General features: G+C 67.6%; 49 protein-coding genes and 1 tRNA gene. 21 read left to right on the top strand and 29 right to left on the bottom strand.

What is annotated here, in order from left to right:
• Positions 1-101 precede the first annotated feature (101 nt).
• Positions 102-2984, top strand: a complete 2883-nt coding sequence (locus HMJ39_RS00250) for a DUF748 domain-containing protein (protein ID WP_194295835.1) — start codon at positions 102-104, stop codon at positions 2982-2984.
• Positions 2984-3730 (top strand): polyamine aminopropyltransferase, encoded by a 747-nt coding sequence (locus HMJ39_RS00245; protein ID WP_194295834.1) that lies wholly within the window; start codon positions 2984-2986, stop codon positions 3728-3730. Before HMJ39_RS00250 ends, HMJ39_RS00245 begins: the two co-directional genes overlap by 1 nt.
• Before the next feature lie 8 nt (positions 3731-3738).
• Here HMJ39_RS00245 and htpX read toward each other — a convergent pair whose 3' ends face one another.
• Positions 3739-4635 carry a protease HtpX gene (htpX, locus tag HMJ39_RS00240; RefSeq protein ID WP_161385194.1) on the bottom strand — a complete coding sequence of 299 codons (897 nt, stop codon included), beginning with the start codon at positions 4633-4635 and terminating at the stop codon, positions 3739-3741.
• A gap of 115 nt (positions 4636-4750) precedes the next feature.
• Here htpX and HMJ39_RS00235 point away from each other — a divergent pair, with 115 nt between their 5' ends.
• Entirely contained in the window at positions 4751-5713 is a 963-nt protein-coding gene (locus HMJ39_RS00235; protein WP_194295833.1) for a class I SAM-dependent methyltransferase, read from the top strand.
• 169 nt (positions 5714-5882) lie between these two features.
• Here the strand turns inward: HMJ39_RS00235 and HMJ39_RS00230 are convergent, their stop codons facing one another.
• Together HMJ39_RS00230 and HMJ39_RS00225 are read right to left on the bottom strand one after the other, a co-directional pair.
• Positions 5883-6326 carry a hypothetical protein gene (locus tag HMJ39_RS00230; protein ID WP_194295898.1) on the bottom strand — a complete coding sequence of 148 codons (444 nt, stop codon included), beginning with the start codon at positions 6324-6326 and terminating at the stop codon, positions 5883-5885.
• An 11-nt stretch (positions 6327-6337) separates the two neighbouring features.
• Positions 6338-7567 carry a pyridoxal phosphate-dependent aminotransferase gene (locus tag HMJ39_RS00225; protein WP_161385192.1) on the bottom strand — a complete coding sequence of 410 codons (1230 nt, stop codon included), beginning with the start codon at positions 7565-7567 and terminating at the stop codon, positions 6338-6340.
• A gap of 88 nt (positions 7568-7655) precedes the next feature.
• Here HMJ39_RS00225 and HMJ39_RS00220 point away from each other — a divergent pair, with 88 nt between their 5' ends.
• The 8 genes from HMJ39_RS00220 (at position 7656) to HMJ39_RS00185 (ending at position 16177) form a co-directional block, all read left to right on the top strand.
• A complete protein-coding gene (locus tag HMJ39_RS00220) occupies positions 7656-8324 on the top strand; it encodes a DNA-3-methyladenine glycosylase I (RefSeq protein ID WP_194295832.1) in 669 nt (222 codons plus the stop codon).
• A 107-nt stretch (positions 8325-8431) separates the two neighbouring features.
• Positions 8432-10363: a cytochrome c/FTR1 family iron permease gene (locus HMJ39_RS00215; protein ID WP_194295831.1), complete on the top strand. Its 1932-nt coding sequence runs from the start codon at positions 8432-8434 to the stop codon at positions 10361-10363.
• A 68-nt stretch (positions 10364-10431) separates the two neighbouring features.
• Positions 10432-11256, top strand: a complete 825-nt coding sequence (locus HMJ39_RS00210; protein ID WP_194295830.1) for a hydroxypyruvate isomerase family protein — start codon at positions 10432-10434, stop codon at positions 11254-11256.
• Positions 11256-12086 carry a co-chaperone DjlA gene (gene djlA, locus HMJ39_RS00205; protein ID WP_194295829.1) on the top strand — a complete coding sequence of 277 codons (831 nt, stop codon included), beginning with the start codon at positions 11256-11258 and terminating at the stop codon, positions 12084-12086. The genes HMJ39_RS00210 and djlA overlap by 1 nt, the downstream gene beginning before the upstream one ends.
• 96 nt (positions 12087-12182) lie before the next feature.
• Positions 12183-12422, top strand: coding sequence for a YdcH family protein (locus tag HMJ39_RS00200; protein WP_194295828.1), 240 nt, complete (start codon positions 12183-12185; stop codon positions 12420-12422).
• Between the two features lie 61 nt (positions 12423-12483).
• On the top strand, positions 12484-13473 hold the full coding sequence (locus tag HMJ39_RS00195; RefSeq protein ID WP_194295827.1) for an LLM class flavin-dependent oxidoreductase: 990 nt from the start codon (positions 12484-12486) through the stop codon (positions 13471-13473).
• Positions 13474-13508: 35 nt separating this feature from the next.
• On the top strand, positions 13509-15458 hold the full coding sequence (locus tag HMJ39_RS00190) for a sensor histidine kinase (RefSeq protein ID WP_194295826.1): 1950 nt from the start codon (positions 13509-13511) through the stop codon (positions 15456-15458).
• Positions 15458-16177, top strand: coding sequence for a response regulator transcription factor (locus HMJ39_RS00185; protein ID WP_194295825.1), 720 nt, complete (start codon positions 15458-15460; stop codon positions 16175-16177). Before HMJ39_RS00190 ends, HMJ39_RS00185 begins: the two co-directional genes overlap by 1 nt.
• 216 nt (positions 16178-16393) lie before the next feature.
• Here HMJ39_RS00185 and HMJ39_RS00180 read toward each other — a convergent pair whose 3' ends face one another.
• The 8 genes from HMJ39_RS00180 to HMJ39_RS00145 form a co-directional block, all read right to left on the bottom strand.
• Positions 16394-17686, bottom strand: a complete 1293-nt coding sequence (locus tag HMJ39_RS00180; RefSeq protein ID WP_194295824.1) for a DUF1835 domain-containing protein — start codon at positions 17684-17686, stop codon at positions 16394-16396.
• A 134-nt stretch (positions 17687-17820) separates the two neighbouring features.
• Positions 17821-18063 (bottom strand): hypothetical protein, encoded by a 243-nt coding sequence (locus HMJ39_RS00175; RefSeq protein WP_161385183.1) that lies wholly within the window; start codon positions 18061-18063, stop codon positions 17821-17823.
• A gap of 140 nt (positions 18064-18203) precedes the next feature.
• Complete coding sequence (locus HMJ39_RS00170) at positions 18204-19070, bottom strand: helix-turn-helix transcriptional regulator (RefSeq protein WP_194295823.1); 867 nt, start codon at positions 19068-19070, stop codon at positions 18204-18206.
• A gap of 11 nt (positions 19071-19081) precedes the next feature.
• Positions 19082-20044 (bottom strand): XdhC family protein, encoded by a 963-nt coding sequence (locus HMJ39_RS00165; protein ID WP_194295822.1) that lies wholly within the window; start codon positions 20042-20044, stop codon positions 19082-19084.
• Positions 20031-20639 carry a UbiX family flavin prenyltransferase gene (locus HMJ39_RS00160; RefSeq protein ID WP_194295821.1) on the bottom strand — a complete coding sequence of 203 codons (609 nt, stop codon included), beginning with the start codon at positions 20637-20639 and terminating at the stop codon, positions 20031-20033. Before HMJ39_RS00160 ends, HMJ39_RS00165 begins: the two co-directional genes overlap by 14 nt.
• Positions 20626-21567, bottom strand: a complete 942-nt coding sequence (locus HMJ39_RS00155; protein ID WP_194295820.1) for a LysR family transcriptional regulator — start codon at positions 21565-21567, stop codon at positions 20626-20628. The genes HMJ39_RS00160 and HMJ39_RS00155 overlap by 14 nt, the downstream gene beginning before the upstream one ends.
• 33 nt (positions 21568-21600) lie before the next feature.
• A complete protein-coding gene (locus HMJ39_RS00150; RefSeq protein WP_194295819.1) occupies positions 21601-23043 on the bottom strand; it encodes an aldehyde dehydrogenase family protein in 1443 nt (480 codons plus the stop codon).
• A 66-nt stretch (positions 23044-23109) separates the two neighbouring features.
• On the bottom strand, positions 23110-24534 hold the full coding sequence (locus HMJ39_RS00145; protein WP_228462063.1) for a UbiD family decarboxylase: 1425 nt from the start codon (positions 24532-24534) through the stop codon (positions 23110-23112).
• 368 nt (positions 24535-24902) lie between these two features.
• On the opposite strand from HMJ39_RS00145, the gene HMJ39_RS00140 reads away from it, so the two are divergent.
• The 5 genes from HMJ39_RS00140 (at position 24903) to HMJ39_RS00120 (ending at position 29336) form a co-directional block, all read left to right on the top strand.
• Positions 24903-25799 (top strand): TRAP transporter substrate-binding protein, encoded by an 897-nt coding sequence (locus HMJ39_RS00140; RefSeq protein ID WP_228462062.1) that lies wholly within the window; start codon positions 24903-24905, stop codon positions 25797-25799.
• A gap of 65 nt (positions 25800-25864) precedes the next feature.
• The gene (locus tag HMJ39_RS00135) at positions 25865-26434 is read left to right on the top strand and encodes a TRAP transporter small permease (RefSeq protein WP_194295817.1); all 570 of its coding nucleotides are present in this window, start codon (positions 25865-25867) and stop codon (positions 26432-26434) included.
• A gap of 4 nt (positions 26435-26438) precedes the next feature.
• The gene (locus HMJ39_RS00130) at positions 26439-27698 is read left to right on the top strand and encodes a TRAP transporter large permease (RefSeq protein WP_194295816.1); all 1260 of its coding nucleotides are present in this window, start codon (positions 26439-26441) and stop codon (positions 27696-27698) included.
• 11 nt (positions 27699-27709) lie between these two features.
• Complete coding sequence (locus tag HMJ39_RS00125) at positions 27710-28468, top strand: SDR family NAD(P)-dependent oxidoreductase (RefSeq protein ID WP_194295815.1); 759 nt, start codon at positions 27710-27712, stop codon at positions 28466-28468.
• 76 nt (positions 28469-28544) lie between these two features.
• Positions 28545-29336, top strand: a complete 792-nt coding sequence (locus HMJ39_RS00120; protein WP_194295814.1) for a sterol desaturase family protein — start codon at positions 28545-28547, stop codon at positions 29334-29336.
• Positions 29337-29426: 90 nt separating this feature from the next.
• Here the strand turns inward: HMJ39_RS00120 and HMJ39_RS00115 are convergent, their stop codons facing one another.
• From HMJ39_RS00115 to HMJ39_RS00065, 11 genes are all read right to left on the bottom strand, one after another.
• A complete protein-coding gene (locus HMJ39_RS00115; RefSeq protein ID WP_194295813.1) occupies positions 29427-31067 on the bottom strand; it encodes a thiamine pyrophosphate-binding protein in 1641 nt (546 codons plus the stop codon).
• Entirely contained in the window at positions 31064-32059 is a 996-nt protein-coding gene (locus tag HMJ39_RS00110) for a TAXI family TRAP transporter solute-binding subunit (protein ID WP_194295812.1), read from the bottom strand. The genes HMJ39_RS00115 and HMJ39_RS00110 overlap by 4 nt, the downstream gene beginning before the upstream one ends.
• Before the next feature lie 36 nt (positions 32060-32095).
• Complete coding sequence (locus tag HMJ39_RS00105; protein WP_194295811.1) at positions 32096-34063, bottom strand: TRAP transporter permease; 1968 nt, start codon at positions 34061-34063, stop codon at positions 32096-32098.
• A complete protein-coding gene (locus HMJ39_RS00100; protein WP_194295810.1) occupies positions 34060-35280 on the bottom strand; it encodes a benzoate/H(+) symporter BenE family transporter in 1221 nt (406 codons plus the stop codon). The genes HMJ39_RS00105 and HMJ39_RS00100 overlap by 4 nt, the downstream gene beginning before the upstream one ends.
• A 67-nt stretch (positions 35281-35347) precedes the next feature.
• Positions 35348-36151, bottom strand: coding sequence for an enoyl-CoA hydratase/isomerase family protein (locus HMJ39_RS00095; RefSeq protein WP_194295809.1), 804 nt, complete (start codon positions 36149-36151; stop codon positions 35348-35350).
• Positions 36152-36192: 41 nt separating this feature from the next.
• Positions 36193-37728 carry an AMP-binding protein gene (locus HMJ39_RS00090; protein WP_194295808.1) on the bottom strand — a complete coding sequence of 512 codons (1536 nt, stop codon included), beginning with the start codon at positions 37726-37728 and terminating at the stop codon, positions 36193-36195.
• A complete protein-coding gene (locus HMJ39_RS00085; RefSeq protein ID WP_194295807.1) occupies positions 37721-38251 on the bottom strand; it encodes a (2Fe-2S)-binding protein in 531 nt (176 codons plus the stop codon). Before HMJ39_RS00085 ends, HMJ39_RS00090 begins: the two co-directional genes overlap by 8 nt.
• Positions 38235-39062: an FAD binding domain-containing protein gene (locus HMJ39_RS00080; RefSeq protein ID WP_194295806.1), complete on the bottom strand. Its 828-nt coding sequence runs from the start codon at positions 39060-39062 to the stop codon at positions 38235-38237. Before HMJ39_RS00080 ends, HMJ39_RS00085 begins: the two co-directional genes overlap by 17 nt.
• Positions 39059-42046, bottom strand: a complete 2988-nt coding sequence (locus tag HMJ39_RS00075) for a xanthine dehydrogenase family protein molybdopterin-binding subunit (protein ID WP_194295805.1) — start codon at positions 42044-42046, stop codon at positions 39059-39061. The genes HMJ39_RS00080 and HMJ39_RS00075 overlap by 4 nt, the downstream gene beginning before the upstream one ends.
• A gap of 562 nt (positions 42047-42608) precedes the next feature.
• Positions 42609-42914: an addiction module antidote protein gene (locus HMJ39_RS00070; RefSeq protein WP_194295804.1), complete on the bottom strand. Its 306-nt coding sequence runs from the start codon at positions 42912-42914 to the stop codon at positions 42609-42611.
• Entirely contained in the window at positions 42911-43240 is a 330-nt protein-coding gene (locus tag HMJ39_RS00065) for a type II toxin-antitoxin system RelE/ParE family toxin (protein ID WP_194295803.1), read from the bottom strand. The genes HMJ39_RS00070 and HMJ39_RS00065 overlap by 4 nt, the downstream gene beginning before the upstream one ends.
• Positions 43241-43505: 265 nt before the next feature.
• Here HMJ39_RS00065 and HMJ39_RS00060 point away from each other — a divergent pair, with 265 nt between their 5' ends.
• On the top strand, positions 43506-44885 hold the full coding sequence (locus HMJ39_RS00060; protein ID WP_194295802.1) for a dihydroorotase: 1380 nt from the start codon (positions 43506-43508) through the stop codon (positions 44883-44885).
• Positions 44886-44925: 40 nt separating this feature from the next.
• Complete coding sequence (locus HMJ39_RS00055; protein WP_228462061.1) at positions 44926-45306, top strand: TraR/DksA C4-type zinc finger protein; 381 nt, start codon at positions 44926-44928, stop codon at positions 45304-45306.
• 26 nt (positions 45307-45332) lie between these two features.
• Here the strand turns inward: HMJ39_RS00055 and HMJ39_RS00050 are convergent, their stop codons facing one another.
• The 7 genes from HMJ39_RS00050 to HMJ39_RS00020 form a co-directional block, all read right to left on the bottom strand.
• A complete protein-coding gene (locus tag HMJ39_RS00050; protein WP_161385178.1) occupies positions 45333-45752 on the bottom strand; it encodes a VOC family protein in 420 nt (139 codons plus the stop codon).
• 195 nt (positions 45753-45947) lie between these two features.
• A tRNA-Thr gene (locus HMJ39_RS00045) sits at positions 45948-46023 on the bottom strand.
• A 114-nt stretch (positions 46024-46137) separates the two neighbouring features.
• Positions 46138-47649 (bottom strand): 4-hydroxyphenylacetate 3-hydroxylase family protein, encoded by a 1512-nt coding sequence (locus HMJ39_RS00040; RefSeq protein ID WP_194295800.1) that lies wholly within the window; start codon positions 47647-47649, stop codon positions 46138-46140.
• A gap of 114 nt (positions 47650-47763) precedes the next feature.
• Positions 47764-48186, bottom strand: coding sequence for a peptide-methionine (R)-S-oxide reductase MsrB (gene msrB / locus HMJ39_RS00035; protein WP_194295799.1), 423 nt, complete (start codon positions 48184-48186; stop codon positions 47764-47766).
• An 11-nt stretch (positions 48187-48197) separates the two neighbouring features.
• On the bottom strand, positions 48198-48818 hold the full coding sequence (gene msrA, locus HMJ39_RS00030; protein WP_194295798.1) for a peptide-methionine (S)-S-oxide reductase MsrA: 621 nt from the start codon (positions 48816-48818) through the stop codon (positions 48198-48200).
• 57 nt (positions 48819-48875) lie between these two features.
• The gene (locus tag HMJ39_RS00025) at positions 48876-49460 is read right to left on the bottom strand and encodes a hypothetical protein (protein WP_194295797.1); all 585 of its coding nucleotides are present in this window, start codon (positions 49458-49460) and stop codon (positions 48876-48878) included.
• A gap of 65 nt (positions 49461-49525) precedes the next feature.
• On the bottom strand, positions 49526-51547 hold the full coding sequence (locus HMJ39_RS00020; RefSeq protein WP_194295796.1) for a neutral/alkaline non-lysosomal ceramidase N-terminal domain-containing protein: 2022 nt from the start codon (positions 51545-51547) through the stop codon (positions 49526-49528).
• A 250-nt stretch (positions 51548-51797) separates the two neighbouring features.
• Between HMJ39_RS00020 and HMJ39_RS00015 the strand changes: the two genes are divergently transcribed.
• The 3 genes from HMJ39_RS00015 to HMJ39_RS00005 all read left to right on the top strand — a co-directional run bounded on the left by HMJ39_RS00015 (position 51798) and on the right by HMJ39_RS00005 (position 56551).
• Positions 51798-52889, top strand: coding sequence for an OmpA family protein (locus tag HMJ39_RS00015; protein ID WP_228462060.1), 1092 nt, complete (start codon positions 51798-51800; stop codon positions 52887-52889).
• 14 nt (positions 52890-52903) lie between these two features.
• A complete protein-coding gene (locus tag HMJ39_RS00010; protein ID WP_228462059.1) occupies positions 52904-54325 on the top strand; it encodes a thrombospondin type 3 repeat-containing protein in 1422 nt (473 codons plus the stop codon).
• Between the two features lie 147 nt (positions 54326-54472).
• On the top strand, positions 54473-56551 hold the full coding sequence (locus tag HMJ39_RS00005; protein ID WP_194295795.1) for a transporter substrate-binding domain-containing protein: 2079 nt from the start codon (positions 54473-54475) through the stop codon (positions 56549-56551).
• Positions 56552-56674: the final 123 nt, after the last annotated feature.

The raw sequence follows: 56674 nt of genomic DNA, 5'->3' as shown, positions 1-56674 counted from the left end.
GGCCGGCGGGGCGGAATCCGCCGGGCGCCGGGGACCATGCCGGGCCATGGCGGTGAGTTGGGTGTTAGGATACGGCGTTCTATGAATAAGGACGGTGATTCATGCAGACACCGGCTCGGTGGTGGCGCTCACGGGGATGGGGCGGCCGCGCTCTGGCGATTCTGGCGGCGTTGTACGTGCTCTACGCCCTGGTGGTGTTCTTCCTGCTGCCCGGCTGGGTCCGGGACCAGGCCCGCGAGCGGTTGACCGACCTGCTGGGCCGGGAGGTGACCCTGGAACGGGTGGCCCTCAACCCCTTCACCTTGTCGGTGACCGCCGAAGGGTTCTCGGTGGCGGACCCGGACACCGGCACCCTGGCGCGCTTCGACCGCCTCTATCTCAACGCCGAGCTGTGGTCCTCCCTGTTCCATTGGCGCCCCTGGGTGGGCGACCTGGACCTGGAGGGGCTGGACGCGCGGCTGCGCCGCGATGCGGACGGCGCCCTCAACCTGGACGACATCATCGCCCGCCTGGGCCGCGAGGACCCGGCCGCCGACGAGCCGGAGACGGCGGACCAGGAGGCCGGCCCGCCGGCCTTCACGGTGGAACACCTGCGCCTGAGCGGCGGCGGCCTGGACCTGATCGACGCCGCCGGCGACGCCCCGGTGACCCTGACCCTGCCCGTGGCCTTCACCATCGACGACCTGACCACCCGTGGCGTGGGCGAGGACGACAACCGCTACCAGCTGCGCGTGGAAGGCCCGGACGGCGGCACCCTGGACTGGGACGGCCGCTTCCATTTCGCGCCGTTCAGCGTCGACGGCCACCTGAGCATGGAAAAGGTGGACCTGGTGTCCTTCGGCCGCCTGCTGGCGCCCCATGTGCGGTTCCAGGTGCCGGCCGGGGTGCTGGGCCTGGGCGCCGACTACCGCTTCAGCGCCGAGCCCGGCCAGAGCCTCACCGTGGACAACGGCGAGCTGACCCTGGATGGCCTGCGCATCCGCCCCCAGGACAGCGACCAGGACAGCGTGACGGTGCCGGAGCTGGCGATGACCGGCGTCGCCCTGGACACCGCCGGGCGCACGCTCACGGTGCCCGAGGTGACGGTGCGCGATCCCGCCGCCCGGGCGGTGCTCACCGACCAGGGCCTGGACCTGGCCACCCTGTTCCTGCCCGACGATCCGCAACGGGCGGAACGGGCCAAGGAGGAGGTGCGCGAGCGCGCCGAGGACACCGCCGAGGAGCTGCGCCAGGGGGAGGCGGACTGGCGCATCCGCCTGGACCGCTTCGCCGTGGAAGGCGCCGCTGCCGTGTTCCGCGACGCCACCCTGGCCACGCCCCGGGAGCTGACGCTCACCGACGGCGCCCTGACGATCAGTGATTTCCGCCTGGACCAGGACGGCGTGCGCTGGCAATGGCAGGGCGACACCAAGGTGCTGGAGCAGGGCACCCTGAGCCATTCCGGCGAGGGCCGCCTGGCGCCGCTGGACCTCAAGGCGAAGCTGAAATTCGACGGCCTGCCCCTGGCCACCCTGTCGCCCTGGGTGGAGGCGGCGGTGCCGATCACCGTGGACCAGGGCCGCGCCGGCGGCGACCTGGCGCTGGCGGTGAGCGGCGACGGCCCCACGGTGACCCTCACCGGCCGCGCCAGCGTGGCGGACGGGGCCCTGTCCGAGAGCGGCCGGCGCTTCCTGTCGGTGGCCAACCTGAGCGCCGACGGCCTGACCGTGAACACCGGCGACGAACGGGTGGCCATCGACGGCCTCGCCGCCCGTGGCCTGGATTTTCTGCACGTGCTCGACGACCAGGGCCGGAGCCTGGGCGCGCGCCTGGGCGGCGACGGCGCCGAGGACGACGGCGGCGCCCCCTGGCGGGTGCGGCTGGGCCGGGTGTCGGTGAAGGATTCGCGGCTGGCGCACCGGGATCTGACCCTGTCGCCGGAATACCAGGTCACCGTGGAGGACTGGCGCGGCCACATGGACGACTTCGATACCGCCGGCGGCAAAGCCCGGGTGGACACCCGGGGCGAGGTCAACGGCACCGCCACCCTGACCCTGCAAGGGACCGTGGACGCCCAGCCCCTGACCCTGGATCTGGACGGCAGCCTCAAGGGCTACGGCATGGAGACCCTGACCCCGTTCACCGCCCGTTACCTGGGCTTCGGCGTGGAGCGGGGCCGCCTGGACGTGCAGTCCGAGGTGAGCCTCAAGGACCAGCGACTGGACAGCACCACCCTGGTGGCCGCGGACGACTTCTACCTGGGCGACCGGGTGCAAAGCGACCAGGCCATGGACATACCGGTGAAGCTGGGCCTGTCCGTGCTGCGCGACGGCTCCGGCATGATCCGCCTGCCGGTGAGTTTGTCCGGGGATCTGTCGGACCCGGACTTCAGCGTCGGCGGTCTGGTGTTCCGGGTGCTGCGCAACGTGCTGGTGAAAGCGGCCACGGCGCCGTTTTCCATGCTCGCCGGCCTGGTGGGCGGCGGCGACGGCGACCTGGAGTACGTACCCTATGCCGCCGGCGCGGACCGGCCCGGGCCGGACACCCGCCAGGCCCTGGGCACCCTGGCGGAGATTCTCGGCCAGCGCGAAAACCTGACCCTGGTGCTCACCGGCCAGGCCAACGGCGACGACCGCCGTGCCCTGGGCGAGGCGCGGCTGGTGGACGAGATGGGCGGCGACTGGCGCGGCCTGGACACCGCCCTGACCGGGGAAGAGGGGCGCGAACGGATTCTGGACCTTTATCGGGACCGTCTCGACGCGGACCCCGCCGGCCTCGGCGACGACGACACCGAGCGTGCCCGCCAGGCCTGGCGGCGCCTGCTGGAGAACGCCGCCGACGGCGTGGACGGCGACGCCCTGGTGGACCTGGCGGCAACCCGCGCCGAGCGCGCGCGCCGCATCCTCACCGATGAGCTGGGCCTGGAGGCGGAGCGCGTGCGCCTGGCGGAACCGCGCCCGGACGGTGACCGGGCCGGCGTGGCCCTGGGCGCCGAGGGCCTCTGATGGCGGTGATCTGGGAACGGCGGGAAGACGGGGTGCTCTATCAGGTGCGTCGCCAGGGCGCCCGCATGCGGCTGTTCGCCAACGGCGTGCAGCATTCGGAGTTCCACCCCAAGCGCCTGGTCACCGGCAGCGTCTGGGACCTGCTGTGGCTGCCGGCCCTGCTCGGCGACCCGGCGCGCCTGCGCCGGGTGCTGATCCTGGGCCTGGGCGGCGGCTCCCTGGTGCCGCCGCTGCGCGCGCTATTGGCCCCGGAGCGGCTGGTGGCGGTGGAGCTGGATGCCCACCATCTGGCGGTGGCCCGGGAGGTGTTCTCGGTGGTCCAGCCCGGCGAGCAAACCGTGCTGGGCGACGCCGTGGCCTGGCTCCAGGCCTACGACGGCGAACCCTTCGATCTGATCATCGAGGACCTGTTCGCCCCCAGTAACGAGGCGGTGAGCCGGGCGGTGCCCGCGGACAAGGCGTGGCTGGCCACCCTGGAACGCCACGTCAGCGACCACGGCACCCTGGTGATGAACTTCGGGGATTACACCGAATACCGGGCCAGCCACGCCGGCGACGCGGAGACCATGGCGGCCTGGAGCAGCCGCTTCCGGCTGTCCTGCGCGGACTGCCACAACGCGGTGATCGCCTTCACCCGGGACCCGGCGCGCAGCATTCATCTGCGCCGCCGGGTGCAGGCCCACCCGGAGTTGGGCAAGGCCCTGCGCAAGGGCAAGCTGGAGTACCACATCCGCCAGCTCGATTAGCGCGGCGCTCAGCCGTAGCGTTTCTCGTTGAGCGCCTGAATCCGGTCATCCAACGGCGGATGGGAACGGAACAAAGCGGCGATGCCATGGCGCACGCCGCCGTTGATGCCGAAGGCCACCAGGGAATCCGGCATCTGGTTGGGCACCTCGTACTCGGCCTTCAGGCGCTGCAGGGCGCCGATCATGTCGCGGCGGTCCGCCAGTTGCGCGCCGGCCACGTCGGCCCGGTATTCCCGGCGCCGGGAGAACCACATGACGATGGTGCTGGCGGCGATGCCGAAGATGATCTCGGCGATGAACACCACGATGTAGTAGCCGAAGCCCAGCCCGCCGCCACCGTCCCGGCGCAGGAAGCTGTCCACCACCGAGCCCACCACCCGGGCGGCGAAGATCACGAAGGTGTTCACCACCCCCTGGATCAGGCTCAGGGTCACCATGTCGCCGTTGGCCACGTGGCCGATTTCGTGGGCCAGCACGGCGCGCACTTCTTCCGGGCGGAAGCGCTGCAGCATGCCCTGGGACACCGCCACCAGGGCGTCGTTCTTGTTCCAGCCGGTGGCGAAGGCGTTGGATTGCTGGGCCGGGAACACGCCCACCTCGGGCATCTTGATGCCGGCCTTGTCGGACAGCTCGCGGACCGTGTCCAGCAGCCATTTCTCGCCGCTGTTGGAAGGCTGCTTGATGGTCTGTACCCGGGCCGACCACTTGGCCATGGGCTTGGAAATCAGCAGCGACACGAACGAGCCGGCGAAACCGAACACGGCGCTGAAGATCAGCAGATTGCCCAGATTCAGGCCGCTGCCGCTCTGAGCCAGGTAGGAATTCACGCCCAGCAGGCTCAGGGTGATGCTGGCGACCACGATCACCGCCAGGTTGGTCAGCAGAAACAGCGCGATGCGCATCATTCCGAAGGTTCTCCCACAAATGAAAAAGCCAGTTCTCAATGGGGGCGAGGCGGTTGTGTTCAAGCCCGGGCGCGGCGATACTCGCCGCCTTTGAGCCGTCCCTGATCCCCGCATCATGACCCCACAGAACGTAGACCTATTGGCGCCGTTCCTGGTTCCCCCGAAGGACGCCCGGCACCGCCTTTTTCACGGCCGTGGCAAGACCCTGCTCGGCTGGGAAGGGCTGACCCTTGACCGGTTCCCCCCGGTTTTGGTGGCCACCCTGTTCGACGATTATCCGGAGCCGCTGCGCGCCGCCCTGGAAGCGCGCCTGAGCGAGGCGCTGCCCGCCCTGGGCTGCGACACCCTGGTGTGCCAGCACCGCCACCGCCGCCCGGCGGAAACCCGGGTGGTGCACGGCGCGTTGCCGGCCACCCCCTGGGCGGAGGAGGGCGGTCTGCGCTACCGGCTGGATTTCGAACGCGGCCAGAACCTCGGTTTCTTCGCCGACATGGCCCCGGGCCGGGCCTGGCTGCGCGAACGCGCCCGGGGCAAGCGGGTGCTGAATCTGTTCAGCTTCACCTGCGCCTTCTCCGTGGCGGCCCTGGCCGGCGGCGCCGAGCGGGTGGTCAACATCGACCTGTCCCGGCCGGCCCTGGCCCTGGGCCAGGCTAACCAGCAAGCCAACGGCTTCGGCGACGCCGAGGCGCACTACCTGCCGCACAATGTGTTCCGCAGCTGGAAGAAACTGCACAGCCTGGGCCGCTATGACCTGATCGTGGCGGACCCGCCCAGCGCCCAGAGAGGCAGCTTTCAGGTGGAGCGGGACTACGCCAAGGTGCTGCGGCGGCTGCCCAAGCTGCTGGCGCCGGAGGCGGAGCTGCTGATCTGCCTGAACGCGCCCTGGCTGGACCAGGAATGGCTTCAGGCGCTGGTGGCCGACAACCTGCCCGGCGCCACCCTGGCGGCCGCGCTGCCCGGCGCCCCCGGCTTCGACGAGGCCGCCGAACCGGCGCTCAAGGCGCTCGCCTACCGGTATGTTCGGCCGGTGGACTCTCCATCGGAGACGCGGAGTGGCGAGGCTCCCACCTTTCAATAACCCGCCGTTGCGGTTCACCTCGAAGCGGAGTGGCGTGGCCCCCTTTCCGGGACCCTGTTTGACAGGATGTCAAACCGGGAGCCCCCAGGGATGGGTTCACGGCGTTCCCGGAAAGGGGGCCACGCCACTCCGCGCCTCCGATGGAGAACCTACCGATGTCGCCTCGACGTCAGCGACCAGCGGGCGCGGAGGAGAGCAGGGCGCGCACCAGGGTCTTGAGGGTGGGGGAGTGGCCCTCGCGCAGGGCCTCGTGCAGCTGCTCCGCCAGGCTCAGCCGCTCGGCGCGCACCGAATCCGGCAGCGCCGCCGGCGGCGGCGCCGGCAAGGGATCGCTGGGCGCGGTAAGCAGCAGGAAGGCGTGCCGGCTGAGCACCGCCTCCTCGATGCCCTCCTGGAAGATGGTGTCCCCGAAACGCAGGTAGCCTTCCTCGGCCAGCCACAGCATGGCCCCCAGGCAACTCAGGTGGCGCTTGCTGTGCAGGCCCACCTCGTCGAGCTGGTCCGGGCCGCACAGGTCCTCCACGTACACCGCCGCGGGGCGCGGAAAGCTGGCGTACAGCTGCAGCAGAATGCGCGCGCAATCCTGGCTGAAGTCGTCGATATGGAGGTGCATGGCCACGGGCGTTACTTCTTGCGGATGCGGTCCAGGTACTCGGCGATGCGGCCGATGGAATCCTGCAGGTCGTCCAGGCGCGGCAGGAACACCACCCGGAAGTGATCCGGGTTGGGCCAGTTGAAGGCGGTGCCCTGCACCACCAGCACTTTTTCCTGGCGCAGCAGGTCGAGCACGAAGGCCTCGTCGTCCTGGAACGGGAACACCTTGGGGTCCAGTTTCGGGAACAGGTAGAGCGCCGACCTGGGCTTCACGCAGCTCACGCCGGGAATGCTGTCCAGCATTTCCCACGCCTTGTCGCGCTGGCGGCCCAGTCGTCCGGTGGGCAGCACCAGATCGCTGATGCTCTGGTAGCCGCCCAGGGCGGCCTGGATCGCGTGCTGGCTGGGCACGTTGGCGCACAGCCGCATGCTGGCCAGCATGTCCAGGCCCTCGATATAGCTTTCCGCCCGGTACTTGGCGCCGGAGATCACCATCCAGCCGGCGCGGAAGCCGGCGGCCCGGTAGTTCTTGGACAGGCCGTTGAAGGTGATGCACAGCAGATCCTCGGCCATGGAGGCGATGGAGGTGTGCACCTCGTCGTCATAGAGGATCTTGTCGTAGATTTCGTCGGCGAAGATGATCAGGTCGTGCTCGCGGGCGATCTTGACCATTTCCTGGAGCAGGGCGGGATCGTAGTTGGCGCCGGTGGGATTGTTCGGGTTGATGATCACCAGCGCCTTGGTGCGGTCGGTGATCTTGGCGCGGATGTCGTCCAGGGCCGGTTGCCAGTCCTGTTTCTCGTCGCACAGGTAGTGCACCGGGTTGCCGCCGGACAGCCGCACGGCGGCGGTCCACAGCGGATAGTCCGGTGCCGGCAGCAACACCTCGTCGCCGTTGTTGAGCAGCGCCTGCATGGCCATCACGATCAGCTCGGACACGCCGTTGCCGATGATGATGTCGTCCACGGTCACGTCCGGAATGCCCTTGGTCTGGGTATACTGCATCACCGCCTTGCGGGCCGGGAACAGACCCTTGGAGTGGCAGTAGCCGGTGGAGTCGGGCAGGTTGTGAATCACGTCCTGCAGCAATTCCTCCGGTGCTTCGAAACCGAACGGCGCCGGGTTGCCGATGTTGAGTTTGATCACCCGGTGGCCTTCGTCCTCGAGCCGGTGCGCCTCGCGCAGCACCGGGCCGCGAATGTCGTAGCAGACATCGTGGAGTTTGTCGGATTTGCTGACCGTGGTTCGATTGCCGCTCATGAAACTCGTCCGTCCTGGTCCGGGTAAAGACCGGAATTCTACAATGGCGGGAAAATACTGTATATGAAGCAGCCGCGAGAGGAAGACGATGATTGAATTCAGGGACCTGATGGCGCTGGCGGTGAACCGCAAGGGCGGCGTCAAACAGGTCGAGGCGCAATTGCCGGCGGTGAAAACGCCGGCCCAATTGCGTAAGCCCGACGACGCTTTCTATTTTTCGGCGTTGACCCGGCGCATCTTCCGCGCCGGCCTCACCCATACCCTGGTGGACGCCAAGTGGCCGGTCTTCGAGGAGGTCTTCTTCGGCTTCGATCCGGAAAAGCTGGTGCTGATGCCGGACACCATGCTCGAGGAGCGCATGCAGGACACCCGCCTGATCCGCCATTGGGGCAAGATGAAGGCGATTCGGCACAATGCCCAGCTGGTTCTGGACCTGCGCCAGGAATACGGGTCGGTGGGCGACTGGCTGGCGGACTGGCCCGCCGACGACACCGTGGGCATGTGGCAGCTGCTCAAGAAACGCGGCAAGCAGCTGGGCGGCAATTCCGGGGCGGCTTTCCTGCGCATGGTGGGCCGCGACACCTGGTACCCCACCGGCGACGTGGTGGCGGCGCTGAAGGGCCATAACATCATCGACAAGGCGCCGGCCAGCCAGCGCGACCAGCGCGCTGCCCAGGCCGCCTTCAACCAGTGGCAGGCGGAGTCCGGCCGGCCCCAGGCGCACATCAGCAAGATCCTCGCCTTCACCGTGGGCTGAGCGGGCCGGGCACGGGTCTCGTTACAAACAAAACTTTTTGACAGCGGGTGCCCGGAATAGGAACATAAATAAGAATTATTCACTTTAAAGCAGTGGAAACCGGTTTCATGACCCATCTCAAGCGGCGCCCCCGGGGCGTCTTTTTGTTGTTGTCCCTCTTCGCGCTGTCCCTGTCCGCCCTGACCGCCACCGCCCGGGCGGCGGACCAGACCGCCCTGGTGCAGTTGGTGGAATACGTGGGCGCGGACTACATCAACGCGGTGCAGGACGGGGAGATCGTCAGCGACGCGGAATACGCGGAGATGGACGAATTCACCGCGCTGCTCAGCGAAGGCATCGAGGGCCTGCCCCAGGCCGAGGGCAAGGACGTGCTGCTGGGCCAGGCCCGCGACCTGGAAGCGGCGGTGGACGACAAAGCCCCGGAGGGGCGTATTCAGGGTCTGGCGCAGAAGATCCGCGGCTCCCTGGTGGACGTCTACGGCCTGCCGGTGGTGCCCAAGGCGGCGCCGGACATGGCCGCCGCCGAGCAGCTCTACCAGACCCACTGCGTCGCCTGCCACGGCCCGGAAGGGCGCGGCGACGGCCCCGCCGGCGCCGCCCTGGAGCCGGCGCCCACGGACTTCCATGAGCGCGCCCGCTACATGGGCCGCTCGGTGCTGGGCCTGTACACCACCATCACCGGCGGCGTGGAAGGCACCGGCATGGCCGGCTACCAGGAGCAGCTCAGCGACGCGGAGCGCTGGGCCCTGGCGTTCTACGTGGGCAGCAAGGCGGTGCCCGCCGACGAAGCCGAGGCCGGCAAGCAGGCCCTGGCCGGTAACCAGGAACTGAAAACCGACATGACCCTGGACACGGTGATCGCCAAGGCGCCGGCGGACGCCCGCGACGCCTACGGCGACGACGCCCTGGCCGCCATGGGCTACCTGCGCAGCGAGCCCGGGGCCCTGTTCAGCCAGAACCGGTTCGTGGAAATCAGCGCCGCCAAGCTGGCCGAGGCGGACCAGGCCTACGCCGCCGGCGACCGCGCCGCCGCCCGGTCGGCGGCGCTGTCCGCCTATCTGGACGGCTTCGAGATGCTGGAATCGCAGATCTCCGCCATCGACCGGGAGCTGATGCGCAGCACCGAACGCCAGTTCATGGCGGTGCGCGAGGCGATCCAGGAGAGCGCCCCCGCCGAGGAAGTCAGTGAGCGCGTGGCCGAGGCCCAGGCCGGCCTGAACCAGGCCGCCGACGCCCTGGGCGGCGACGGCCTGAGCGCCACCGCCACCTTCTCGGCGAGCTTCTTCATCCTGTTCCGGGAAGGCCTGGAAGCGCTGCTGATCGTGGCCGCGCTGCTCACCTTCACCCGCAAGGCCGGTGCCACCTCAGCCACCCGCCATATCCACCTGGGCTGGGTGGTGGCGATCCTGGCCGGCGTGGCCACCTGGTTCGCCGCTTCCACGGTGATCAACTTCAGCGGCGCCTCCCGGGAGCTCACCGAGGGCATCGCCGGCCTGGTGGCGGCGGCGATCCTGTTCTACGTGGGCTTCTGGATGCACAGCAATTCCAACAGCCAGAAGTGGCTGGGCTACCTGAAGGGCAAGGTGGACACCGCCCTGGGCAGCGGCACCATCTGGACGCTGACCTTCGTGGCCTTCATCTCCGTGTACCGGGAGATGTTCGAGACCATCCTGTTCTACCAGGCCCTGTGGACCCAGGTCACCGAGGCCACCCAGCCGTTCCTGCTGTACGGCATGGGCGCCGCCCTGGTGGCGCTGGCGGTGGTGTGCGTGCTGATCTTCCGGCTCGGCATGAAGCTGCCCCTGGGGCTGTTCTTCAAGGCCACCAGTCTGGTGCTGCTGGTGCTGTCGGTGATCCTGCTCGGCAAGGGCATCGCCGCCCTGCAGGAAGCCGGCCTGCTCAACGCCAACTACCTGCCGGGCTGGCCCACGGTGGAGTGGGTGGGCTTCTTCCCCACCCTCCAGGGCGCCCTGGCCCAGGCGGTGGCGGTGGTGCTGGCGGTGCTGGCCTGGTGGCGCTCCGGGCGGTCCGCCGCCTAGCCGCCCGCGGCGCTTGTCATTAAGGACGGGCGCGTTAGGCTGGGGCTCCCCGATTCGGATCGAGCCCCATGCCGCCCATCGCCGCCAACCTGACCCTGCTGTTCACTGAACTGCCGTTCCTGGAACGCTTCGCCGCCGCCCGCGCGGCGGGCTTCCGGGGCGTGGAGTTCCTGTTTCCCTATGCCTGGCCGCCGGCCGAGGTGAAAGCCGCCCTGGACGACAACGGCCTGGTGCCGGTGCTGTTCAACCTGCCCGCCGGGGACTGGGACGCCGGCGAGCGCGGCCTGGCCGGGCTGCCCGGCCGGGAGGCGGCGTTCCGCGATGGCCTGGAGCGGGCCCTGGACTACGCCGAGGCGCTGGGCTGCCCGCGTCTGCACGCCATGGCCGGCATTCCCGGCGCCGCCGTGGACCCGGAGCGGGCCCGGGTCACCCTGATCGACAACCTGGGCCACGCCGCCGAGCGCGCCGCCGCGCGCGGCCGGGTGCTGACCCTGGAGCCCATCAACAGCCGCCTGGACATGCCCGGTTACCTGATCGACACGCCGGCCCGGGCGTTGTCGGTGATCCAGGCGGTGGGCGAGCCTTCACTACGCCTGCAGTACGATCTGTACCATGCCCGGGTGATGGGCGAGGACCTGGACGCGTCCCTGGCCCAGTGCCTGCCGTGGATCGAGCACGTGCAGTTCGCCGATTGTCCGGGGCGCCACCAGCCGGGCACCGGCTCGCTGCCCCTGGCGGCGCTGCTGGCGCGCCTGGACGCCCTGGGCTACCGGGGCTGGGCCAGCGCCGAATATCACCCGCGGGGACCCACCGCCGATTCGCTGGCCTGGCTGGCGAACCTTGGCGGCGATTCGGAGTCCCTTTCTGTCAACGGCAAAGGAGAGACGCATTGATGAGAAGCTGGGGTGGCAAGATCATCGTCGGCCTGCTGGGCATGCTGGTGGGCGGGCCCATCGGCCTGATCGTCGGCGTGCTGGTGGGCCACTTCCTGGACCGGGGCGTGGAGCGGGTGCGCACCTTCAACCCGTTCCGACCCTACGCCCCCGGCGAGAAGGAAGCCCTGCAGGACGCCCTGTTCTCGGCGGTGTTCTCGATCATGGGCCATCTGGCCAAGGCGGACGGCCGCGTCAGCGAGCAGGAGATCGGCCAGGCCGAGGCGGCGATGACCCGCATGCAGCTGGACGCGGAGCAGCGCCGCCGGGCCCAGGAGGCGTTCCGGCGCGGCAAGGCGGATGATTTCCCCCTGGACGGCACGGTGGCGGAGTTTCGCCAGCAGGTGCGCCATCGCCGCCACCTGGTGGTGGTGTTCCTGGAAATGCTGCTGCAGACCGCCCTGGCGGACGGCGACCTGCACGCCGAGGAGGAACGCATCCTCTACCGGGTGGCCGCTGGTCTGGGCGTGCCGGAGGCGCAGTTCCGCCAGATCCTCAACATGATCCTGGCCCAGGCGCGCTTCGGCGGTGCCGGGGCCGGCGGTGGCGCCGGCGGCGCGGCGGATGCCTCGCGGCCGTCGCTGAGCCAGGCCTACCAGGTGCTGGGGGTGGCCGAGTCCGCCTCCGACCAGGAGGTGAAGAAGGCCTACCGCAAGCTGATGAGCGAGAACCACCCGGACAAGCTGGCCGCCCGGGGCGTGCCCGAGGAGATGATCCGCATGGCCACGGAGAAGACCGCCGAGATCAGCAAGGCCTATGAAATGATCAAGGAATCCCGGGGCTTCCGCTGAGATGACAAGGCCGCCCCGGCGGTAGTAATTTGGACAGTCGTGACACTGACACGCGGCGCCGTCCGGCGCCGCCCGTACGCGGAAGGAGTAGCCGCCATGCTCGGAGAGTCGCACAGCATTCACCATGAATTTCCCGAACACCGCGAGCGCATCGACGCGCTGATGAAGGAGGAACAGGCGTTCCGTGACCGGGTGGAGGAGCACGACCGCCTGGACAAGACCATTCGGGGCCTGGAGCTGCGCGAAAACCCCATCGCCGACCGTGACCTGGAGGCCATGAAGGCCGAGCGGCTGCATCTCAAGGATGTGATCCTGCGCCGCCTGAACGGTGACTGACCTTTAAAACGGGGGCGCCATCCCCATCTGGGTAGGCATTCATTCCGGCTCGGGAGGCCCGATGACTGCATATTCCATTCTCGATCTCGCCCCGATCCTGCGTGGCGGCGACGCCGGCCAGGCGTTGCGCAACTCGCTGGATCTGGCCCGCCACGCGGAGCAGTGGGGCTATACCCGCTACTGGGTGGCGGAACACCACAACATGCCCGGCGTGGCCAGCGCCGCCACCAGCGTGGTGATCGGCCACATCGCCGCCGGCACCCAGCGCATTCGCGTGGGGTCCGGCGGCGTCATGCTGCCCAACCACGCGCCCCTGGTGATCGCCGAGCAGTTCGGCACCCTGGCGGCCCTGTTCCCGGGCCGCATCGACCTGGGCCTGGGCCGTGCCCCGGGCACCGACATGGAAACCGCCCGCGCCCTGCGCCGGGATCTGAACAGCAACGCCATGGAGTTCCCCCGGGACGTGGCCGAGCTGCAGGGCTACCTAGACGATCCGTCCCCGGACCAGCGCGTGAGAGCGGTGCCCGGCGCCGGCAGCAAGGTGCCGCTGTGGCTGCTCGGTTCCAGCCTGTTCAGTGCCCGCCTGGCGGCGCAAATGGGGCTGCCGTTCGCGTTCGCCTCGCACTTCGCTCCGGAGTCCCTGGAAGAGGCGCTGCACGTCTACCGCACCCATTTCCAGCCCTCGGAACAGCTCGACAAGCCCTACGCCGCCGCCGGCGTCAGCGTGTTCGCCGCCGACACCGACGAGGAGGGCGCTTTCCTGGCCACCTCCATGCAGCAGCAGTTCGTCAATCTGCGCCGGGGCCGGCCGGGGCCGTTGCCGCCGCCGGTGGAGAACATGGACGAGGTCTGGTCGCCCATGGAGGCCCACGGCGTGCGTCAGGCGATGAAATACGCCATGATCGGCTCCCCGGATACGGTGATGGCGGGCCTGCGTGAATTCCGCGACCGCACCAACGTGGACGAGTTGATCATCACCGGCGGGATTTTCGATCACGATAAACGGCTGCGCTCGTTCGACATCGCCGCGCGGCTCTGCCGGGACCTGTAATCCGCTGACGGGTCCCCGCGACAGGGGGCTCGTCCTTGCATTCACCTCGATCGCGGCGGTCGCCAGGGCACTGGTGGCGCGTCGCCTTTCTGTTTCTGCCGCTGGCCTGGCTGATCGCCATGCCGGCGGCGGCGTCGCCGGCCCGCCTGGGCCCGGATCTGCCCTACACCGTGATGGCCGATCCGGTTGGCGACGCCGGGCCGGACGCCATGCTGCCGGCGCTGCGCCAGGGCGCCCCACGGAGCGGGATCTTCTCGCGCGGCTACACGCGCACCGTGTTCTGGCTGCGGGTGGTGCTGCCGCCGGCGCGGGTGGCCGACGGCGAACACTGGCTGGAACTCAAGCCCAATTTCGTCGACGACATCCGCCTGTTCTACCGGCCCCTGGGCAGCGACGGGCCCTGGCGCCAGCGCCGCGCCGGCGACACCTTCGACGGGCCCATCGGCGACATCGACCACCGTTTCTCCCTGTTCGTGCTGCCGCCGGACGAGCGCGGCTACGAGATGCTGTTCCGGGTCGCCAGCAGCAGCGCCGTGCTGTTGCAGATGAATGTCTGGAACCCGGAGGAGTTCCTGCCTGCCGCCTCCCGCGCCACCGCGTTCTGGAGCTTTTACTTCGGGCTCGCCACCCTGTCGGCGTTGCTGGCCCTGGTACTGGCGGTGGTGCTGCGCACCCGCTTGCTGTGGTCGGTTACCGGCATGTCCGCCGCCTATGTGCTGGTGGCCTGCATCCAGGGTTACGTGGCCTGGATGGTCCCGGGCATCGGTTGGCGTTTGCAGCATTACCTCACCAGCCTGTTCACCCTGGCCGCCTACGGCCTGCTGCTGTGGATGGCCTCGGAGGCGTTGCAGCTGCGCCGGCGCCTGCCCTGGGCCCACCGCCTGCTGATGACCGCCTGCGCGGTGATCCTGGTGCTGCTGTTGAGCGTGCCGCTGGATCTCTACGGCGCCGCGATCCGCGTGCAGAGCCTGGTGTATCTGACCACTTGCGCGGTGTTCGTGACCGCCTGCCTGTATGTGTGGTGGCGGGACCGTTTCCGCCTGTCGTCCGTGTTGCTGGGCCTGAACCCGCTGATCTGCATCGTCGCCAGCCTGTTCGGCCTGTTCTCCACGCTGGGCTGGATCCCCTTTTATCGGCAGATGTACGTGGTCTGGCAGTACGCCCTGATCGTGAACATGCTGATGGTCACCGGTCTGGCGGTCTATCAGGTGCGCGTCAAGCGCCACCGGGAGCGGGAAAGGCTGCAGCTGGCCCGCGCCCTGGAAGTGGAGCGGGAAGCCCGTTTCAATCAGCGCCAGTTCATGGGGCTGGTGGCCCACGAGTTCCGCACGCCGCTGGCGATCATCGCCGCCAGCCTGCAGAATCTGCGCTACCTGGGCGCGTCCGATGCCCGCCAGGTCAGCCGCTACGACAAGATCGGCCGCGCCACCGACCGGCTGGTGCAGCTCACCGACAACTGTCTGGCGGACGCCCGCCTGGACGCCGAGGACCTGTGGCTGGACCGGCGCCGGGTGTGCCTGCGTGAGCTGGTCACCGAGGCCGCGTCCCTGGTACGGCCGGCGGGCCGCCACTGGCGGCTCACCCTGGACGACCAGCCGCCGCCGGCGGTGGCGCCGGCGCGGCCCGCCTGGCTGGACCCGGCGATGATGCGCATCGCGCTGTCCAACGTGATCGACAACGCGGTGAAATACGGCGACGGCGGCCCCCGGGTGGACGTGAGCCGGCGCGGCGATCTCTGGTGCGTGGCGATCCGCGACCACGGGCCGGGCATCCCCGAGGACCGGGTGGCGGTGATCTTCGAGCGTTACCGTCGCGCCGCGCCGGCGGCGGGCCCGGGCGGCGAGCGCGGCGTGGGCCTGGGGCTGTACGTGAGCCGGCAGATCGCCCGTGCCCACGGCGGCGACCTGGTGCTGGCCGACAACGGCCCCAGGGGCTGCTGTTTTCTGTTCACTCTGCCGATGTTGCCGGAGGAGGCGTCGTCCTGATGGAAGCATCCTTTCCCAAACTCGCCATCGTCGAGGACAACGATGACCTGCGCGAGGAATTGCTGTTTTTCCTGCGTCACCAGGGCTATGGCGCCTGGGGCGCGGACAGCGCCGAAACCTTCTGGAAGCATCTGCACCGTAACCCGGTGGACATCGTTCTGATCGACCTGGGCCTGCCCGGCGAGGACGGTTTCGGCGTGGTGGAGTACCTGCATCAGATGGGCGGCTATGGCCTGGTGATCATCACCGCCAAGGGCGGCCAGCAGGAAAAGCTGCGCGCGCTCAACCTGGGCGCCGATCTGTTCCTGGTCAAGCCGCTGAATTTCGCCGATCTGGGCCAGGCGCTGGAGACCCTGGCGGCCCGTTTGCGCCGGGACGCCGCCGCCGATCCGGCCCGGGCGCGCCATGGCGACGGCCCCGGTGGCTGGCGCCTGGACGCCGCCGCCGGCCGGCTGCGCGGGCCCGGCGATCGGCAGCTGGAGCTGTCCCAGCAGGAAACGGCGCTGCTCAGGATTCTGCTGCGCGGCAGCCAGCAGGTGTTTAGCAAGGACGCGCTCCACGATCTCATGTTCGCCCATGCCGACAGTCCGGACACCCACCGCATCGATGTGATTCTCAGCCGCCTGCGGCGCAAGGCCCGGGACAACGGCATCGACCTTCCAATCCGTTCGATCTTCGGCCAGGGCGTGGTGTTCACCGGCACCGTGAACGAAACTTGAGAGTTTTGAGAGAAATGAGACTGACACAGGACCGCTCCGGTCTGGATACTGGCACTTCGATGTCGTCGTGTGATTGCGCCGGTGGCGTCGGTTGGGAGCGAGGGCGTCCTAAGGGGGGAACCTCGTCAGGGGCGGCGCCGTGGGAAGTGGCGCCGCCGGGGCCGGTGATATCGCGGGGGGCGGTATCACCGGCAATGGCTTTTCCCGCCGCGTTCGCTAACGCGAATTGGCCGGGCGCCGTTGCGGCCGTCCGGTGGCCTTGTTCAGGCACCAGCTTTGACGATCCCCATCGATGGGCACGCCGCCCACCCAGCGCCGGGGCGGATGGGTATCCAGCCAGTTATTGTGCCCGCTGAGCACGGCGTGACCGTGGTGGGTGATGGACAGCTCCCGTTCCGCCCAGGGCAGATCCGCGTCGCCCCGTTCCTCGAGCACCGGCGCCGGACCGGACAGCAGCGGACGCAGCATCCAGTGGAACAGGCTGTCGCCCAGATAGGGCAGCGGTTCCCGCTCCAGCATCAGATCCCGGAAAATCTCGCCGGCGGGCTTGGGCCCGCGTTCCGCCACCAGTTGCACCGTGAGCTGCTCGCTCAGCCCCAGGCCGGTTTCCTCGTCCGGCAATTCCAGCAGATGACGGCGCAGCGCCCGGCCCAGCATGGGCAGTGACGGGGTGATGCGCTGGCTGAGCCGGTCCAGCCCGTCCGGGGTATCGGCGGTGACCGCCCGCCAGGCGCGCCGGCCCAGCACCAGCAGGGGTTCATCCACCGGCCGCCGTTGCTCCCACAGCCAGCCCAGCACCTCCGGCGCCAGCTGGCCCAGCCCCACGAAGCGCGCCACGCCGGGCACCGCGTCGGCGGCCACCAGCTCCACCCGTACCCGCGGCCAGCGCCGTCCGAAGTGGTCCAGGATGTGGGCCAGGATCAGCTGGTCGTAGCTGTCGTGCTCGAACCACAGCACCACCCGCTCGTCGGCGCCGGCGTCTTCCAGCTCCTGGTATTCCCGCTGCTGGCGGGACAGGGTCTGTTCCGCGTCCAGGGTCAGGGCCTGGGCGAGAAAGCGGGCCCGCTCCTCGATGAAGCGCTCCCGGGGCAGGCGCTGCACCGGGCCGATGCAGAAGGGATCGGCGAAGGTCAGGCACTGGCCGTGCAGGCCGCATTGGGGCAGAGCGTCGCGAAGATCATCGCCGCAGCGGATGTGCACCGTGGTCTGTTCGCCGTCCAGTTCGTCGCCGGCGCGGCGGGCGGCGGCGTCCAGCTCGCCCACGTGGCGTTCGAAGGTGTCCCAATCGTGGAACCCCATTTCCCGGGACACGGTTTGCAGCGCGTCCTTCATTTCCAGGGGCACCGCCTCGGGGGTGACCCGGTGCAGGGCCAGGCGGGCCTGGGAACGACCGTCGCCGCTCCGGGCCGCGTCAAGGAGACGACGGGCGTCGGCCACCGGGTCATCCAGATGGAAGCGGCCGTTGCTCAGCGAGGTGTCGTCCCGATCGACGGTGGCGGACGGCGTCATGATGGTCTCCGGTTGCTTGCCACGCCCGTCTGGCAGTGACATTCGATGCATGAATTACGGTTGACCATCGTGGCGCCCGGGTCAATGAACAACCCGTGAGTAAAACGCGCCAGAGCGCTGATTTTATGGAGTTTTTACTCGCGGCCCTGGGGCGGCGCGATTTCCAGCAGCCGGTAGCCGGCGGCTTCCAGGGCGCGCAGGCTGGCGTCCTCCTGCCAGCGGTACTCGTCCGGAAGCCCCAGGGGCATGCCCAACTGGGGGCGGACCAGGCCGGCGGCCAGATCCTCGGTGGGTTTTCGCGGGTAGGACACCGCGTACACATTGCATTGGCCATCCGGGCTTTCCACGGTGACCGCCCAATACCGTCCGTTCATCATGATTGCTCTCCTTGCGCCCCGCGCGCCGGTCTCCTCACCGATCGCTCATGGTTGCAAGGTGCCATCGGCGTGGCCCCTTGTCTGTCGTCATTGGCTGAACGTTACGTAGGAAATAACGTACAGCAAAATCGCAAAAAGGCTTACAGGGGCGGGGTCTGACCGGCGTAGCTGTCGATCACCCGCCGATACTGGCTGGGCGCGGCGCCGATGTGCTGCTGGAAAAAGCGCGTGAAATGGCCCTGTTCGGAGAAGCCCAGGTCCTCGGCCAGTTGCCCCAGGGTGCCGGCCCGCTGGGTTTCCAGCCAGGTGAAGGCGCGCCGCATGCGGGTGTCGTTGAGCATCAGCATCGGTGACATGCCGGTGTCGCGGCGGAACAGGGTGAAGAAGTGGGCCCGCGACAGGTTGGCGGCGCGGGCGGCGTTGGCCAGGCAGTCCGGGTCGTCCACGTGGTTGCGCAGGTAGTCGCAGGCGCGGCGGATGCGGGTGTCCTGGAAACCGAGCCGGGAGCGGGCCCCCAGGCGGCGCAGCTGGCGCCACTCGGAGTGGTCCTCGATCAGCTCGATAAGAAAATCGAACAGCAGCGATTCGATGCGCTCCCGGGGCACCAGGTCCGGGGAGTAGGCCTCGGCGATCAGGTAGTCCGCCAGCCGGCGGTTCTTGCTGTTCAGCTCGATGCTGGACTGGGTGAAGAAACCGGGGTGGGCGCTCAGTGCCAGGGAATGCTGGATCTCCGCCAGCCAGGCGGGCTCGATGTAGAGCGCCAGGATCTGGGTCGGCCCGGCGCCGGCCTGGTGGTCGTAGAAGTGCGGCTGCCAGGCGTTCACCAGCACCGCGTGGCGGTCGGTGAGCGGCACCCGCCGGCCGTTGACGTTGAAGAAGGTGTCGGCCCCGGCCGCTTTCACCAGCACATGGCATTCGTGGTGGGAGTGGGTCACCAGGGTGTGGTCCATGTCGAGCAAGGCGACGCGCCCGAAGGACCCGTGGAAAACGCGCTGTGCTATGGACATCTCGCTTCTCCTCAAAGTGCATCGCGGCGTTTGCCGCGATAGACGCGCAGGACGTCGGCCATCACCGCCAGGGCGATCTCCGCCGGCGTCTTGCTGCCCAGGTTCAGGCCGATGGGCATATGGATACGCCCGATCTGGTCGTCATCCAGGCCGCCGACGCGGCGCAGCCGCTCGGCGCGCCGCTCGGAAGTGCGTTGCGAACCCATGGCGCCGATGTAGAAGGCCGGCGTGCGCACCGCTTCCATCAGGGCCAGGTCGTCGATGCGCGGGTCATGGGTGAGCGCCACCACCGCGGTGGTTTCATGGCAGCCGCCCTCGGCGATGAAGGCCGAGGGCATCACCGGGCGCACCCGGACCCCGGCCAGCGCGCCCTGTTTGTCGTCCCGGGGATCGCACACGATCACCTCGCAGCCCAGCTCCACGGCGAAGCCGGCGCAGACCCGCGCCACCGGCGACACGCCGGCGAGCAGCAGGCGCAGCACCGGCCCGATGCGGATCTCCACCCGCTCGCCGAGCAGCCGCGCCGCTTCGCCGCCGTGGTCCGGTGTCAGTGTCAGGGCGCCGTCGGTGAGGTCGATGTGGCGCACCCGGCGGTGTTGGCCGAGCAGGGTGTAGCGCAGGGTGGTCAGATGGTCGATCCAGTCCGCGCCGGGCGCCCGCCGCTCCACCAGCACCAGCAGGCTGCCGCCGCAGGGCAGTTGCAGGCGTTGGCGTTCGTCCTCGCTCTGGCCATAACGCACCACCTGGGCCGGCGCCGGGAAATCGTCGCGGGCCAGACCCTCGAGAAATTCCTCTTCCACGCAGCCGCCGGACAGGGAACCGACATGGGCACCGTCGCCCCTGGCCACCAGCATGGCCCCCGGCGAGCGCGGCGCCGAGCCATAGGTGGACAGCACCGTGCACAGCCACACCGGATGGCCGTCCCCGGCCCATTCCAGGGCCTGCTCGATGACCTGCAGATCAAGGGGTTGCATGGCCGGCGTCCGGGTTGTCGTCGCGCCAGCGCCGCACGATGCCCAGCTCGATGTCGAACAGGTCCAGCACCCGGCCGAGGCTGTGGTCGACCATCTCGTCCAGGGTTTTCGGCAGCGCGTAGAAGGCCGGCACCGGCGGCGCGATGATGGCGCCCAGTTCGGTGAGTTCGGTCATGGTGCGCAGGTGGTTCCGGTGCAGCGGCGTCTCGCGCACCATCAATGCCAGCCGGCGGCGTTCCTTGAGAATCACGTCGGCGGCCCGGGTCAGCAGGGTGGAGGTGACGCCGCTGGCGATCTCCGACATGGAGCGCATGGAGCAGGGCGCCACGATCATGCCCAGGGTCTTGTAGGAGCCGCTGGCGATGGCGGCGCCGATGTCCTGGTTGGAGTAGCACACCGAGGCCATGGGCTTGAGGTCCGACCAGGACAGGCCGGTTTCGTGGGCCACGGTGATCAGCGCCGACTTGCTCACCACCAGATGGGTTTCGATGGGGCTGTCGCGTAGCAGTTCCAGCAGGCGCACGCCGTAGACGGCGCCGGAGGCGCCGGAAATGCCGATGATCAGGCGTTGCGGGCGGGCTTCAGTCGAGGTCATGGTCGGTGGCGCCTTCCTTGTAGAAATGAATGGCATCGAGCCCGGTGGCCAGGGTCTTGCCGATGATGTCCACGAACAGGCGGGCCGCCGGCGACAGCGGGCGGCGGCTGTCGTGCACGCACACCATGCTGCGGTTGAGGCCGGGGCGCTCCAGCGGGTAGGCGCGCAGAGCGCCTTCCTCCAGGCCCTGGCGCAGCACCGTGGCGGGCAGGATGCTGACGTAGTCGCCTCGACGCAGAAAGCTCTCGATCACGGTGAGGTCGTCCAGTTCCAGATCCGGGCTTACCTCCAGCCCCAGCGCCGCCAGGGACTGGTCGATGACGATGCGCAGGCCATGCAGCCGGGAGGGCAGCACCAGTTTCAGCTCGCGCAGGGCGGAGAGTGGCACCGGGGTGGGCACGCGCAGACGGTTGGCGGCGCCGGTGGCCACCAGCAGTTCCTCGTCCACCAGGTCGATGCGGGTGAGCCGTTCCTGCTGGAAACTCTGGTTGATGACGGCGAAGTCCAGATCCCCGGAGAGCACCCGGTCGATCAGGTTCTGGCTGTAGCCGTAGCTGACCTGCAGCTCCACGTTGGGGTGGTGCTCCACGAAGTAGGCCAGGGTGCTGGCCAGGGCCTGGTTGGCCGCCGAGGCGATCAGGCCGGCGTGGATGCGACCGCTGATCTCGCCGTTGCGGTGGATCAGGGTCTGCCGCGCCTCCAGGAGCTGGCCGAGCAGCGGCATGAACAGCCGGTAGGCCTGCTCACCGGTCTCGGTGGGGATCATGCCCTTGGAGGTGCGTTCGAACAGTGGCTGGCCGAGTTCCTCCTCCAGCTTGGAAATCTGCATCGACAGGGCCGGTTGAACAATGTTGAGCCGCTGGGCGGCGCGCGTCACCGACCCTTCCTCGTACAGACAGGTGAAGTACTTTAGCTGGCGTAGCTCCATGGTGGCCTCGGTTCGGGACCTGGGTCCTCGGGTTCACACCGTCCCGACGCTTTGATAGACGTGTTTCAGCTCGGTGAAATCCATCAGCGCGTCGAAGCCGTGCAGCCGGCCGAGGCCGCTCTTGCGATAGCCACCGGTCTCCGCCTCGGCGAACAGCTTGTTATGGTCGTTGATCCATATTGTACCATCACGGAGTGCCCGGGCCACGCGAAGGGCGCGGGCACCGTCCCGCGTCCAGACACTGGCCGAGAGGCCGAACTCGGTGTGATTGGCGCGCGCCACCGCTTCCGCTTCGTCCTCGAAGCTCTCCAACACCAGTAATGGCCCGAAAATTTCCTCCTGGCAGAAGAAAGCGCCGCTGTCGCGGTGCTGGATCAGACTCGGCGTCAGGAAAGCACCGTCCCGCAATGTAGGATCGTCCGGCCGGCCGCCGGCCAGGATTACCTGGTCGCAGCTTTGCTGGGCCTGGTCCATCTGGCCGGCCACCAGGTCCCGGGCGCGGTGGTCGATCAGCGGGCCGATGCGGCTGTCCGGCTTGAGGCCGTGGCCCAGGGGCAGGGCGGCCAGGGCGCTGCCCAGGGCTTTTTTCATGGCCTCCAGGCGGCTGGCGTGCACCAGTACCCGGCGGGCGGCGGTGCATTGCTGCCCGGAGATGATGGTGGCCGCCGCCGCCAGTCGCGGGGCGATGGCTTCCACGTCCGCGTCCTCGAACACCAGGCAGCAGGATTTGCCGCCCAGCTCCAGGGACAGTTTCTTCATGGTCGGCGCCGCGTCCTGCATGATGCGGGTGCCGGTGGCGGTGGATCCGGTGAAGCTGAGTACGTCCACCCTCGGGCTGGCCACCAGGTGGGCGGCGCCGGCGTGGCCGCTTTCCGTGAACAGGTTGACCACCCCGGCGGGCAGGGCGTCCAGGGCCAGCAGCGGCTCCAGGATGGCGGCGTTGAACAGGGCGGTTTGGGCGGCGGGCTTGATCACCGTGGTGCAGCCGGCGGCCAGGGCCGGGGCCAGGGCGCGAATCAGCAATACGCCCGGGGCGTTCCAGGGAATGATCAGGCCGGCCACCCCGGCGGGTTCGCGGAACAGGGTGGAGAATTCCCCCGGCGCCACTTCCATGGCGGCGCCGGGATTGTGCCGGGCCAGGCCGGCGTAATAGAGGATCTCCGAGATGGCGCCGCCGATCTCGCCCCGGGACTGGGCCAGGGGTTTGCCGTTCTCGCGGGTAAGCAGCTCGGCCAGTGCCTCCCGGCGCGGCTCCAGAGCGGCGGCCCAGGCCAGCAGTACCTGTTGGCGCAGGCGAGGATTCTGCGCCCAACCCGGCTGTTCGAAGGCGTGCGCGGCGGCCTCCACCGCCGCCCGGGCCTGGGCTTCACCGCCTTCGGCGAACGCGCCCAGGCACTCGCCGCTGGCCGGGTCCAGGCTGTCCACCCAGCCGTCGCCGTCGCGCCATTCGCCGTTGATGTAGTGTCGTGCCTGCATGTTGTTGTTCTCCTCTGACGGTGCAAAAAAACGGCCGCCACCCGTGGGCGGCGACCGGCACCGAGGTTAACGGGAGGGAATCAGTTGTTGTCGCCAGTCGTCGCCGGCGGGGGTGCTGACCGCGTCCAGGTCCACCTCCGTCTCGCCGGGCACGCGGATGCGCTTGAAGCGCATGGGCGGTGCGTCCAGGGGCACGGTGGCGTCGAAGCCCATCTTCGAGCCGACCCCGTCGCGGGTGGAGGGGTCCAGCTTGGAGCCCTGGCCCTCGTGGATCAGCACCAGGTCGCGGTCGGCCTGGAAGCGGGTGGCCACCGCCCATTCCACTTCGTTGGGGTCGTGGATGTTGACGTCGCCGTCCACCACCACCACGTGCTTGATGTCGTAGTGGCCGCCCAGGGCGCCGAGGATGACGTTCTTGCCTTCGCCCTCGGAGCGCTTGTCGATCTGTACATAGAGGTGGTAACGGCACACGCCGCCACGGGCCAGGTGCACGTCGCGCACCGACGGGAAGCTGCGCCGCAGGTGCGCCAGCATGGTGGCCTCGCGGGGAATGCCGCCGAGCAACAGATGCTCCAGGCCGCCGCCGACGATGGTGTGGAACATGGGCGCCTCACGGTGAGTGACCGCGTCCACCTCGATCACATGACGCTCGGCGCGCTCGCCGTAGTATTGCGGGAATTCGCCGAACGGGCCTTCCTCCTCGCGGGCGTTGGCCAGCAGCCGGCCCTCGATGACGATCTCCGCCTCGGCGGGCACGCGGATGCGGTTGGTGACGCATTGCGCCACCTGGAGCGGCTGGCCGTGCAGGGCGCCGGCGATTTCCAGTTCGTCGTGGTCCAGGGGCACGATGGCCTGGGAGGCCATCAGGGTGAGCGGATCGTTGCCCACCACCACGGCCACTTCCAGGTCCTCGCCGGCGCTTTCCGTTTCCTGGAAGTAGGCCAGGGTATGGCGCGGCAGCAGCAGGGCGCCGAGCCGGTTGGCGCTGCTCACCTGCAGACGGTGAATGGACACGTTCTGCACGCCGGTGCGCGGGTTGCGGCTGATCAGCAGCCCGGCGGTGATGTAGGCGCCGCTGTCGTGTTCGTTATGGGTAGGGATCGGCAACTGACGGTTGAGATCCACCTCCCGGTGAACCACTTGCTGGCAGGCCGGCGTCGCCACCTCCCGCCAGGGAACCGGATTGAGGCTGGCCTCCTGGAAGCGCGCCAGCACTTCGGAGGGCGCCACGCCCATGGCCTCCGCCATCCAGTCGCGGTGCGACAGCAGCCCGGAGATCACCGGGATGTCGTGGCCGCCGGGGCGGGGAAACAGGGAAGCACTGCGGCCGTCGAGCCGGTTGGCGATGGCCGCCACTTGAAAGCGCAGGTCCGTGCCCGGCTCGATCACGCTGAGCCGCCGGCTCTGCTGCAGATGGTCCAGCCAGCCGCGCAGGCTGGCGCCCACGGGCGGCGCGGTGGTGTCGACGGTGTTGGAAGGCATGGAGGGCATGTCGGCGTCCCTTTGTCGGTTTTTGTTTGAACGCCATGCTATAAGCCGGATCGATGCCTTCCTATTAAGCAATTCTGATGCGCTTCATCAGCGCCGGCGATATCGCGGCCCCGCGCCACGCCATACGTTGTCCCGCCATATAAGAAAAAAGCGTTGTGCCTTTCCATAATGTTCGGTGATTGGACGAATCACTATAAGTTAATGGGCGGCTTTCAGGGCGCTGTGATAGCGTCCTTACAGATCAGGAAATAACTAAAAACAAATACTTGCAGAAAAAAGGTAGTGCGATGAATACAACAACCCTTTGCTTTCGAGCCTTGATCTGTGTGGCCGTCCTGGCATTTAGCACGGTAGTCGGCGCCAAGGAATTGAAACTCGGATTGATCGTGCCCGGCGACCACGCCTGGAGTCAGGCCGCCCGGGAGATGGGCAAGGAACTGGAGCAGCGCACCGACGGCCGTTACAGCGTCACCTTGTTCCCCGCCGGCCAGCTCGGCAGCGAAGCGCAAATGCTGCAGCAGATGCAGACCGGAGCGCTGGATATGTCGTTCATGACCGTGGCCCAGGTGGTCAACCGGGTGCCCGAGTTCGGCGCCCTGTTCGCGCCCTATCTGGTGGAAAACGAGAAACAGGCGGACCAGTTGCTCAAGGGCCCCGCCGCCCAGGGGCTGCTGGAAAAGCTGCCGGTCAAGACCGGCACCGTGGGCCTGGGCTACGGCGTGGCCGGCATGCGCATGATGCTCAACGCTTTCCCCTCCGATAACGTGGGCGCTCTGGAAGGCCGCAAAATCCGCATCACTCCGTTCCCGCCGGTGCAGGACTTCTACCGGTTGCTGGGCGCTGTCTCCACCCCCATGCCGCTCACCGACGTGTACGACGCCCTGGCCAACGGTCAGGTGGACGGCGTCGACGCGGATCTGGAACTGGTCTGGAAACTGCGTCTCTACGAACGCGCCAAAACCCTGCTGCTCAGCGGCCATATGATGTTCCCGGTGGTGGGCTTGGTATCCGGCCGCACCTGGGCCGGCATGACCGAGGAGGACCGTGACGTTCTCCGCGAACTGACCCGCAAGCACCTGGGCGGGCTGGCCGCTTATTACATGGCGTTCGGCGAAAAAACCCGCGCCGACATTGAAAGCGAAGGCGTCAAGGTGGTGGAAGCCGGTCCCGACTACTTCGGCGACAAACTGGATCAGTGGGAAGAGATCTGGACCAAGAAGGCCCCGGTCCTGTCCGAGCTTCGCAAGGAAGCCGGGCAACTCTGAGCCCGCCCGGGCCGCCGCCCCGGCGGCCCGGTTTCCGAAAGAATCACCGTCAGGAAACCCCCGTTATGATTCAGGCGTTAAGCAACGGGTTCGCCCGTGTGGAACGTGGCGCGGTCCGTCTTCTTGTGGTCGCCCTGCCAATCATGATTCTGCTGAACGTGTTCGGTCGCTTCTTCAAGGCACCGATTTTCTGGCTCGATGAACTGGCCGTGCTGATGATGGTGTGGCTGGCGATGCTGGGTCTGAGCATCACGCTGAAGAGCCGCGATGCGGTGGCGGTGACGCTGCTCACCGGGGCGGTGCCGCCCACCGCCCGCAAGGTGCTGCAGCTGATCTCCGACCTGGTGGTGCTGGGGTTCTGCGTGGCGCTGGTCGTGCTGTGCTACCGCTGGTTCAATCCGCTGCTGCTGATCCACAGTGATTTCAATATCGAGACCTTCGCGGCGGACAGCTTCAACTACATCTATCAGGAGCCCACGGAAACCCTGGGCGTGCCCAAGTTCTGGTTCTGGCTGATCCTGCCGGTGGTCTCGGTGACCAGCAGCGTGCACGCCCTGGCCAACCTGCTGCGCACCTGCCGGACGCCGCGCTCGGCGTTCGTCGATCCTCCCGAAGCCCACCCGGTGGCGGAGTAACTCCATGGTAGCCGTTATTTTTCTCGTTCTGCTTTTTATCGGCATGCCCATCGCGCTGGTGCTGGCGGTCAGTGCCATGGCCTACATCGTCAGCAGTGACAACGCGGTGCTGTTCCTGTCCTACCCGCAGCAGTTTTTCGGCGGGCTCAGTCAGTACGGCCTGCTGGCCATTCCGCTGTTCATGCTGGTCGGCGAACTGATGAACGAAGGCGGGCTGACCCGCCGATTGGTGGCCTTCGCCTCGGTCTTTCTCGGTTCCATCCGCGGCGGGCTGGCCTATATCAATATCCTCGCCAACATGATGCTGGCGTCCATCGTCGGCTCCGCCAACGCTCAGGTGGCGGTGATGTCCCAGGTGATGGTGCCGGAAATGCACCGCAAGGGGTACGACCGCAGTTTCGCTACCGCCACCACCGCCGCCGGTGCTTTGCTGGCGCCGGTGATTCCGCCGTCCATGCTGTTCGTGATCTTCGGCGTGCTGGCGCAGATCTCGATCGGCGATCTGTTCGTGGCCGGCATCGTCCCCGGGCTGCTGATGGCGGTGGGCTTCATTCTGGTCATCGCCGTGCTCGGCTTTATTCATGAATACCCGAAGAACGAGCGGCTGACCCTGCGCCAGGCACTGCGCAACGTGGTGGCCAGTATCCCGTCGCTGAGCGTGCCGGTGGTGATGATCGGCAGCATCGTCGGTGGCCTGGCCACCCCCACCGAGGCGGCCGCCGTGGGCGCCGCCATGGCGGTGCTGGTGGGCCGCTTCGCCCACGGCGAGATGAAGACCGACCGCATGGGCGACATGCTGCTGCGCGTGGCCATCAACAGCGGCGTGGTGCTGGCCCTGGTGGCGGCGGCGGCGGTGTTCGGCTGGGTGATCATCTACGAACAGCTGCCCCAGCGGCTGGGCGAGTTGATGCAAAGCATGACCTCCGATCCATTCGTTTATCTGCTGCTATTGATGGGCCTGCTGCTGATGGTCGGCATGGTGCTGGACGGCATCGCCGCCCTGATCCTGCTGGTGCCCATCGTGCTGCCGGTGGCGCAAGCCGTCTACGGCATCAACCCCTATCACCTGGGCGTGCTGATGTGCATCAACCTGACGCTGGGGCTGTTGACGCCGCCGGTGGGCGCCGCCCTTTACGTGGCCTCCCGGGTCACCGGTTGCAAGCCGGGCGACATCATCAAGGCGTTGCTGCCGTTCCTGCTGGTGACGGTGCTGGTGCTGCTGCTGATCACCTGGATGCCCGATCTGGTGACCGCGTTCCTATAAGGAGAACTGTTATGAATCGCATGAAGAATAAAGTCGTCATCGTCACCGGTGGCGCCCAGGGTATCGGCGCCACCTACGCCCGGGCACTGGCGGCGGAAGGCGCCGACGTGGCCATCGCCGACGTGCTCGACGGCAGCGCCGTGGCCGCCGAGATCGAGGCCGGCGGGCAACGGGCCCTGTACATCAAGACCGACGTCACCGACCAGGACCAGGCCCGGGCCATGGCGGAAACCGTCCAGGAACGGTTCGGCCGCATCGACGTGCTGGTCAATAACGCCGCCATCTATGCCTCCCTGCAAATGCGTCCGTTCGACCAGATCGATCTGGACGAGTGGGACAAGGTGATGGCGGTGAACGTGCGCGGCCCCTTTGTCTGTGCCCGCGCGGTGGCGCCGATGATGAAGGCGCGGAACTACGGCCGCATCATCAATATTTCCTCCGGCACGCCGTTCAAGGGCACCCCGGGCCTGCTGCATTACGTTACCTCCAAGGGCGCCATCCTGACCCTGACCCGGGGCCTGGCCCGGGAGCTGGGGGAATTCGGCATCGCCGTGAATACGCTGGCCCCCGGGCTGGTGCTCAGCGAAGGTGTGATCGCCAACGAAGCCATGCGCGACACGCTCACCGCGCCGGTCCTGGCCAGCCGCGCCCTCAAACGCGACCAGATGCCGGACGATTTGATCGGGCCGCTGCTGTTTCTGGCGTCCGATGACAGCGCCTTCATGACCGGCGAGACCGTGGTGGTGGACGGTGGCTCGGTGATGCACTGAGCCTCGCCGGGCTCGCCCGGCACCCCACACCTCCGTCATCAATAAACATTCCAACAAAGTAGTATGGGAGAGGACCATGAAACCCAGTAGAGAAGAAGTCATCGTCGAAAAGTCCCACGCTTTTCGTGAGCAGTATCGGGCGTCCACGCCCGCCTGGTACCGGGGTGAAATGCATCTGGCGTTCACCCTGATTTTCACCTTCGGCGTGATTCTGTTTTGCGCCACCCGACTGCACGACACAAGCTGGTCGGAATGGCTATTCGTGGTGGTGCCCATGCTGGTGTTCGGCAACTGGGCGGAATGGGCCGGGCACCGTTACCTGCTGCACAGCCCGCGCAGCCTGCTGAAGTCCGCCTACAAGCGCCACGTGGCCACCCACCACCAGTTCTTTTCCCACCGGACCCTGGACTACCACGGCCAGCGCGACTGGCGGGCGCTGCTGTTTCCCCCGTTCGCGCCGGTGCTGTTCGTCGGCGCCGCCGTGCCCCCGGCGCTGCTGCTGGGCATGCTGTGGTCCGCCAACGCCGGCTACATCGCGGTGCTGACCATGGCCGCGTACTTCCTGATGTACGAGGGCCTGCACACCCTCTCCCACCTGGAACATCCGATTCTGGATCGCCTGCCGCTGGTGAACACGGTGCGGCGCATGCACGTGCTGCACCACAATCCGGACTTCATGCACACCCACAATTTCAACCTGACGTTTCCGCTCTGCGACGCCCTGTTCGGCACCAGCGATCTGAACAAGGGCGTGATCGGCACGCTCTTCAACGGCATGTCCGATGACGCCCGCAAACCGGAGATTCAGGAAAAGCTGGATGTGCAGAAGAAGCCCCGACCGGAGCGGGGCGCACCGGCGGGGGAGTGATCCCGGCGCAAGTGGCGGGTCGCGGCTGAAGCCGCTCCTACCGTGGATGCATGCACCTTAGGAGCGGCTTTAGCCGCGATCACCACCGGCTCAGGGTTTAAGAATCGACGGATCGATGGGCAGCTCGATCAGAAACGGCCGGTCCGCCTCCAGGGCCCGTTCAAACACCGCCGGAAAATCCTCGCTCTCTTCCACGCGCTCCGCCTCGGCACCGAAGGAGCGTGCCAGGGTGACCAGATCCGGGTTGACCAGATCGGTGCCGTAGCGCCGGCCCGGATACTGCCTTTCCTGGTGCATGCGGATGGACCCGTAGGAGCAGTTGTTGACCACGATGACGATGACGTTGGCGCCGTATTGCACGGCGGTGGCCAGTTCCTGACAGGTCATCAGAAAACAGCCGTCGCCGGCGAAACACACCGCCGGCCGTTGCCGATCAGCGAGCTTGGCGGCGATCGCCGCCGGCAGCCCGTAGCCCATGGAGCCGGAGGTGGGCGCCAGGGCGCTGCCAAGGGCGCGGAACGGATAGAAGCGATGCACCCAGAGGGTGTAATTGCCGGCGCCGTTGCTGACCACCGCCTCCGGCGGCAGCCGTTGGCCGAGCCATTGCACCACCCGGGCCAGTTGCATGGGACCGGGGGATTCGGTGGGGTTGGCCCAGTCCCGGTACACCTGGCCGGCCCGTTCCAGCCAGGCGCGGCGTTTGTCATCCAGCGGCCGGTCGGCGCGCAGGGCGACGGTTTCGGCGAAGCCGCGCACGCCGGCGCAGATCGCCAGATCGGTGTGATAAACCCGCCCCAACTCTTCCGGCTGCGGGTGCACATGGATCAGTTGCTGGTGGGGCCGGGGCACCTCCAGCAGTTGATAGTGGCGGGTGGTGATGTCGCCGAGCCGGGTGCCCACCGCCAGGATCAGATCCGCTTCCTCGATCAATGCCGCCAGCGCCGGGTTCATGCCGAGCCCGGCGTCACCGGCGTACAGCCGGTGGCTGTTGTCAAAGCGGTCCTGGCGCCGGAAGCCGGTGACCACCGGCACGCCGTGGGCCTCCGCGAAGCGGCGCAGTTTGTCGTGGCTTTCGCTGTCCCAGCCGGAGCCGCCGAACACCGCCAGCGGACGGCGCGCCGCCGCCAGCCGGCGCTCCAGGGCGCGCACGTCGCGCACCGCCGGATAGCTTTGCGCCGGGGTGACGGCGGCGGTATCCACCACCGTCACCGATTCATAAAGCAGATCCTCGGCCAGGCCGATCACCACCGGCCCCTGGCGGCCGGAGCGGGCGGTGGCGAAGGCGCGGCCCAGGTATTCCGGAAGCCGCTCGCTGTGCTGCAGATCGATGGCCCACTTCGCCACCGAACCGAACAGCGACTGCACGTCCACTTCTTGCCAGGCCTCGCGCTCCTGGAAGCCGCTCGGCACCTGGCCGACGAACACCAGCAGCGGGGTCGAGTCCTGGGACGCCACGTGCAGGCCGGTCAGGGCGTTGGCGCTGCCCGGCCCGCGGGTCACGAAGCACACCCCGGGGCGTCCGGTGAGCTTGGCATGGGCCTCGGCCATCATGGTGGCGCCGCCCTCCTGACGGCACACCACCAATTCAATGTCCGGGGCATCGTGGAGCGCGTCCAGCACCGGCAGAAAGCTTTCGCCGGGCACCGTGAACACCCTGTCCACGCCGTTGCGGCGCAGCAGGTCGATGATCACCTGGCCGCCGGTGCGGCCTTGCGCGCTGGCGGTGGTCATTGTGCTTGCGCCGCTTCCTGGTAGTACTTTTTGGCGCCGGGGTGCAGCGGCACCGCCAGGTTTTCGTCGGCGGCGGCGCCTTCCACGGTCCAGCCGGCCATGGAACCGAACGAGCGTTGCACGCTTTCACGGCCTTCCATGATCGCCTTGGTGATCTGGTAGGCCTCTTCTTCCGGCATGTCCGCGTTGGCGTAGATGGAGGTGCTGAAGCCCACGCCCTTGACCGGTTCGTTCTGTCCTTCGAACAGGTCCGCCGGCATGGTGGCCGGGGTGAAGCCGTATTTTTCCAGGTAGGCGATGGCGTCGTCGCCGAGGCTCAGGAAGCGCTGCCCGGGAGTGATCGACAGTTGCGAGGTGTTGGGATGACCGGCGGTGGTGATGCCGATGATCATGTCCAGTTTACCGTCGCCGAACTGGTCCTGAAGGATGCTCAGGCTGGAGCGGCTGACGCTGCCGCCGAAGGATTCGATGTCCTCGTAGCTGAGGTCGTTGGCGGCCAGGATCAAACGCGCGATGTACTCATTGAGGCTGCCCTGGGGGCCGGTGCCGATGCGCACCGCCAGCTTGCCTTTCTTGATGTCGGCGAGGCTTTTGATGTCGCTGTTCTTCTGCACGGTAACGCGCTGGTAGTACTGATCCAGGCCGCCCACCAGGCCACGGATATTGTCGATTTTCTTGTCGAACGGGCCGAAGCCGCGCTCGGCCCAGGACGCCACCGGCGGGAAGATCAGCGCCACGTCGGTGCGTTTGGCGGTGAGCAGCTTGGTGTTGGCGATCGCCATCGGCGTGCCGAGGATGTCCACGGTGGAGCCCTGCGGCAGACCGTTGAGCATTTCCGTGCGCAGGGCGCCGGCGTAGGCGTACCAGGTGGTGCCGGTGGGGCCGGCGGCGAATTTCACCTTGACCGGATCGGCGGCCTGCGTGGCGCCGGTCAGGGCGAGCAGCACCGCGAACAGGGCGGGAGCGAGAGAGCGGAAGCTGAGATGTCGCATTTCTTGTTCTCCTGATAGTAAAAGTTGAGTCGAACGTTATTCTTGCCGCGCGGTGGATACGGATGCCGTGTCGGCCGCGCGCCGGCGCCACAATTGCCCGCCCAACACCGCGGCGAGCAGCACCAGACCGACCAGCGAAGCGGCCAGTTTGGGCGTGATCAGCAGCACCGCGGCGGCCAGCAGCAGCACGGATTCAAGCCTGGCATTGCGGGTGCGCAGGAAGCCGGCCACGCAACCGGCCAGGGCGTAGCAGCCGATGGCGGCGGTGACCGTGGCGGTGGCGATCTTGGTCCACTCGCCCTGCAGCAGCAGTGCCGGGCTGAAGGCGAAGGCGAACGCCACCAGGAAGCCGGCCAGGCTGTAGCGGAACGCGGCCCAGCCGGTTTTCCAGACGTCCGCCTTGGCGATGCCGCCGGCCACGAAGGCGGCCAGCGCCACCGGCGGCGTCACCATCGACAGGGCGGCGAAGTACAGCACGAAAAAATGAGAGGACAGCTGCGGCACGCCCAGTTTATCCAGCGCCGGAATGGCGAGAATGGCGCCCATGATGTACGCGGCGGTGGTGGGCATGCCCATGCCCATGACAATTACCATGATCATCACCAGCAGCAGGGCCGGGATCATCATGCCGCCGGACAGGGTGGTCACGAAGGTGCCGAAGGTCAGGCCCAGATTGGTACTGGAGGCGATGCCCACCACGATGCCGGCGCCGGCGCAGGGAATGGCCACGGCGATGGCGCTGCGCGCGCCGGAGTCCAGCGCCTGTACAGAGTCGCTGACCACCGAGCGGACGGCGCCGACCAGACCGGCGGGGCCGTGCTCGCGCACGCCGTCCCAGCAGCGGGTGAACAGTCCCAGGAACACGGTCAGCCAGACCGCTTCCAGGGTGGCGGAACTGAGCGCGCGGCCGGCCATGATCTGGTAAACCAGCACGCACACCGGAATCAGCAGATAGAGCCGCTTGAGCACGCTGCCCCAGTCCGTTTCCAGCTCCGCCTTGGTCAGGCCGCTGAGATTGTTGCGGCGGGCCAGCAGATCGACCACGAAGTACAGCGCCAGATAGAACAGTAGCGCCGGAATGATCGCCGCCAGCGCCACCTCGGCATAGGGAATGCCCATGAACTGGGCGATCAGGAAGGCGGCGGCGCCCATTACCGGCGGCATCAGTTGCCCGCCGGTGGAGGAGGTGGCCTCCACCGCGGCGGCCTGCTCGGCGCGCATCCCGGAGCGCTTCATGGCGGGAATGGTGAACATGCCCATCACCGCCGCGTTGGCGGTGGCGCTGCCGCTGACCGCGCCGAACAGGGTGGAGGAGACGATGGACACCTTGGCCATGCCGCCGCGCAGGCGGCCCACCAGCAGCATGGACAGATCCATGAACAGCTGACCGCCGCCAAACAGCTGCAGGAAAGCGCCGAACAGCAGGAAATAGAACACCTGGCCGTAGGAGACGATGCTGGGAATGCCGAACACGCCCTCGTTCTGCATGGTCTGCAGATCGATAAAGGTCTCGAAGAACATGCGGCTGGGCTGGCCGTCGTGGCCGATGATGCGCAGCAGCGGCACCTCGCGCAGCAGCGGGCCGCAGAACTGATAGACCAGGAACACCAGGATCACGGTGGTCAGGCCCATGCCCAGGGAACGGCGCACCGCCTCCACCACCAGGGCGATGGTGACCACGCCCACCACCAGGTCGGTGGTGGTGGGCAGGTCGACCATGGCGATGCGGGTGATCAGGGTTTCGCCGTTCAGGTAGTAATGCACGGCGATGGCGGCGGCCACCGCCACCAGCAGGTAGTCACTGGCGCGGCTGACGCCGAAGTGTCGCGGGCCGCCTTCCGGCGGCGCGATCAGCGGATGGGTGATGAAGGTGAGCATGACGCCGAACATCACGTGGATGGGCACCGCCACGATCAACTCCAGCGGCGAACCGTAGACCATCCAGATCTGGAACAGGGCCCACAGCAGCGCCACTAAGCTGGCCGGGTTGGCGTACTTCTTCATGCCTGGGCCTCCGCGCGCCGGGCGGCGCCGATCTCACCGAGCAGAGCGGATACCGCCACGCCCAGCAGCAGCGCCCAGAACGGCGAGCTGATGCCGAGCAGGGAGAACTTGCTCATCGCCACGGTCAGCGCCACGAAGGCGCCCACCTGGCAGGGGCCGTTCTTGCGGAAGGCTTGCTGGAAGGCACCGAGCAGCACGCCGATCATGGCGAGCCCGGCGATCACCATGATCAACGCATTGGGCAGGGCCAGGATAAACGGCACCGCCAGGCCGGCGAACAGGCCGAACAGCATGAACAGGATGCCGTTGACCAGGGAGGCGCCGTAGCGCAGGCGCGGGTCCTCGCCGGCCTGCTCGGAGGAGCAGATGGCGGTCATCGGCCCGGCGATGTTGGCGTTGTGGCCGCCCAGCAGGCCGGCGAGAATGCCGCCCACGCCGCTGGCGATGGTCATGCGGTTGACCGGCGGTTCATAGCCTTCAGCCATCAGCACGCCAATGGCCTGGGCGTTCTCGGCGCCAATCACCAGGGCGGTGAGCGGTACCGCGATGGCGAAGAACGCTTGCCAGGAAAACGCCGGCGCGGTGAAGCCGGGCATCACGAATTCCAGGCTCACCTCGGCGGGTTTCAGCTGGCCCAGCCACAGCGCCATCACCAGGCCCACCAGGCCGGCCACCAGCACCGGCGGCACCGAGCGCAGCAGCCGGCCGGTGAGGAAGAACGCCAGGGCGGCGATGCCCGCCACCCAGGGCGCCGACACCACCGAATCCACGGCGCCGGTGGCGAAGCGGAACAGGGCGCCGGCGATCATCGCCATGACGATGGGCACCGGCAGCCAGTGAGCGAGACGGCCGATCAGGCCGCTGGCGCCCAGCAGCAGCACCATCACGCCGCTGGCGATAAAGGCACCCACCGCCTCGTTGAAGGGGATCATCTGCAGCGACGCCGCCAGAATGGCGGCGCCGGGAATGGTGTAGGCCCCGGCGATGGGCAGCCGGTAGCGCAGGGAGAAGATCACGCTGATCAGCCCGCCGAGCACGTAGATGGCGAACAGCCAGGCCACCGTTTGGGCGTTGCTCAGGTTCCCCGCCTCGGCGGCGTTCATGACGATCACCGCCGGCCCGGTGCAACCGAACAGGGCGGCCACCACACCGGTACTGATGGTGCGGGTGTTGAGCGCGGCGCGCAGGGACGGTGCGCCGGACATTTCCTGGGACATGGTGCTGCCTCCGTTTTTGTTATAGGACGGGCAGGCCGGGGCCCGGGTCCCGGCGAGTTGTTACGCGCTATTCGCCTTTGAACACGGCCGGGCGTTTTTCGTGGAAGGCCTCGACGCCTTCCTTGAAGTCCGCGGAGCTGCGCAGGCGGCTGTAGCAATGGCCTTCCATTTCGATGGCCACCTTCAGCGGCGAGTCCTCGTTGTCGTTGATCAGCTTCTTGGCGGTGCGCTGGGCCAACGGCGAGAACCGGCGCAGTTCTTCCACCAGGGCATCGGTGGCGCTCTCCAGCTCGTCGTCCGGCACGCATTCGGTGACGAAGCCCCAGGCCTGGGCCTGTTCGCCGCTGACGCGCTTGGCGCGCATCACCATGTGCTTGGTGCGGGTGATGCCGATCATCTTCTGCAGCCGGGCGGAACCGCCGGAGCCGGGAATCTGGCCCAGGTTCTGTTCCGGCAGGGCGTAGCGGGCGGTGTCCGAGGCGATGCGGAAATCGCAGGCCAGCGACAGCTCGAAACCGACGCCGAAGGTGTAGCCACGGTTGGCGGCGATCACCGGCTTGCTGCAGCGCTCGGCGGCGGCCACGTTCCAGGCCAGTTTGGAGACATGCTCCGGCGAGGCTTCCAGGAAGCCGCGGATGTCGCCGCCGCTGGAGAAGTGCTGGCCCTCGGCGCGCACCACGATGACGCGCACGCCTGGGTGGGCGTCCAGCGCCTCGAACACCTGGCGCAGGTATTCCCGCTGACTCATGGCGATCACGTTGTAGGGCGGTCGGCCGAGGATGATGTCGCCGCGTTCCTGGTCGGTGCGCAGCTCCACCTTGAAGCCGTCGAAATCGGTGCTGAGAAATTGTTCAATGTCGGACACGTTCATTGTGTGCTTTCCTTTTTTGGATCAACCGGGTTCTGGATCAATCAGGGCTGCTCGGCGGGTTGCGGATCGCTGTAATCGGCCACCAGGACGCGGCGCAGGATCTTGCCCACCGGGGATTTGGGAATCTGGTCGATGAATTCGTAACGGCGCGGGCGCTTGAAGCGGGCCAGGCCGGAGGCCACGCAATGGGCGTCCAGGTCTTCCTCGCTGACCGCGTGGCGGGTCTTGATGAAGGCCGCCACCAGCTTGCCCCACTGTTCGTCGGGCAGGCCCACCACCGCCACTTCCTCCACCGCCGGGTGCAGGGACAGGGCGTTCTCGATCTCCGCCGGGCTCACGTTCTCGCCGCCGGTGATGATCAGGTCGTCCACGCGGCCGGTGACGAACAGGTCGCCGTCCTCGTCGAAGAAGCCGGTGTCGCCGGTGAAGTACCAGCCGTCGCGGATCGACTTGGCGTCCGCGTCCGGGCGCCGCCAGTAGCCCTCGAAGGCTTCGTCGCTGGCCAGGTCGGCGATGATCTGGCCTTCCTCGCCGGCGGGCACTTCCTCCGCCGGGGTGTCGGCGGTCAGGCGCACCACGCGGATGCGCTGGTTGAGCGCGCCCCGACCGGAGGAGCCGGGCTTGCGGCTGGCCGCCTGGTCGATGGTGAAGGTGTAGATCTCCGAGCTGCCGTAATGATTGACGAACAGCTCCGGCTGGAAGGCGTCCTCCACCCGCTGCATCAGGCCGTCGCTCATGGGCGCGCCGGCGAAGCCGATCTTGCGCACGCTGGCCACCCGCTCCGGGCTGAACGCCGGATGCTCGATGAGCATGTGATAGAGGGTCGGCACCAGATAGAGATTGCTGATGCGTTCGCGCTCGATGGCGTCCAGGGTGGCTTCCACGTCGAAGCGCGGGATGCACACGAAGTGGCCGTCCAGCAGCGCCATGGACAGCAGCGAGCGCACGCCCATGGTGTGGTAAAGCGGCATCACGCCCAGGGTGCATTCACCATGGCCGTACAGATTCTGCGCCACATGGGCCAGGGCGGCGGCGCGCTCGGCGCGGTGGCGGCGCGGCACGCCCTTGGGCCGGCTGGTGGTGCCGGAGGTGTAGAGCATCAGGGAGCCGTCGTCCGGGCCGGCGCGCAGAATCGTTTCCGTGGGCGCCTGGGCGCACAGGTCGTCGAAATCCAGGGCGTCCTCGAAGGGCTTGTCGCCGACGCTGACGCAGGGGATCGCCGGCTTGCCCATGGCCGCCACGGCGTCGCGCACCGCCTCGTCGTGGACCAGGGCGCGGGCCTCGGCGTTCTCCAGGCTCCATTGCAGATCGTCGGCGGTGCAGCGCCAGTTCAGCGGCGTCATCACGATGCCGGCGAACTGGCAGGCCCAGTGCAGGGTGGCCATCTGCCAGCGGTTCTGCATCGCCGCCACCAGGTGGTCGCCCTTGTTCAGGCCCAGTTCCTGAAGCCCGAGGGCGGCCCGCTGAATGGTTTCGAACCAGGCTTCGTAGCTGAGCCGCTGGGGGCCGTCACTGATCGCCGTCGCCCGGGGGCGGCGCTCCACCGCCGCCAGGAAGCTGCGTCCAAGATCAAACATCGTTGCGGTTCTCCAAGGCTTGTTGTTGTGATTCGCCCGCGCGGCGTTGACCGGCCACTTCCAGCACCGCGCGCACGATGCCGGTGTAGCCGGTGCAGCGGCACAGATGGCCGGACAGCATGTCGCGCACGCCGGCTTCATCGGGCTCGGGCACGCGTTCCAGGTATTCCACGCAGGACATCAGAATGCCGCTGGTGCAGAAGCCGCACTGCAGGGCGTGATGGCGGCTGAACGCCTGTTGCAGGTCGTTCATCACGTCGTCCCGGGCCAGGGACTCCACGGTGTCGACGCGGCGGCCGTCGGCCTGCACGGCGAGCATCAGGCAGGAGCGCGAGGCGACACCGTCCACCAGCACCGTGCAGGCGCCGCACACGCCGTGCTCGCAGCCTACGTGCACGCCGGTGGCGCCCAGGTCATGGCGCAGGAAATCGCACAGTTGGGTGCGCGGTTCGGCGCTGCCGTGGCGGGTTTCGCCGTTCAGTTCCAGTTCGATCTCACTGCGTCGTTCAGCGGGTGCGTGCATGGGAAGGCTCCTCGATCAGTCGCTGGCCCAGCTCGCGCACCAGCTGGCGTCGGTAGGCCGCGGAGGCATGAACGTCGTCCTGGGCGCCCAGCGACCAGGCCAGGGTGTTGAGGGCGTCGGGCAGTTCGTCGCCCAGCGGCAGGGTGCGCGCCACCGGCCGGTCGGCCACGCCGCCCACGCCCAGGTGGGCGCCGTCGGCGCGCAGGCACAGGGCCAGGGCCACCAGGGCGAAGTCGCCGTGGCGCATGGCGATTTCCTGGAAGTGGTAGTCGGTGCCGTCCTCCGCCAGGGGAAAACGCACCTCGCTGATCAGCTCCTTGGGCTGGCGGTCGGTGGTCAGCAGGCCCTGGAAGAAATCCGCCGCCGGCACTTCCCGGCGCTTGCCCTTGAGGGACTCCAGCACCACCGAGCCGCCCAGGGTCACCAAACACAGGGGGATTTCCGCGCTCGGGTCGGCGTGGGCCACGGAGCCGCACACGGTGCCCCGGTTGCGGGTCTGGAAGTGGCCGATCCAGGGCAGGGCCTTGGCCAGCAGCGGCACCTCCCGGATCAGCTCGGCGCGGTCGGTGAGCTGCACCTGCCGCACCGCCGCGCCCACCGCCAGGTGGCCGCTGTCGTTGCGGATGCGGTTGAGTTCCTCCACCCGGTTGATGTCGATCACCACCTTGGGCTGGGTGAGCCGCATATTGAGGGTGGCCATCAGCGACTGGCCGCCGGCCAGCACGCGGGCGTCCTCGCCGTGTTCGTGCAGCAGTTGCAGCACTTCGCGCTTGCTCTCGGCGCGGACATAGTCGAACGATGCCGCCTTCATGACGCGCCTCCTTTTCCGAACAGGCGCGCCAGCAGAGCGCGCAGACGTTGCCAGAGCCCGCCGGCGGGTTTGCCGGTGAGGCGCTGGGCGAGCCGGTTGAACACCTGGCCGATGATGATTTTCGAGGCGCTCTGCAGCATGCGCCCGCCCACGGCGGCGATCTTGCCGCCCACGTCCACCTCGTAGACGTAGTCCAGCCGGGTGTGGCCGTTGTCCAGTTCCACCAGGGTCACGTGGGCACTGCCGGAGGCGGAGCCCATGGCGCTGTCGCCGGAGCCGGACAGCCGCAGGGAGTGGGGCGGGTCCAGGTCGCTGAGTTGCACCCGGGCGGCGAAGCGCGCCTTGATCATGCCTACGCCCACGGTGACGTCGGCGCGGTACTGGTTGTCGCCTTCCAGTTCCAGGGCGTGGCAGCCCGGGATGATGGCGCGCAGGGTTTCCGGATCCAGCACCGTGTCGTAGACGGTTTGCGGCGACGCCGGCACTTCCACCGAATCCCGCGCCTGCAGCGCCGGGCCACCGGGTTTGGGCGCCGCCAGCGGCTCCAGGCCTTCCGGGGCTTGCGGCTCGTCGATGCCGATCAGCCCGCGCACCCGGGACGGGGTCAGCGGCAATTGAATGTCGTCCCGGCCCAGGGCGTCGGCCACCGCGTTGGCGATGCACACCGGCGTGCTCATGTTGTTGCCTTCGCCCACGCCCTTGGCGCCCAGGGGCGTGAACGGGGAGGGCGTTTCGGTGTGCAGGATCAGCGGTTCCACCGCCTCCGGGGCGGTGGGCAGCAGGTAATCCGCCAGGGTGCCGGACAGGAAGCTGCCATCGTCGCCGTAGGCGAACTCCTCCATCAGCGCCACGCCCAGGGCCTGGGTGAAGCCGCCACGGATCTGGCCATCCACTAGCATCGGGTTCAGCAGGCGGCCGGCGTCGTGGCAGGTCACGTAGCGGTCGATGTGGATCTCGCCGGTGATCCGGTCGATCTCCACGCCGCAGTAATCGAAGATGAAGCCGTGGCACAGGGAGCTGTTGATGTGGTCGTCGTCGTCCGGTGCCTCCAGTTGCGGCGGCGTCCAGAAAGCGGTTTCGCGCAGGCCGCCGGCTTCGCCGTCCGGCAGCAGGGCCGGGGACCAGTGGGCGGTGCCGGCGACCCGGTGGAAGCCCAGGCTGGGGCCGTCCTCGATGAACACCTTGCCGTCGGCGAAGCGGACCTGGCCGGCGTCCGCCTCCCACAGAGTCGCGGCGATGTTCGCCAGCCGCTCGCGGACCTTGAGCGCCGCCTTGTGCACGGCGCCGGCCACGGCCCCGGCGAAGCGGCTGGAATAGTTGCCGGAGGCGATCGACCAGGCGTCCTTGCCGGTGTCCAGCTCCACGTTGACCAGAATGTTGGCCGGGTCCACGCCCAGCACCTCGGCGACCACCTGGGCGGCCACTGTCTGGTGGCCCTGGCCCTGGGGCGTGGAGGACACGTGCACGGTGATGCCGCCCAGCGGATCGATGCCGATGGTGGCGGTGCTCACCGCGCCGTTCTTGGGGCCCGCCTTGGCCCGTTGTTCCGGGGTCAGGGCGGTGGTGATGTAGCCCATGTTGGAGATCGACGGCTCCACCACCGCGCACAGGCCCACGCCGTACAGTTTGCCCTCGGCCCGGGCCCGGTCGCGGCGTTGAATCAGCTCGTCGTAGCCGCCGTCGCGCAGCGCCAGGTCCACGGTGTCGGCGTATTTTCCGGAATCCAGCAGCGCCCCGGAGGCGGTGCGGTAGGGGAAGGCATCGGCGGGCACCAGGTTGCGGCGCATCACCTCCAGCGGGTCCAGGTTCAGCTGGCGCGCCACCTGATGCATCAACCGCTCCAGGGCGAAGTACATCTGGCCACCGCCGAAACCCCTGTTCAAGCCGCTGGGCATTTTGTTGGTGAGCACCACCCGGTTGCGCACCTTCAGGTTGCGGATGCCGTAGGCGCCGGTGAGGTTACCGTGCATGCGGTAAAAGGTGGCCGGCTCCGGGGCGCGCAGGTAGCCGCCGCAGTCGTCGATCTGGTCGTAGCGCAGGGCGGTGACGCGGCCGTCGGCGGTCACCGCCGCCTCCATGTCCGCCACCCGGTTGGTGGCGCTGGACGAGGCCTGCAGGTGCTCCAGCCGGTCCTCCACCCATTTCACCGGGGCGCCGGCCTTGCGCGCCGCCAGACCCATCAGCACCACATAGGTGAGCACGCCCTGCTTGATGCCGAAGCTGCCGCCGGAATCCGGCGGCGTGCGCAGCCGCAGGCGGCTGCCGGTCACGTTCAGGGCCCGGGCCATCACCGAATGCAGCGCGTAGGGGCCCTGGAAGTTGGACAGAATGTCGTAGCCGCCGGTGGCCGCGTGGTACTGGCCCAGCACCACGTAGCACTCGATGGGGGTACAGGAGTTGCGCGGGAAGCGCACCTTGATGGAGACCCGGTGGTCCGCCTCCTCGAAGGCCTTGTCCGGCTCGCCGTAATGGAAGTGGCGCTCGTTGACCACATTGGCGCCCACCGACTCGTGCAGGACAGGGGCGTCCTCGGCGGCGGCTTTTTCCGGATCGATCACCGGCTTGAGCGGCTCGTACTCCACCCGCACCGCGTCCAGGGCATCCTCCGCCCGGTAGCGGTCCTCGGCGATCACCACGCACACCGGCTCGCCCACGTAGCGGACCTTGTCCACCGCCATGCACCAGTGCTCCATGGGCGCGCCGCGCACCCCCACCGGGAACGGGTTGGCCCAGCGCTTGACGTCCTCGCCGGTGAGCACCGCGCGCACGCCTTTCATGGCGAGCGCCTCGGACGCGTCCACGGACAGCACCCGGGCATGGGCATGGGGGGAGCGCACGACGGCGGCGTGCAGGGTGCCCGGCGGCGTCGCCAGGTCATCCGCGTAACGGCCCAGGCCGCGCAGCAGGGCGGCGTCCTCGACCCGTGTCAGGGAGCGGCCAAGCGGGCCCGCGCCGGCCGGCCCCTCGGAAGCTGGATGATTCATTCAGGCTCTCTTGTTTTCTTATCCGAGAGCCTTAGTGTCGGCGCCGACGCGCCGCGATGCCTTGCCCGGGAAAATGGAAATCTGTCCCCGGGTTCGGGAATTTACCACTGAGTCTGATGCGAGCCGGGTCAAAGCCACCGGGTTGCTATTTGATCTGGATCAGGAAAGCGCCCGCCGGATCGGGCCAGACTGCCCGGTGAACGGGATTGGGACGAGCGTCTATGGACGTGTTGGCGCATGGGGGTGCCTGGAGGGCGCCGCCCCCCCTGACAGGAGAACGTCATGGTGATGCGGAAACGGGATCTGGAAGCGGAATCAGCCCGCCAGGATCAGGTCTTTCTCGGCTATGTGGTGTATTAGCCCCGTGGCAAGCGCTACCTCCTTCACCGGCGCCGAACGCTCACCGAGGAAGCCGGCGCTGACTGCTGCCACCCGGCCTGGGCCCATCGCTACCAGAGCCTGGGCGAAGCCATGGAGGACGCCATGGCCTGGCGGGAGCAGGCCGAGGTGTTGATCCTGGCCGACCAGGACGGCGAGTACCGCCTGCATCGGCCGTCGTCGCTCAGCCCCCGGCTCGGGTAAGATCCTGGAAACGCACGCCGGTGGCGCGCATCACCGCCGCCATGGTCCGCAATGTCGGATTACCCTTTGGAGAAAGCGCGCGATAGAGGCTTTCCCGGGACAGCCGTGCCCGCTCCGCCACCGTGGCCATGCCGCCGCGTGCCTCCACCACATGACGCAGCGCCAGCAGGAACGCCGGCTCGCCGCCGGGTTCATCCAGTTCATCCAGTGCCGTGCGCAGGTAATCCGTCGCCATGGCGGGATTCTCCCGCAACATGGCCACCACCGCCTCGTCGTGTTTTTTCATGGTCTTCGCTCCCGGTAGTCGGCCCATCGCTCCCGGGCCCGGGATATATTCTCGGCCTGACGGCGTTTGCCGCCGCCGGCCAGCAATATCACGAGCCGCTCATTCGCCCATCCGTAATGGATCCGGTATCCCGGGCCGTGGTGCAGCCGCGGTTCGTGCAGCCCCCGACCCAGCGCCTTGCTGTCACCGGCGTGGCCGAACGCCAGCCGGTTCAAGCGCGTCAGCACACGCAGCAGCGCTTGCGGGTCGCGGCGCTTGAAGCGGTTCAGCCACGCTTGAAAAGGATCGAATCCATCGACGGTAAGGTAGTGAGTCAGAACGATCATGGCACAAAAGTAGCTTTCATACTACATCCCTCTTTCGACATCCGTATGCCGATACCGTGCCATCAACCCGGCTGGGGCTCTGTCAGCCTGAGCGTAAAGATCCGTAGGAAAAGCCGTTCTGACCCGTTGATTCTTCTTCAGTCCAATATTGTTATAATATAACGTATCCATCCTGGCTCCGAGCCTGCCAAGGAGCACTGCTCTGGTCGGCCTCATTCATTGCAAGACAGGCCGCGAACGCCTTCAAAACCAGTTCCGAGGTTTCATGCTCACGCAACAGACCGAACAGGAGGATGCCTGGGCCCGGGCCGAGCGCCGGCGGGCCAACCTGCTGATCACCGGTGGCACCGTGCACACCCCCAACGGCGAGGAACGGCTGGACATTGCCTGTGCCGGAGGCCGCATCGTGGCCCTCGGTGACCTGGGCGGGTGGCACGCCGATACGCGCCTGGACGCCACCGGGCTGCAAGTGCTTCCCGGGGTCATGGACACCCAGGTGCACTTCCGGGAACCGGGCCTGCCCCATAAGGAAACCCTGGAGGCGGGCACCCGGGGCGCCGTGCTCGGCGGTGTCACCGCCGTCTTTGAAATGCCCAACACCAAGCCTTTGACCCTGTGGCGCGATGACCTTGAAGCCAAGCTGGATCGGGCCGAGGGGAGGGCCTGGTGTGATTACGCGTTCTACCTGGGCGGCGCGGCGGTCAACGCCGATAAGCTGGCCCGGTTGGAACGGCTGCCCGGTTGCGCCGGGGTGAAGGTGTTCATGGGCAGTTCCTTCGGGGATCTTCTGGTGGACGATGACACCGCTCTGCGCCGTATCCTGGCCGGCGGCCATCGGCGCATGGCGGTGCACGCCGAGGACGAAGCGCGGCTACGGGCGCGTCGGCCTCTGGTGGAACAGGGCGCTGACGTAACCCGGCACCCCCATTGGCGGGACGTGGACAGCGCCCTGATCGCCACCCGCCGGATCGTCGCCATGGCCGAAGAGACCGGGCGGCGCCTGCATGTCTTGCACGTTTCCACCGCCGAGGAAATGGCCTGGCTGGCCCGCCACAAGGAGCGGGTCAGCGTGGAAGTGACGCCCCACCATCTGACCCTGAGCGCGCCGGACTGCTACCAGCGGCTGGGCAGCCTGGCGCAGATGAACCCGCCGGTCCGGGAAAGCCGCCACCGGGACGCGCTTTGGCAAGCTGTCCGGGACGGTGTGGTGGATGTGATCGGCAGTGACCACGCACCGCACACCCTGGACGAAAAAGCCCGGTCCTATCCGGATTCCCCCAGCGGCATGACCGGCGTGCAGACCCTGCTGCCGATCATGCTCGACCATGTGCACCAGGGACGCCTGACCCTGCGGCGCCTGGTGGACCTGACCAGCGCCGGCCCGGCCCGGGTGTTCGGCATCCAGGGCAAGGGACGTATCGCGGTGGGCTACGACGCCGATTTCTCCATCGTCGACACCGCCGCCCGCCGCACCCTCGACAACGGTTGGATCGCCAGCGTCGCCGGCTGGACGCCGTACCACGGCGAAACGGTCACCGGCTGGCCGATCCACACCGTGGTACGGGGCCGGATCGTGGTCCGTGATGAAGTTCTGGCCCCGGCATCGCCCTCCGGGCAACCGGTGGCTTTTCTGGAAACGCCCTGAGAGCCCTATGAGACCCCTCACCGAATCGCAAATCCGACGCATGGCAAAACGTTCTTACATGAACGAGCGCCAGCGGGCCTTCTTCCACCAGCGTTTGCTCACGCTTCAGCGGGACACCCTGGCCACCATGGAGGAACTGCAAGCCTGCCTGCGCGCCACCGTGCGCGAACCGGACGAAGCCGACCAGGCCGCCCAGGAAGAGGAGCAGCGCCTGGTGCTGCGCGCCCTCGATCGGGACAGCCAGCTGCTCGAAAAGATCGACGCCGCCCTGCGCCGGCTGGCCACCGGCGACTATGGTTACTGCCTGGAAACCGGCGAGCCGATCGGCGTCGAACGGCTGCTCGCCCGGCCCACGGCGGAATACGCCATCGACGCCAAGACCCGCCGCGAAACCGTGGAAAAACACTATCGGAGTGGCTGACCGTCCGCCTGCGCTGTGTGCCTGAATCAGCTTTCGTGCTCGTGTAGCCAGGGGGCATGACTCAAGCCGACCAGCACTCCCTCGGGACTGATGAACCTTGCCACCGTTTGTCCCCAGGGTTCCGTTCTCGCTTCGTGAATGAAGTCATGGCCCTCGGCTTTCATCTCCTCAACCGCGGCTTCTACCGCCGCGACGTCGGCCAACTCGAACTCAATGGTAGCTGTTGGTTCCGGCACATGGGCTGGCCACTCATCCTGTCCGAAGCAAGACCGCGCGGCCATCCTCAAGGGCCACACACCGAAATGATGGGCGCCAGGGAACTCGTCCATGAAGCAATAATCATCCTGCTTTTCAAGCGGCAGGCCGAGCGTCTTCTGATACAGGGACGCGCTTGCTTCTGGCTTCTTCGTTATCGTGGCAAACCCGGCGATGTGTTTGATGTCCATTGAGAATCCCTTGTTCGTGATAGAACGCCAATCCAGGGGGCCAGGAGGCGTTAAAGTCCCGGCCCCGAATCAATCCGTCGAAAATTAGCAGCATGAACTGCCGGCGGCCAGTGGCCAGCGAACACGATGAGTTCCTGAAAACAGGTTGACTGAGACGTACGGAGAAAGGCGGGCTGACTCCGGGGGGGGGGAAGATGGTGCCGCAAAGAGGAGTCGAACCTCCGACCTACTGATTACGAATCAGTTGCTCTACCAACTGAGCTATTGCGGCATGTTCCGGGCGTGCGTCCGGGCATGAGCCTGGAAGAGGGCCGCTAGTTTATCAGGAACCGGTGCGCTGACAAGAGCCCCGGGCGGTTAACGCGCCGCCGGGGCCGGGGCGCGCTCAGGCCTGCTCGATCCCCGCCAGCTTGCGGGCGTGCCATTTCTTGTGCTCCACGTCCATGCCGCGCAGGATCTGGATGCGCTGGGCCTGGGGGCTGCCGGCGCCGTGCATGGACTCGGTAAGGTAGCCCACCGCGTTGCGGCCCAGGGTCATGTTCTCGATCAGGCGCAGGATGCGCATGCGGTCCTCGGTGGGGATGTCGTCGCGGCCCTTGAGGAAGCGGCGGATGATGGCGCCGGCTTCTTCGTTTTCCAGGTCCTTTTCGCTGGGCATGGTGGCGACGATGCCGCCGGCCAGGTCCTGGGCGAGGCGGGCGATTTCGTAGGGGAAGCGGGTGACGTTGTGCTTGCAGACGTTGGCGAGCATGCCGTCGTTCATGTAGATGCCGCTGTCCAGCGGCTTCGCTTCGTGGGAGCTGGCGATGCCGGAGGAGAAGATGGTTTCGTTGAGGTGGACCATTTCCACCAGCTTGTCCTTGATGTGGCTGACCTTGTCGACGCCGTTGTAGTCGGCGATGGTGGCGGCGGCGCCGACCATGACGTCGCCGAGCCCGGTTTTGCAGACGTAGCTGGCGCGGTGGTAGGCGGTGAAGCGGGCCACCATCTCCTGGGCGAATTCGTGCTCGCCGTCCATGAACAGATGCTCGTGGGGGATGAAGACGTCGTCGAAGTACACCCACACTTCCTGGCCGCCGTATTGGGCATTGCCCTGGTCCATGTCGCCGCCTTCCATGGAGCGGGTGTCGCTGGCCTGGCGGCCATATATGTAGGTGATGCCTTCCGCGTCGCCGGGGATCATGCCCACCACGGCGTAGTCGCGGTCGTCCTCGCCCAGGTTCATGGTGGGCATCACGCAGATCCAGTGCTGGTTCCAGCCGCCGGTCATGTGCGCCTTGACGCCGCGCACGAAGACGCCGTCCTCGTTGCGGTCGGTGATGTGCAGGAACATGTCCGGGTCGGCCTGCTCGGCGGGGCGCTTGCTACGGTCGCCCTTGGGGTCGGTCATGCCGGCGGCGATCAGCACGTTGCGGCGCTGGGCTTCCTTGAGGAACTCCAGGTAGCGGCGGTGATAGCCGGTGCCGTGTTTGGCGTCGATGTCCCAGGTGATGGAATGCAACACGCTGAGGGTGTCCAGGCCGGTGCAGCGCTGAAAGCAGGTGCCGGTGATCTGGCCGAGCCGCCGCTGCATGCGGTTTTTCATCACCAGGTCGTGGGGGCCGGTGGGCATGTGCAGGAAGCGGTTCACCGGGGCGTCGATCAGCGGTGAGTGCGCGGTGGCCAGCTCCGGGTCCTCGATGGCCAGGTCGTAGGTGGCGCGCAGGGCGTTGATGCTGGGCCGGATCATGGGGTGGTCGGCGGGCTCGTCGATGAGCTCGCCGAACAGGAACAGGCGCGTGCCGCGGCCCTTGAGGCTGGCGATGTAGTCCTCGCCGGTTCGAATCACCGGCAGTCGTTCCCAGCGGGCCTGGGCGGAGTCGTGGCGGCGGGATGCCGGCGGCGAAACGGCGTTCATCTCGGTTCTCCCTGAGAGGTGTTTTGAACCGATGGTAAACACTGTGTTCCGCCGGGCAATGACCGGATCGCGCCTTTGTACCCGGCGGTCAAACCGCCGGCTTTCCAGGGTCGGTCAGTCCGGTTGGAAGACCAGGGAGGCGGAGTTCAGGCAGTAGCGCTGGCCGGTGGGCGGCGGGCCGTCCGGGAACACATGGCCCAGGTGGCCGTCGCAGCGGGCGCAGCGGATTTCGGTGCGCACCATACCGTGGCTGGCGTCCTGGAGTTCGCGGACATGGTCCGGGTCGGCGGGGCGGAAAAAGCTGGGCCAGCCGGTGCCGGATTCGAACTTGTCGTCGGAGCGGAACAGGGGCAGGTGGCACAGCTTGCAGGCGTAGGTGCCGGCTTCCTTGTTGTCCAGCAGACCGCCGCAGAACGGCGGCTCGGTGCCCTGGTTGAGCAGGATGCGGCGCTCCTCGGTGGTCAGGTTGGCGGCGCGCTGTTGTTTTTCGGCGTCGGTGAGCGGCGTCAGGTCGTGGCCGCTGGCGGACGTAGTCATGCAATGGCCTCTCAGTCTTTCAGCATATCCGGGAAGGCGGCGTGCAGCTTGTCGAGCTTGGGTTTCGCCACGTGCTGGATGTAGGGCTGGCGGGGGTTACGCCGCGCGAAGTCCTGATGGTAGTCCTCCGCCGGAAAGAACACGTGACCGCTTTCCAGGGTGGTGACGATGGGCGCGGTGAAGGCGCCGGCGCTTTCCAGTTGCTTGATGTAGGCGCGGGCCACCCGTTCCTGGTCGTCGTCCACCGGGAAAATGGCGGAGCGGTACTGCGGGCCCCGGTCGTTGCCCTGGCGATCCTTCTGGGTGGGGTCATGGGCCACCGAGAAGAACAGCTTGAGCAGCTCGCCGAAGCGCACCTTGCGCGGGCCGTAGCGCACTTCCACGGCTTCGGCGTGGCCGGTGTGGCCGCCGCAGACGGCTTCATAGGTGGCGCTGTCGGCGTCGCCGCCGATGTAGCCGGAAACCACGCTGTCCACGCCGTCCAGGGCGTCGTACACCGCTTCCACGCACCAGAAGCAGCCGCCGGCCAGCACGGCGCGGCCGGCGTCGCGGTCCGCCGGCAGGTCGTCGGCGGGGTCGGGGAAACGGTCCGGGTGCAGAGCCAGGGATGTTCCGGGGATCACGGCGCTCATGGCAATCTCCTTGCTGCGATTAACGGGCAGGTGGGGACGACCGCCCCCGGAGTCAAGTCACAGGGTACCGTTCTGGCGCAGCACGTCGCGCAGGGCGCGGCACTGGCTCTTGGCGATGGCGGCCTGGTCATTGGCTTCATGGGTGCGGGCCTCGCCGTGCCAGAGCGGCTTGCCCTCGCCGTCGGTCAGATAGGCGGGGAAGCGCTGCTCCGGGTCGCCGGGCCGGTCCCGCTCGATGCGCTCGCCGTCCAGGCCCAGCCGCCAGGTGGGTTGCACCTCGGTGTTCTGGTCGAGCGGGTTCAGGTCCCGGTCGGCGGGCAGATTGGGGGCGGACATCAGCAGCCGGGTCAGGTCCACCAGCAGCACCCGGTCCACGCCGTGGCCGGCGGCCCAGTCGGTGAGGGCGTCGCGGTCGCGCCACAGGGGCGTTTCCTGGTGGGCCAGGTATACGTTGAGGCCGGCGCGGTTGAAGATTGGCCGGCAGATCAGCTCCCAGGTTTCGCGCACGTCGCCTTCCGGGCTCTGGGCGGCCAGCAGAATCGCCCCGGCGTCCGCCGGCGGCGTGTCGGTGACGGTGCGCGTGGTGATTTCCGTGGTGCTGGCGCAGCCGGCCAGCAGAAGCGTGAGCAACAGGGCCCTCATGGCACTACCTCCTGTATTCGAGGGCGTAGTGTAGCAGGGCCCGGCGGCGGAAAAACCGATCCGTGTCAGGGAAATGCCGGCGAGGTGAGCGACGGTGCCCGGTCGCCGGCGAGCACCTCCAGCTCCAGGCTGCCCGGCGCCGCCGGCGGCGGCCGGTACCAGCGCACTTCGTAGAGGGCGCCCTGGTCGTCCTGGTCGATCAGGCGCAGGGCCAGATCGCCGCCCTGGTCGTCGGCCACCAGGGTGCGATCGTCGTTGCCGCGCACACGCAACAGGGGAGCGCTCAGGTCCAGGGCGCCGGGCGGCTCGCCCTGGAAGCGCCAGGCCCAGTACGCCTCCTTCTCGCCCTCGGCGGCGTGGTAGCGGGCGCCCTGGCGCCACTGGCGGGCCCAGGTGCGGTCCGCGTCGGTCCGGGGCCAGTAACGGTGGCGCAGCAGGCTGAAGCGGCTTTCCGCCGGCAGGTCGTCCACCTCGCCGCGCCGCCCCAGGTCGCCGGCGAGCCCGGCGCTTTGCGCCGCCAGGAAGTCCACGGTATGCGGGCCGTACAGGGTGTGCCCGCCTTCGTAATACTGGGCGCCGTATTCCTCCGGCGTCACCGCGTAGCCCAGGAAGCCGTTGGCCAGGCTGGAAATTTCCACCCGCCAGGGGCGCCCGGCGGGCAGGCTGTCGAGCACGGCGCCGCGAATGCGGTTGCCGCTTTCCAGGGTCACCTCCCAGGGCAGGGGCACCACCACCAGATCGTTGACGCGCATGACCTGGAACAGGGCCCGGTGGGGAAAGGCCTCCGGCGAGAGCAGCAGCTGCCCCTTGGAGAGCATCCATTGTTTGACGCCCTGGCAGCCGTCGGTGAACCAGCGGCGTGGCCAGCCTTCCTGCAAATAGGGCAGGTAGGACACCGGGAACACCTCGTCGCCGTTGGCGGCGCCGGCGGTGGCGGCGCCCACCACGGCGCGTTCGCACAGGCCGTGCCGTTGCGCCTCGGGGAGATCCAGCAGGTCGAGCTGGCGGCTGGCGGCGGCGGTCACCAGGCGCGGCGCCAGCTCGCCTTCCAGGGACTGGAACAGGTCCGCCGCCTGGGCCCCCAGGGCGGTGCCGATGCGCCGCGCTTCCCGATCGCCACGGTGGTCCGGGTGCCAGGCCGGGTTGTTGTCCGCGTGGGTGGCCTGTACCGCGCCGTGCACGAAGGGCCAGGGCAGCGGCCGCTCCAGGGCGGCGCCGGGGCCCCGGGCCAGCCAGTGCCAGACGTCGGCGTGGTAGGGCCCGGTGAAGGCGGGGATGGCGGTGCCGTGGATGGAGAACAGGGTCAGGGCGCCGGCCGGGTAGAAGCGGCCGTCGTCGGCCTGCAGGTCCAGGCGCAGCATGGTCATGCGCGGGTTCACGGCGCGTTTGGCCAGGTTGCCGTCGACGCGGGCCGGGTCGATTCCGTGGTTGCGCGCCCAGGCCTGGGGCGAGCGGTTGCGGGTCAGTCCCCAGACGTCCCGCTCGCCCACCGCCAGCCGGGCCGGGCGGCGGTCCCGGTAGGCCCGGCTTACCGCCTCGGCGATGCGGTTGGCGAGGAAATCGAACAAGGCCGGGTCGAAGCCGGGCCGGTTGCCGCCAAACACATTATAGAAGTCGCTGCCCAGATACTGGGCCGGGCCGGAGTGGGTGTGGGTGACCAGCAGGCTGAGGCCATGGGCGGGTACGTCGGTGGTGGCGGCGATGCGCTGGGCCACGGCGTAGTGCAGCGGCAGGGAGCCGGCGCCCAGGTCCAGTTGCACCAGGGCCAGGGGCGTGCCGCCGGGGCCGTGTAAATAGAAGGCGCGGGCCTTGAGCCGGGTACGGAAGCCGTCGCCGTCGGCGGCCCAGGCGGAGTAACCGAACTTGGGCAGGCCGATGGCCGGGGTGATGTCCACCTCCGCCACGCCCGCCACCGCCTGGTTGAGCGGTTCCGGCGGGCGCGGGTCGGGCACCTGGAAGGTCAGGGTTTCGCGGGGGTAGGTGAGAAACGGCCAGGCGGTGTGGAGCAGGGCGGCGCCGGCCACCAGCAAAACGGCCACCAGCGGCCACCACAACCAGCGGCGCCGGAATCGTCGTCGGGAAGGCATGAAATCCGGGGTCCTTTTATTCTTGTACTGTCGTACTAATTTTCTCACATGAAACCTTAAATCGCGGCCCCCCGCCAGGGGCGAATACAGATGGGATACAAAACGATACCGCTTGTACAAGTTGTGCAAAAGCGTGGAGAAGTTCTCAACACTATTCCAACCCGACGTCACCGGAAGCCTGTTTTTTTTAAGCCCCCCGGCTATTCCAATGATTGCACTGTAATCCGTTGATACCCGAGGGGGGTAACCCATGAATGCAAGCTTGAAATTCTCTTCGCTTGTAATGGCCGTCGGGTTGGCGTTTCAGCCGGCCCTGGCGGACGAGCAGTACGAGGAGACTTTGAACACCCGACAATACATCGGGGGGTTCGGCTCTTACCTCGATTTGGATGACGAGCGCGGCTTCGATGACAGCGGAGCCGGCTACAGCGTGTTCTACGGCCGCCAGCTGTCCGACCACTGGTGGTGGGAAACGGAAGGCGGGTTCTATGAGATGGACCCGAACCTGCCCAACACCCAGGACTTCTATCAATATCACCTGACCACCGGCCTGTCCTACGCCTTTGGCGACCGCACCGGCTTCACGCCGTACTTCGTGGTGGCCGCCGGCATCATCGACCAGGAGGTGCTGCCCGACGAGGACGAGGAAAACAGCTTCACCGCCAACGCCGGTCTCGGCGCGGTGACCGGCCCGATCTTCGACAATGGCCTGAAGCTGCGCGGCGAAGCCCGCTACGTCTACGACGATTTCGACGGTTCCGGCGCCGCCCGCGGCAACGGTGCCTTTGGTGATGTGCGTCTGTCCCTGGGCGTGGAGTTCCCGCTTGGTTACACCAAGGTGATCACCAAGGAAAAAGTGGTGGTCGAGACCCGCGAGGTGCAGGCCCCGTCCAAGCCGATGATCGATTCCGACGGCGACGGCGTACCGGATGACCGCGATCAGTGCCCGAACACCCTGGAAGGCGGTCAGGTGGACGCCAAGGGCTGCCTGATCGTCAACCAGACGGTGACCCTCAGCAACATCAACTTTGAGTTCGATTCCGCCCGTCTCACCACCTCCTCGGAATCGACCCTGGACCGCATCGCCGAGTCCCTCAAGGCACAAACCGATTTCCGCGTGGAAGTGGCCGGCCACACCGACAGCGTCGGCAACGCGGACTACAACGAAGAGCTTTCCCGTCAACGCGCCGAGTCCGTGCGCCAGTACCTGCTGGACCGTGGCGTCGCCGCCGACCGCGTGAGCGCCCGTGGCTACGGTGAGCTGGATCCCATCGCCAGCAACGAAACCGAGTCTGGCCGGGCCATGAACCGCCGCGTTGAATTCCGGGTAACCGAGAAGTAAGGAGAACGACGATGATGAGTATGAAGAACGTATTGATGTTGGTCCTGCTCGCCGTTCTCGGCGCCGGGATCTACGGCTGCGAGGCAAGCAGCAGCGACGGCGGCGGTGGCGATCCCACCCCCAACAACCCCAACCCGAACGCGCCGGATGACCAGGACAACGACGGCATTCCGGACGATGAGGACAACTGCCCGGCGTTCGCCAACAACGATCAGGCGGACCAGGACAACGATGGCATCGGTGATGCCTGCGACGACGACATCGATGACGACGGCGTCGACAACGACAGTGACAATTGTCCGCGCGTATCCAACCCGGATCAGACCGACACCGACGGTGACGGCATCGGCGATGCCTGCGACAACAACACCGACCAGGACGGCGACGGCATCGAGGACAACAAGGACAACTGTCCGATGGTGGCCAACCCGGACCAGTCCGACATCGATAATGACGGCGTGGGCGATGTCTGCGACAACGACCGCGACGGCGACGGCGTGCAGAACGAGAACGACAACTGCCCCTACGTGGCCAATGCCGACCAGGCCGACACCGACCAGGACGGCGTCGGCGACGTCTGTGAAACCGATACCGACGGCGACGGCGTACCGGACGAGGACGACAACTGCCTGTTCATCCCCAACCCGGATCAGGCTGACCTGGACGGCGACAACGTGGGCGACATCTGCGACAACGACGATGACGGCGACGGCACCAACGACCAGAACGATGAGTGCCCGACCGTGCCCGGCCCGCCGGAAAACGACGGCTGCCCGGTGGATGACGACACCGACACCGATGGCGACGGCGTACCGGACGATCTCGATAACTGCCCGAACACCGCCAACGCCGACCAGGCGGACGCGGACGGCGACGGCATCGGCGACGTGTGCGACGACGATGGCTTCACCTGCAACGCCACCAGCACCTTCCAGCCGCTGCTGAGCCCGGACTACGAAGCCAGCGGTAACTCCCTGGCGGTGTCCATCGCCACCGTGGAGAACCCGGAAAACATGATCGACGGCATCGATTCCAGCTACGCCGAGATCAGTGTTTCCCTGGCCCTGATCTACGGCGGCGCCGAGATTCGCGCCACCGCCGTGGACCCGGCCAACGACTTCACCGGCATCAACCGCATTGGCTTCGTGATCTCCGATCCGGCCTCCGCGCTGCTCAACCTGAGCCTGCTGGGCGACTTCCTGACCGTGCGCTTCTTCAACGACGGCACCGAAGTGGACAGCGCCGTGGTCGGCGGCCAGGGCCTGGATCTGGAACTGCTGGGCCTGGGCATCAACAGCGACGAGCGTTTCCTGGTTACCGAGGTGGACACTAACGAGCTGACCTTCGACGAAGTACAGCTGGACTACGCCGGTTTCCTGAACGCCAACGATACCCTGCGCATTCACCGCGTCTGCACGGGCAATATCGCACCCTGACACAATAACGATCAGGCAATCCCTCAAGGGGCGCTTCGGCGCCCCTTTTTTTTGCTTCCGAGCCGCGCTATCGGCCAACGTTTTTCATGGGGGTTCGCCGTCGGTCAGTCTTTTCGGTTAGATTGAGAGCCAGGAGGGATCGACGTTATGACACAACACCGCGTGCTGGCCGGTCTGCTGGCTGGCCTGACGCTGCTGCTGGCGGCCTGCGGGGCGCCATCCAAAGAGTACATCGAGACCGGCGATCTGGACGCCCTGCGCGAGCGCGGCGAGCTGCGTCTGGTGGCGCCGCGCTTCGACGAGGAGCAGGCCCTGGTGCGCGAGGGCGTGCCCCTGCAGGAATTCCGCGAGCAGGCCGAGGCGGCCGCCCTGGCCCTGGGCCTGGAGCCGCGCTGGGTGTACGCCGACGGCACCGGCGACCTGGACGACATGATCAACGACGGCCGTGCCGACATGATCGTCAGCAACTACTCGGTCACCGAGGACCGCCGCGAGCGGGTGGCGTTCTGCACGCCGGTGGCGGTGATCGATGAATACCTGGTGCTGCCCAAGGACCGCGAGGGCGACCGCCTGGCGGACCTGGGCGAGATCACCGTGGCGGTGCCGGAAGACACCGCCTACGCGGAAACCGCCGCTGAACTGGCGGAGCGCCACGACACCGTGACCGTGGAAACCCTGCCTTCCGGGACCTCGGACAGTGGGCTGCTGGACGCGGTGGCGGAGGGCGGCTATGACGCCGCCATCGTCGACGGCAACATGCTCGACAGCCTGCTGATGGACTACGACGGCCTGCGCAAGGGCCCGGTGGTCACCGAACGCCGCCGCATCGCCTGGGCGGTGCGCCCGGACAATCCGGTGCTGCGCGCCGCCATCAATGAATTCATCATCAGCCACCATGTGAGCGCCTCGGTGCAGACCCGGGCGCAACGGGACTGGGCGGCGATCAAGGAAGAGGGCGTGTTGCGGGTGATCACGTCCAATAACCCGGCCAGCTACTTCCTGTGGCGCGGCGAGCTGATGGGCTTCGACTACGACCTCACCCGGCACTTCGCCAAGCAGCACGGCCTGCGCGTGCGCATGGTGGTGCGCGACAGCGCCTCGGCCATGTTCCAGGCGCTCCAGGAAGGCGCCGGCGACGTGATCGCCGCCTCCATGACCGCCACCGAGGAGCGCCGTCAGGCCGGCTGGCGGTTCAGCAAGCGCTACCTGGAGGTGCACGAGCAGATCATCGGCCGCGCCGACGAAGAGCCGTTCGAATCGGTCCAGGCCCTGGCCGGGCGCACCGTGGCGGTGGCCCCGGACAGCGCCTTCGTGGACACCCTGCGAGCGCTGCGCGAGGAGGGCATTGCCGTGGAGACCCGGCTGGTGCCGGACGCCACCTCGGAAATGCTGATCCAGCGGGTGGCCGACGGCGACGCCGACCTGACCCTGGTGGACAGCCATCTGGCCGCCCTGGAAAGCACCTACCGGGAAGACATCCAGCCGCTGTGGACCCTGGAAGGCACCCGCGAGATCGCCTGGGGGCTGCGCGAGAACCAGCCGCGATTGAAGAAGCAACTGGACGCCTACATCAGCCGCAACTACAAGGGGCTGTTCTACAACGTCACCTTCAATCGCTACTTCAAGGAACCCAAGACCATCCGCATCCACGAGCAGTATCGGGTGGAAGCGGGCAAGGAGATCTCGCCCTACGACGACCTGGTCAAGGAATACGCCCTGGAGTACGGTTTCGACTGGCGGCTGGTGGTGTCGCAAATGTACCAGGAAAGCCAGTTCGATCCGGACGCCCGCTCCTTCGCCGGCGCCCAGGGGCTGATGCAGGTGATGCCGCGCACCGCCCGCCAGTTCGGCTTCACCGACGTGCACGATCCGGAGCAGGGCATCGCCGCCGGCATGGCCTATCTGGAGTGGCTGGAGGACCGGTTTCCCCGGCGCCTGGAGCTGGCGCAGAAACTGTACTTCGGGCTCGCCGCCTACAACGCCGGCGCCGGCCACGTGGAAGACGCCCGGCGGCTGGCGCAGCGGCTGGGCAAGGACCCGGATCTCTGGTTCGACAACGTGGAAACCGCCATGCTGCTGTTGTCGCGGCCGCAATACGCCCGCCAGGCGCGCTTCGGCTATGTGCGCGGCTCGGAACCGGTGAAATACGTGCGCGAAATCCGCAATCGCTATCTCGGCTACGTGGAGTTCACCGAGGAGAACAACATCTCCGCCGAACCGGATTGACGACTTCGCGGGATCGCGACTGAAGCGGAACGCCGCCCGGTCGCTCCTTGTGTCTCTCCGCAGGGGAGATGATTAGCTATCATCCCCCTTTCAGCCTGGTGGCAACCCGAGTCGCTCCTGAGG

The organism is Alloalcanivorax profundimaris, assembly GCF_015265435.1.
GTDB lineage: Bacteria > Pseudomonadota > Gammaproteobacteria > Pseudomonadales > Alcanivoracaceae > Alloalcanivorax > Alloalcanivorax profundimaris.
This window is presented reverse-complemented; position numbering and strand designations above follow the sequence as displayed.

Coding starts and splice junctions, on each gene's coding strand:
- HMJ39_RS00250 (WP_194295835.1), top strand. CDS start 102: ATGCAGACACCGGCTCGGTGGTGGCGCTCACGGGGATGGGGCGGCCGC.
- HMJ39_RS00245 (WP_194295834.1), top strand. CDS start 2,984: ATGGCGGTGATCTGGGAACGGCGGGAAGACGGGGTGCTCTATCAGGTG.
- htpX (WP_161385194.1), bottom strand. CDS start 4,635: ATGATGCGCATCGCGCTGTTTCTGCTGACCAACCTGGCGGTGATCGTG.
- HMJ39_RS00235 (WP_194295833.1), top strand. CDS start 4,751: ATGACCCCACAGAACGTAGACCTATTGGCGCCGTTCCTGGTTCCCCCG.
- HMJ39_RS00230 (WP_194295898.1), bottom strand. CDS start 6,326: ATGCACCTCCATATCGACGACTTCAGCCAGGATTGCGCGCGCATTCTG.
- HMJ39_RS00225 (WP_161385192.1), bottom strand. CDS start 7,567: ATGAGCGGCAATCGAACCACGGTCAGCAAATCCGACAAACTCCACGAT.
- HMJ39_RS00220 (WP_194295832.1), top strand. CDS start 7,656: ATGATTGAATTCAGGGACCTGATGGCGCTGGCGGTGAACCGCAAGGGC.
- HMJ39_RS00215 (WP_194295831.1), top strand. CDS start 8,432: ATGACCCATCTCAAGCGGCGCCCCCGGGGCGTCTTTTTGTTGTTGTCC.
- HMJ39_RS00210 (WP_194295830.1), top strand. CDS start 10,432: ATGCCGCCCATCGCCGCCAACCTGACCCTGCTGTTCACTGAACTGCCG.
- djlA (WP_194295829.1), top strand. CDS start 11,256: ATGAGAAGCTGGGGTGGCAAGATCATCGTCGGCCTGCTGGGCATGCTG.
- HMJ39_RS00200 (WP_194295828.1), top strand. CDS start 12,183: ATGCTCGGAGAGTCGCACAGCATTCACCATGAATTTCCCGAACACCGC.
- HMJ39_RS00195 (WP_194295827.1), top strand. CDS start 12,484: ATGACTGCATATTCCATTCTCGATCTCGCCCCGATCCTGCGTGGCGGC.
- HMJ39_RS00185 (WP_194295825.1), top strand. CDS start 15,458: ATGGAAGCATCCTTTCCCAAACTCGCCATCGTCGAGGACAACGATGAC.
- HMJ39_RS00180 (WP_194295824.1), bottom strand. CDS start 17,686: ATGACGCCGTCCGCCACCGTCGATCGGGACGACACCTCGCTGAGCAAC.
- HMJ39_RS00175 (WP_161385183.1), bottom strand. CDS start 18,063: ATGATGAACGGACGGTATTGGGCGGTCACCGTGGAAAGCCCGGATGGC.
- HMJ39_RS00170 (WP_194295823.1), bottom strand. CDS start 19,070: ATGTCCATAGCACAGCGCGTTTTCCACGGGTCCTTCGGGCGCGTCGCC.
- HMJ39_RS00165 (WP_194295822.1), bottom strand. CDS start 20,044: ATGCAACCCCTTGATCTGCAGGTCATCGAGCAGGCCCTGGAATGGGCC.
- HMJ39_RS00160 (WP_194295821.1), bottom strand. CDS start 20,639: ATGACCTCGACTGAAGCCCGCCCGCAACGCCTGATCATCGGCATTTCC.
- HMJ39_RS00155 (WP_194295820.1), bottom strand. CDS start 21,567: ATGGAGCTACGCCAGCTAAAGTACTTCACCTGTCTGTACGAGGAAGGG.
- HMJ39_RS00150 (WP_194295819.1), bottom strand. CDS start 23,043: ATGCAGGCACGACACTACATCAACGGCGAATGGCGCGACGGCGACGGC.
- HMJ39_RS00145 (WP_228462063.1), bottom strand. CDS start 24,534: ATGCCCTCCATGCCTTCCAACACCGTCGACACCACCGCGCCGCCCGTG.
- HMJ39_RS00135 (WP_194295817.1), top strand. CDS start 25,865: ATGATTCAGGCGTTAAGCAACGGGTTCGCCCGTGTGGAACGTGGCGCG.
- HMJ39_RS00130 (WP_194295816.1), top strand. CDS start 26,439: ATGGTAGCCGTTATTTTTCTCGTTCTGCTTTTTATCGGCATGCCCATC.
- HMJ39_RS00125 (WP_194295815.1), top strand. CDS start 27,710: ATGAATCGCATGAAGAATAAAGTCGTCATCGTCACCGGTGGCGCCCAG.
- HMJ39_RS00120 (WP_194295814.1), top strand. CDS start 28,545: ATGAAACCCAGTAGAGAAGAAGTCATCGTCGAAAAGTCCCACGCTTTT.
- HMJ39_RS00115 (WP_194295813.1), bottom strand. CDS start 31,067: ATGACCACCGCCAGCGCGCAAGGCCGCACCGGCGGCCAGGTGATCATC.
- HMJ39_RS00110 (WP_194295812.1), bottom strand. CDS start 32,059: ATGCGACATCTCAGCTTCCGCTCTCTCGCTCCCGCCCTGTTCGCGGTG.
- HMJ39_RS00105 (WP_194295811.1), bottom strand. CDS start 34,063: ATGAAGAAGTACGCCAACCCGGCCAGCTTAGTGGCGCTGCTGTGGGCC.
- HMJ39_RS00100 (WP_194295810.1), bottom strand. CDS start 35,280: ATGTCCCAGGAAATGTCCGGCGCACCGTCCCTGCGCGCCGCGCTCAAC.
- HMJ39_RS00095 (WP_194295809.1), bottom strand. CDS start 36,151: ATGAACGTGTCCGACATTGAACAATTTCTCAGCACCGATTTCGACGGC.
- HMJ39_RS00090 (WP_194295808.1), bottom strand. CDS start 37,728: ATGTTTGATCTTGGACGCAGCTTCCTGGCGGCGGTGGAGCGCCGCCCC.
- HMJ39_RS00085 (WP_194295807.1), bottom strand. CDS start 38,251: ATGCACGCACCCGCTGAACGACGCAGTGAGATCGAACTGGAACTGAAC.
- HMJ39_RS00080 (WP_194295806.1), bottom strand. CDS start 39,062: ATGAAGGCGGCATCGTTCGACTATGTCCGCGCCGAGAGCAAGCGCGAA.
- HMJ39_RS00075 (WP_194295805.1), bottom strand. CDS start 42,046: ATGAATCATCCAGCTTCCGAGGGGCCGGCCGGCGCGGGCCCGCTTGGC.
- HMJ39_RS00070 (WP_194295804.1), bottom strand. CDS start 42,914: ATGAAAAAACACGACGAGGCGGTGGTGGCCATGTTGCGGGAGAATCCC.
- HMJ39_RS00065 (WP_194295803.1), bottom strand. CDS start 43,240: ATGATCGTTCTGACTCACTACCTTACCGTCGATGGATTCGATCCTTTT.
- HMJ39_RS00060 (WP_194295802.1), top strand. CDS start 43,506: ATGCTCACGCAACAGACCGAACAGGAGGATGCCTGGGCCCGGGCCGAG.
- HMJ39_RS00055 (WP_228462061.1), top strand. CDS start 44,926: ATGGCAAAACGTTCTTACATGAACGAGCGCCAGCGGGCCTTCTTCCAC.
- HMJ39_RS00050 (WP_161385178.1), bottom strand. CDS start 45,752: ATGGACATCAAACACATCGCCGGGTTTGCCACGATAACGAAGAAGCCA.
- HMJ39_RS00040 (WP_194295800.1), bottom strand. CDS start 47,649: ATGAACGCCGTTTCGCCGCCGGCATCCCGCCGCCACGACTCCGCCCAG.
- msrB (WP_194295799.1), bottom strand. CDS start 48,186: ATGACTACGTCCGCCAGCGGCCACGACCTGACGCCGCTCACCGACGCC.
- msrA (WP_194295798.1), bottom strand. CDS start 48,818: ATGAGCGCCGTGATCCCCGGAACATCCCTGGCTCTGCACCCGGACCGT.
- HMJ39_RS00025 (WP_194295797.1), bottom strand. CDS start 49,460: ATGAGGGCCCTGTTGCTCACGCTTCTGCTGGCCGGCTGCGCCAGCACC.
- HMJ39_RS00020 (WP_194295796.1), bottom strand. CDS start 51,547: ATGCCTTCCCGACGACGATTCCGGCGCCGCTGGTTGTGGTGGCCGCTG.
- HMJ39_RS00015 (WP_228462060.1), top strand. CDS start 51,798: ATGAATGCAAGCTTGAAATTCTCTTCGCTTGTAATGGCCGTCGGGTTG.
- HMJ39_RS00010 (WP_228462059.1), top strand. CDS start 52,904: ATGAGTATGAAGAACGTATTGATGTTGGTCCTGCTCGCCGTTCTCGGC.
- HMJ39_RS00005 (WP_194295795.1), top strand. CDS start 54,473: ATGACACAACACCGCGTGCTGGCCGGTCTGCTGGCTGGCCTGACGCTG.